We start from the raw sequence: 57,671 nt of genomic DNA on the forward strand, positions 1-57,671 counted from the left end.
CTCGAAATATGTCCGGAAATACGAACCGCCAAGAACACCTTATCAAAGACTCGCTGCGTCAGTTGACATCACGGATGAGGCAAAGACAACACTGGAAGCCCTTTACAATTCACTCAATCCCTTTACAATTCACTCAATCCCTTTACACTGAAAGCGAAGATTGAAGCAAAGCTCAAGGCAATCTTCCACATCGTCAGGTTACCTACAATATGAGGCAACGTATCAAGCCTTCGGTTACCTTTTAATATGAGTCAACGCGGGCATCCCGCCTCCATAGCATTGTCGATGGTGGTACGCCATTGCGAAATATCACCGCTGCCGATCGCGGAAATAGGCGTATAATGGGGCTAGAGGGCAAAATGGACCGCCCGAAAGGATGGCGGGTATGACAGTTTTCTTTAGCTTTATCTATGCGACAGGCATGATGCTCGGATTATTCATCGCTGCGTTTGTGGGAGTGTACATATTGGCGTTGCTTTTATCGCCAATTGAACGGAGAATATCCACCTATATCTGGTCCCATCCCATGCATGCGCCGGAGATGGGCACCCATAAGGGGTCATTTAAAACATTCAGCAAAAGAATCCAGAATGGACATTACAACAGGTAACCACATACGAGGCGTAAAGCTTCAAAAGAAATTCCTGGCGGTGGCAACCATAGCCTGTGTTGCCATCCTGAAAGCTGCCGTTTGCTGCGCCGGGGGAGAGAAGGACGGTTTTTCGTTGGGATACGGCATCTTGCGGCCTGTTGCCACCGATACGACCGGCAAGAGCCCCGGCCTGCTGACCGCAAAATATGGCTTCAGCTTGCTGAAAAATGTCACTCCGTACATCGGAACCGGCGTGGCCTATGCCCTCCCCCAGGATGCAACCGTTACGGACGCTCCCACAAAACTGAAAACAGGCGTGGCAGGCCAGGCCGGCGTCAGCTTCAACCTGAGCGGCAATTCGTCGCTCGTCATTGACTACAAATATTTGCATTTCACCAGTGACCCCCCCACGAGTGACAGGAGCACGCCCCCCCAATCACTGGGCATCGGCGTGCACATCAAATTCTGAAAAACTCATTAAATTATAATAAGTTTGCCATTTCAATCGATTATACATGTATACACTTTTTCACCATTTGACTTACCTGACGGCCATCAGCTATAGTTTTCACCTTCGGCACACATATCGGTTAGAGGGGTGAGGGAATGCTCAGAAAAAAGCTGGCTTTCAAGGTATTGGTAATACTGGGGATTTCACTCGGCTGTGGCCTGGCAGCCATGATGGCGATTTCGATCTGGCAACAAACCAACTCGACCATGAAGTTACAGTTGAAGAATACCCGCAACCTGGCGGCGATATTCATCAGAGACATCGATGATTACATGATGAAGGGCGACTCGAAAGAGGTCAATAAATACATCCGTGAAAACAAAGAGAAGAAGCTGTTTCTCGACCTCAAGATCTACGACGAACACGGCAAGGAGTCTGAAGCCAAAGACGGCGCGGTACAGCCCGCCATTGCAAAAGCGCTTGAACTCGGCAAAACCATCGAGTTCAAAACCGAAGAAAACGGCGTAAAAGCTCTCAACCTCGCCATCCCCTTCGAGAATGAGCAACGCTGCAAGCAGTGCCATGACGCCGCCCCCAAATTTCTGGGGGGGATGCTCCTGAAAACCTCCATCCAGGAGGGATATGACAGCGCCAAAGAGACGTCCATAACCCTTTTTCTGACCAGCGTTCTGTTCTTCTTCGTCCTGCTCGGAACGATCTTCCTCTTCCTGAGAGCGGCAATCATCAAACATATCCTGGCATTTTCCAAAAAGGTCGATGAGTTGTCCAGCGGCGCCGGCGACCTGACCACGGTCATCCAGGTGTCGTCCGACGACGAGATCGGCCATCTTGCAGTTGGAATCAACAAGCTCATTTCCAAGATTCACGACATCATGTCCCAGATCGCCCAGAACGCAGCGGCACTATCGACCTCCGCAGACCAGTTGCTCACCACCTCCCAGACAATGACCACGGGTATCGACGATGCGGTCAGTCAGACGGACACGGTGGCCACCGCCAGCGAGGAAATGGCGGCAACTTCGAGCAATATCGCCACGAACTGTACCGCGGCGGCGGAGGAGTCCGACAAGGCGAACGATTCCGCTACTGCCGGTGCCGAAGTGGTGGCAAGAACCATTGATGTCATGGCCCGCATCGCCGACAAGGTGCGGGAATCGGCGACGACCATCGAATCGTTGGGCAGCAGATCGGACCAGATTGGGGAGATCGTCGGCACCATCGAGGACATCGCCGATCAGACCAACCTCCTGGCTCTGAACGCCGCCATCGAAGCGGCCCGAGCCGGAGAGCAGGGACGCGGTTTCGCCGTTGTCGCCGACGAGGTCCGCGCCCTGGCGGAGCGGACCACCAAGGCCACCCACGAGATCGGCAAAATGATCAAGGCTATTCAAAGCGAGACCAAGAGTGCTGTCGCCACCATGGAAGAGGGTGTTAAGGAAGTGGAGGCCGGAACCGAAGAGGCCGCCAGTTCGGGAGAGGCGATCTTTGAAATCATCGAACAGATCCGCGCCGTCGTGACCCAGGTCAACCAGATCGCTACCGCCGCCGAGCAGCAGACGGCAACCACCAGTGAGATCAGTTGCAATATCCAGCGGGTCACCACCGTCGTCCAGGGGGCGGCGGACGGGGCGCAGCAAACGGCCACCGCAGCCAACCAACTGGCGGATCTTGCCCATGACCTGCAACGGCTCGTAGGACTGTTCAAACTCTCGTAACAGGAAGACAGCGGTCGGTCGGGTCATCACCCCCACCGTCCGGTTTTTATGGAATATGGCTGCAAACACGAAACGGGAGACGCCATCTCCCGTTTCGTGTTTGCAGGGTGGCCCGTGTGTCTGCCCTCCCCCCCGTGGACACGAACATTCCACATCACACGGCTATCCGAATGCACTTTTACGCGCACCTGTGGTAAACTGTCTCTCAGCAAAAGCTACCTCTTGCTCCATCCTTCCTCCCATCAGCATCCATAAAAGGACAGAACGTGGCGCTACCCGACCATAACCGTACCATGACAACGATACTCGACACCTTGAGCCGTGATTATCTCCATGGCAAGGAAGAGGTGCTTCGCCTTTCCATGGTCGCACTCCTGACCGGTGGGCATATCCTGATCGAGGATCTGCCCGGCCTGGGCAAGACGACCATCGCCTTGGCCCTGGCCGGTATTACCGGCCTCTCCTTCGGCAGGGTGCAGTGCACCAGCGATCTGCTCCCGTCGGACATCACCGGCCTGTCGGTATTCAACCGGGAAGAAGGGCATTTCGCCTTTCTGCCGGGGCCGATCTTCAACAACATCGTCCTTCTCGACGAGATCAACCGTGCCATGCCGCGCACCCAGAGCGCCATGCTGGAGGCCATGGAAGAACGGCGGGTGACGGTGGAAGGGACGACGCACCACCTTCCCGACCCCTTCGTGGTGTTCGCCACCCAGAACCCCTCCGACCAGAGCGGCACGTTCCCTTTGCCCGAATCCCAACTCGACCGTTTCCTGATCTGCACCGGCATCGGCTATCCGCCGGAACACCTGGAAAAGGGCATCATTGCCGGAGGCGGCATCCGCGAGCGGATCGGCGGCATGACGCCGGTGGCCTCGACTGCCGACATCCTGGCCGCGCGCCGGTGCGTCGAAACCGACATCTACCTCTCGGACAGGGTGGTCAACTATATCTACGCCCTGGTGGCGGCCACCCGCAGCCACGGCATGATCCAGACCGGCCTCTCCACCCGGGCCGCCATCAGCCTTGCCCAGGCTGCCCGTGCGGCCGCTTTTCTGGAGGGGCGCGATTACGTGGCGCCGGACGACGTCAAGGGGATTGCAGTCCCGGTCTGCGCCCACCGCCTGGTCATGCGGCCCGATCAGGAAACCGTTGACAGGGGAGAATTGTTACGGGCACTCATCGCCGACATAGCGCTTCCTTTGGCCTGAAGATCAGCAAGGCGGGGGCGCTCTACATCGCCATCACCCTCCTGCTGGGCTTCTCGGCCGTCAACACCGGCAACAACCTGCTGTTTCTGGTGGTTTCCGGGCTGCTGGCGTTCATGTCGGTCACCGGGTATGCCGGCATGCGCAACATCAAGGGACTCATCCCCGAAATCGTCCCGCCGGCCGAGATCTTCGCCGAAACCGCCGCACCATTCCGCCTGCGCATCCACAACACCAAGCGGCACAGCGCCTCCTTCCTGGTCCGGCTGGAATGCCCCGGTGGCCAAGGGATTACCTTCCCCCTGATAGGCTGCGGGGCCTCGGTCGAGGGGAGCATCTCACTCATGTTCCCCGACCGGGGGCACGCCGCTCTTGACCGGCTCACCATAAGCTCCACCTTTCCGGTTAACTTCTTCACCCGCTACTGGACATTTGCAACGGCTTGCCGTTTTATCGTCTTTCCCCGGCTGCAGGCCGGCGTGACGATCGGCGACGGTGACGAGGCGCAACGCCATGGAAGCAACTCCCGGCAGGATCGGGGTCTGGACGGCGAACTGGAACGGATCGCAACCTACTCCGGCCGCGAACCGTTACGGATGATTCACTGGAAGCTCTCTGCCCGCAGCGAGGAGTTGCTGGTCAAGGAATTCGGCCGGCAGACGGCGGCGCCCTTGGTCATCGATCTCGACTCTTTGCCGGGACAGGGATTGGAGCAGCGCATCTCCCGCGCGGCCTGGCTGGTCAGGCGCTGGGTAGGGCTGCGGCCGGTCGGGCTCAGGTGCAACGGAAAGGTCATCCCGGCCGAAACCGGCCGGCACCACGGTCTGAAACTACTGGCGGAGCTTGCCCTCTATGGTCGCGATTAGTTCGCTCACAGCCGTTCTCTCCTACGCCATCGCCCTCTGCGGGATCGTGCCGCTCTTCCCCTGGCTGGCCGCACCACCGCGAATGGCCCTGGCGGCAGGCCTGCTGGCCGGTATCTGGCAGGAGCGCCGGGGAGTCTGGCCCCTCAAAAACTGGCAGTTCAACCTGGCCGTTCTGCCGGTGTTCCTCTATTATGCATTCCAGTTCAGCCGCGCCAACCCGGTCCAGCCGGTGGTGAGCGCGCTGGCCATCATGCTGGCGGTCAGGTTGTGCGGCGAGAAAAGCGTGCGCCACCATCTGCAGATTGCGGCCTTGTCCCTGTTCTGCCTGGCCTCATCATCCCTGTTCGACCTCAGCCCCATATTCCTGCTCTACCTGTCCCTCATGCTGTTGCTGGTAGCGGTATCACTGGTTCTCCTCACCTTTCATGCCCAGGACAGCCGCATGGCCCTGTCCCGCCCCCACCTGCGCAAGGTGCTGGCCGTCGGGGTATTGATGCCGCTGGCCTCGTTGCCGCTCCTGCTGCTCTTCTTTCCGATCCTGCCCCGTACCCAGATCCCTTTGTGGAATATCATGGCCGCCCCGGCAGCCCGCCCCTCCGGCTTTAGCGACAAGGTCGAGCCCGGCACCAGCGCCACCGTAGCGGAGTCGCGGACCATAGCCTTCCGGGCCGAGATGCCCCGGCAACCGCAACAACAACTCTACTGGCGCGGCACGGTCTTCAACCGCATGGAGGGGCACCGCTGGGTACGGGATGCGGCCGTGCCGCCGGAACATCTGCTGTACAAAGGGGCGCGCATCGCCCAGGTCGTCTACCCGGAGCCGGGGCCCTCCCGCGCCCTCTTCGGCCTGGATGCACCCGCCATTATCGCCCTGCCCAGGGCGCGGGGTGCCTCGGACGGTACCTTCGAGTATCCGGGGCCGCTCACCCGGCGCCTGGGCTACCGGACGGAATCGGTTACCTCGGGTATCCTGCCGACGGCAGGGGGCATTAACCGGTCCTTCTACCTGAGGTTGCCCACCGACATCCCGGAGCGGGTAAAGCAACTGGCGGGCGACATCAGGCGGCGAGGGACCGACGATGCCCGGAGGCTGGAGCTGCTGGAGCAGCATTTTCGCAACGGCAACTACCGTTACAGCATGCGCGATCTCCCCACCGGCGAACACGCCCTGGAGCAGTTCCTGTTTGTAAAGAAGCAGGGACACTGCGAGTTTTTTGCCTCCGCCTTCGCCCTGCTCCTGCGGGCCGCCGGTGTCCCGGCGCGGCTGGTGGGCGGTTACCTGGGCGGGGATTACAACGACCTGGGGGGCTACTACCTGGTGAGCGACGATATGGCCCATGTCTGGGTCGAGGCGTACCTGGACGGCCGCGGCTGGCTACGGGTGGACCCCAGCAGCCTGGCCCGCAACGCCGGCGAGGTATGGGGAGGCGGAAAGCGGCACAACCTGGCGATGAAGCTGCGCCTGTTTCTGGACTCCCTCGACCACACCTGGAACCGCACCATCGTCACCTATGATTTTGAGCAGCAGGTGGAAATCGCCCGCAGCGCCGGCAAGCGCCTGCAAAAATTCGAGATGGGAAAGGCGGCCCGGGCGGCCCTCCCCTACCTCCTGCTGTCCATGGTCCTGGCCTTCGTCCTGATCGTTATCGTGCGCAGCCCGTGGCTGTTCACATCGCGTAACGAGCGGTTGTTGCGGCGTTTCTACCGTTTGGTCGAGCGTGATTGCGGAGTACGGGTTCAACCGGGCAGCCAGGGGCTCTTCGAAACCGCCGGACAGACCGGGAACAACAGGGTGCGGGAGTTCGCGACCATCTATGCCGGAGCCGTGTACCGGGACCGGAAGCTTACCCCACAGGAGGTGGCGCGGCTGCGCCGGATTCTGGAAGAAGGTTTTGTTACAAGGACATGACGGCGTGCCGTAACACTTGCATTAATCGGCCCAGTGCATACAATAGCCCTGATATCCTCCGGCCGGGAGAGGATTGCCATCCCGCCGAAGCGGGCTAGAATTTTTAAGGAGTTCATATTCCGTATTACGGAGGATAATCCGTGCCGGAGCCTGACGACAGCAGAGAAATCTACCGGGAACGCGCCATCGCCGTTGTTAGGGCGCGCTGGAAAGGCCTGCTCAAAAACCGGGAGGCCTGCCTGCGCAGTGACGATGTGGACGCCGTTCATGACCTGCGGGTTTCAACGCGCCGGCTCAGGGCGGCGCTTGATTTTTTCGGGAGCTTGTGCCCCGGCGACGAGGCGCCCCGCGCCCGTTCGTCGATCCGGCGCCTGACCCGCGGCATTGGCGAGCTGCGCAACCTGGACGAAGGAATCCTCTTCTTTTCCCGAAACATCCCCGACAAACGGGGAATAGGCGACGCGTTCGCCCCCCTGCTGCTCCATCTGCGCGCCAGGCGGGAATCCGAGGCCCTGAATGTTCAGAGGCTCTTGAAAAAGCTGGATACGACCAGGATGGAACAGGTGATCGACCGCTACGCCACATGTGTGCGGGAACCGGCTGACGGCCGACACAGTCATGGGGCGCCGGCCTCCCTCCCGGCATATTTTTCGGAAGAGGGTCTGCGCCTGTATGGTGAAGTCTGTCATCACCTTCCGGGGGCGCTTGTGAGGGAAAACGCGCGAAACCGCCATGCGCTGCGGATAGCCGTCAAACGGTGGCGCTATTTTCTGGAGATCGCTGCCGAGATATTTCAGCAGGATTACCGTGAGACCCTGGAACTGCTCAAAGAGTATCAGCAACTGCTCGGCGACCTCAACGACCTGCGGGTGTTTGAGGCTTTCGCCCACGAAACGCCCCTTCCCCCTGCCGGGGCAGCGGCGCTCGACGCCCTGGCCACACGCCTGACCGCGAACTATCTTCAACGCCTTGCCCTGCTGCTCGATAAACACCCGATCCGCTACCAATTCTCGGTGTAAGAGGCCTGTAATGAAAAAAACACGACTAGCAGCTATCGACATAGGCACCAACTCCATCCGCTGTATCGTGGTCGAAGCGGAGCAGCAGGGGCGCTTCATGGTCCTGGACGACGAGAAGGCCACGGTGCGCCTCGGCGAACAGCTCAGCAAGACCGGAGCCATCTCTCCCGCGGCTTTTGCCCGGGCTGTGGAGGCCATCAGCCGCATCCGCAAACTGATCGACGGTCTGAAGGTGACCGAGGTCGAGGCGGTGGCCACCAGCGCCGTCAGAAGCGCAGCCAACGGCCCCGAATTGGTGGAGGCCCTGAGCCGGGAACTGGGCCGGGAGATCCGGGTCATTTCCGGCGAAGAGGAGGCCGAATTGGCCGCCATATCCGCCCTGCACAACTTCGAGATGAACGGCAAACGGTATGCCATGATCGATATCGGCGGCGGCAGCGTGGAGATCGTCACGGCCCTGGGAAATCATATCGAAGAGTACTATTCCCTCGACCTGGGGGCCGTGGTCCTGACCGAGCGTTTTTTCCCCACCGATCCGATCAGAACGGCCGATTTCCAGAAGTTTCAACGCCACGTGCGGGCAGAACTCAAGAAGGCCTTTTCCGGGCAGAAACTCGCCGTCCAGACCTTCATCGGCTCCGGCGGCACCATCACCTCCCTGGGCTACATGGTCATGAACATGCGGCGGCAGGAGTATTCATCGGTCCACGGCTACGAGACCCTGCGCTCCGAGCTGGTACACCTGTTGGCCATGCTGATGCGGCGGGACATCAAGGGGAGGCGGGCGATACCGGGTCTGAACCCCGATCGGGCCGACATCATCGTGGCCGGTCTCGGTGTCGTTGACGAACTGATGCGTTTTTTCGGCGCCAACACGTTGTTGGTCAACGAGCGCGGCATCCGCGAGGGGTTGATCATCCGGTGCATGAGGCGGCTCGGGCTCATGGCGGAGGAACAGGGCCAACGCAACTGGCGCCAGTCGGTGCTGGAGTTTGCCCGTTCCTGCCACTTCGACGAACCCCACTCCCGTCATGTGGCCGGTATGGCGCTGGCCATGTTTGACTCCCTGAGCAAGGAATTTCGCCTGAAGAAGCCGGAACGAAGGATGCTCGAAGCAGCGGCCTACCTGCACGATATCGGCTACTTCATCAGCTACAACAGCCATCACAAACATTCCTACCACCTGATCCGCCATGCGGACCTGTTCGGGTTTGCCCCCCAGGAGCGGGAGATGATCGCCCAGATCGCCCGTTATCACCGCAAATCGCTCCCCAAGAAAAAGCATGTGGAATTCCTGCGCATGTCGGAAAAGGATCAGCAGACCGTCTGCAGGCTGGGGGGCATCCTGCGCCTTGCCGACGGTCTTGACCGGCGCCGGAGCGGCCTGGTGGAGGTGGTGGAGCTTCTCCACACCGAGGGTGATTACCGGATGAAACTCTTGGGGACCGAGGACATATCGGTGGAGATATTCGGCGGCAATGCCAAAAAGGACCTGTTTGAAAAGGCCTTTGAGGGGAAAATCGTCTTCGTGACCAGTTAACCGGGAGAGAAAATGTCACAGGGTCACAGAGGCACTGATGCAGTAAAATAAGAAAGTTACATCATGTCGGAACGGGAAACAGCCGCACCAGCTTTTCAAAATCGTCCGGCGGCAGCGGCCTGCTGAAGTAGTGTCCCTGCATCTCTTCGCACCGCTGATGCGCAAGGAACAGGTATTGATCCTCCGACTCAACCCCTTCGGCCACGAGCTTCTTACCCAGGCTGTGCCCCATGGTTATGATGGCGGAGACCACCGCCGCCTCGCCCGGATCGAAGGTAATGCTGTTGACCAGGGATTTATCAATCTGCAACTCGTCGATGGGGAGCCGGTTCAGATAGCTGAGCGATGAGTAGCCCGTACCGAAATTGTCGAGGGAAATCTTGACGCCGATCTCCCGCAACTCCCCCAGCTTCCGCACGCTTTCGGTGATATTGTCCATGATGATCTTTTCCGGAAGCTCGATTTCGAGGTAATGCGGATCGAGCCGGGTAGCGGAAAGGGCCTGGGCGACCTTTTCCGTGAAGTCATCCTGGTGAAACTGCCGGGCAGACGTGTTTACCGCCACGCGGAGCGGCTCCATCCCCCGGTCCTGCCACGCTTTGTTCTGGCGGCACACCTTATCGAGCAGCCATTCGCCGGCCGGGACGATCAGGCCGCTTTCTTCCAGCATGGGGAAAAATTCCACGGGGAAGGCCAGGGGCGCCCCCTTGGGCTGCCAGCGCATCAGCGCCTCCATCCCGGTGATCTTTCCCGTGGTGGCGTCGATGCGCGGCTGATAGTGGGGCAGAAATTCTTCCCGTTCCAACGCGGAGCGCAACCGTTTCTTCATGGTGGCCCGCTCGTCGCTCTTGAGGCTCATGGATTCGGTGAAGAACTGAAACGAGTTTTTCCCCTCACTCTTGGCCTGATACATGGCCATGTCGGCCGTTTTCAGCAACCCCTCGACGGTGGTGCTCTGGAGCGGGTAAATGGAGATGCCGATGCTGGTCGTCACATAGGTGGGCTGCTCCAGGATATAGAACGGCCGCTGGAATAACTCCCGCACCTTTTCGGCAAACTTTACGATGTCGTGGATGTCCGGCATCTCGTTGACGACGATGACGAATTCGTCGCCGCCGAACCGGGCGACCGTATCGTACTGCCGCATGCACTGTTGGAGACGTTTGGCCACGTCCTTCAGGAGAATGTCTCCGACAACGTGGCCGAGCGTATCGTTAACCGTCTTGAAATTGTCCAGATCGAGGATCATCAGAGCCAGTAGGTTATTATGCCGGTCCTCGTAGGCCAGGGCCTGCTTCAGACGGTCGAAGAGCAGTTCCCGGTTGGGGAGGCCGGTCAGGGAATCGTGACTCGCCTGATGCTGGAGCTGTTTTTCCGAATTTCTGCGTTCGGCGACCTCTTCCTTCAGGAGTGTGTTCACCTTGATCAATTCGGCATTGAGGGTGCGGATTTCCTCTTCGGCGCGCTTGATCTCGGTAATGTCGATCAGCGACACAACGCACCGCTCCGTGCCGGGCACCTTCTTGATCTTGGTGCAGACATGGCTGGTACGCTGGTTATTGCCGATGAACAGGGAGGCGGCATCCAACGAAGCAGCCCCGTTGGCCGTCCCTTTCAGGCATTGCTGAATCTCTTTGGCGGCAAACTGTTCCATCACAAAGAAGTCCGACCACTCTTTCCGATATTCGACCGCTTCCCTGGGGTAACCGGACAGGTGCTCGAACTCTTCGTTGACCATGGCAATGGTGCCGTTTTCGTCCACGATCATCATGGCGCTGCCGCTCACCTCAAAAATGGTGCGGTACTGCTCGCCGCTCTCCTTCAATTGCTTTTCTATCGTATGTTTGGCGAGCGCAATCTGGATTGTCTGGCGGAGGCGCAGGGAATCAAACGGCTTTAAAAGGAAGGCAAAGGGGCCGGTCAGGAGCGAGCGTTGGAACGTTTCGTCATCGGTGTGGGATGAGAGGTAAATCACCGGGATGTCGAAACGGGCGCGGACCTTTTCGGCGACCATGATACCGTCGTCGCCTTTTCCGAGGGAGATGTCCATCAGTATGAGATCGGGCCGTTCCTCCGCCGTCGTACCGAGGACGAATTCCCCGGAATAGACCACGGCGGGGACGTCGTATCCCATCCCTTGCAATGTCTGTTTGAGGTCTTCCGCAACAACGGCCTGATCCTCAACGACCAGTATTTTCACCTTACCGGACATGTTCGCTTCCCCTCCCGGGGCTATCCTCTGAATGAAATTTTACACACCGTTCCGGAGGTGCCGATAAATTCAACGACCCCCTGGAGCTGTTTGGCCAACGTAGTGACCAGGCTCAGGCCAAGGGTGGCCGGCGCCTCCATGTCGAGCCCCCTGGGAAGGCCGATGCCGTTGTCGCCTACCACAAGTGTGTATAACCCCGCCTCGTCGCAATCGAAATCGATGCTGATCATTCCGCTTTTGACGTCCGGGAAGCCATGTTTCAGGCTGTTGGAAACCAGTTCGTGGATAATAAGGCCGCAGGGCACGGCTATTTCAAGGCTGACGACTATCCGGCTGATGCGCATTTCCACCTGGAGATTACTCTGGTTGGGGCTGTAGGCGCTTATGATACCCCCCACCAGGCTCCGCGCATATTCGTTGAAATCGATCCGGGCCGGATTACCGGAGTTGCACAACATCTCATGGATAAGCACCATGGCCCGGACCCGTTCCTGGCTCTCCCTGAAAAACTCCTGGGCATCGGGATTGTTTATGTACCTCGACTGCAGGTTGAGGAGGCTCATGATGACCTGCATATTGTTCTTCGCCCGAAGGTGGACCTCCCTGAGCATGCTGTCCTTTTCGTGAAGTGCGGCCTTGAGATCGTTTTCGGTGCGCTTGCCCGCGGTAACGTCCATGGCTATGGTGATGAACAGACGGCGCTCATCGGGAAGGGTGCCTGCGGGAGCGGAACAGAAGTTCCATACGAGTTTCTCGCCGTTGCTGGTGGTCACCGACAGATCCTCATATGTGCAAGCGGTCTTGGTTTTATACAGGAAACCGAGCTTCTCGAACATCGAAGCAGAGTCGGTGCCAAAGGCTTTCCTCACCCAGGCATCAATCGTGGGAATATCCTTGAAAGCATAGCCGGTTCGTTTGGTCCATTCACTGTTGACCACCACCACGAGGCCGTCCTCGGCATGAATCATGATCGGGAGGGGCGCGGCAAAGACCGCCTGCCGGAACCTGCCCCCCGTTTCCAGGAGGTCCTTTTCCACCCGCCGGTACATGGTGATATCGCGTATAACGGCGCAGAAAAGTTCTTTTTCCCCAAAATGGATCAGGCTCAACCTTAGCTCCACGTCGATCAGGGTGCCGCCCTGCCGCCGGCATTTCACCTCGCCGACATACTGGTCTTTCCCGGCGAGAGCCTGATTATAGAGCCTCTCGACCCCCACCGGAGAAAGGTCGATAAAATCATTGAGGGTCATGGAAAACAACAGTTCCTCGGGGTAGCCGACCAGTTCCCCAAAGGCCTTATTCGCCTCCAGCAGGTACCTGCTGGCACCATCGATCAGGACAATCCCTTCCGATGCCTGCTCGAAAACCGTCTGAAAAAAATTCTCGTTCATACTGTTTCCTAACCCCTCAAAATCGGCAACCAATCCGCCGGTGCCACCACAAAGCATGTGTGTCCCATGGGGTCAGATTCCGCCTAATTGCGGTTTCCAGCGGCCAAACACCGGAAGCGGCACCAGGCGTTGTCGGGGCACTCACATCGCTCCCACGACCACCAGCAACAGACCGGCGCCCCCTCTTGCGACCCATCCCCTTCGAGGGGGACGAGTCCGGCACCGGCAATCAATGCAAGAATTGATCCTCAATCGAAGGAGGGATAATGGAGACCTAAAATGGAGTATTTACAAAAAAACCTCGAATACATAGCATGTTACTGCCATGAATTCGAGGCCTCCGTTTCTCTTGGATAAAGTCAGGGACAAAATTTATTATGGATGAACCTTTAGCAGATTTCCCATCCAACATCAAGCTGGAAATGGGCCAAACACACCATGGCCCGCCCCGGGGGCGTTCACCCCGACGGTCATCTCTGTAAAGTAATCAGAGCACCCTTGTCGAAATATTTTACAAAGGCCTCCCCCCCTTGCTACGGCGGGATGGCGCCCGTTCCGGGCAGGGACCCGGCAAACCTGTTCCTACTGGATCCCGCTGAGGTTGTCCCGTTCGTCCTCAGTGAACCTACGATCAGCATCCCCAAATTCAATCGTCGGGGGCAGACGGTGTGGATTTCCACTCCACATCCCGGAAAGAGCCCCTATTCGCGGGCCGGATCACCGGGTTAAACCCCCGATGGTCAAGGTGCCCCAGCCACATCACCAACATCCGGCGGCCACTTTCGTCCAGGGCCGTGATGCCTCTCAGGTCGATCTCGGTGGTTATCCTGGCACCGGGACAGAATTCGCTGAAGCGCAAGGCCTGCTCCGAAATCAGATGGGATTGCCGGGCGATCCAGGGGATCCGGTCGGCAACCGAATTAACGGTCCATTCGCCTTCCAGCGAGACATGACAAACCTTACCTTCGTTCCGATGGGCTCGCATTATGGATGGACCGGTGCTACAGCTTGAACTGGTTTACGAGCCGCTGCAACTCCTCGGCCTGCTGCGAAACATTGTTGGCAGTTACAGCGGTTTCCTGGATCGCGGCGCTGTTATGGTGCGCCAGTTCGTTCAGACTCAGTACGTTGCTGCTGATCTCCCGGGTCGTGGCCGTCTGTTCTTCGGCAGCCGTGGCGATCTGGCTGATTTGTTCGGTCACATCAGTGATGATTACAAGGATCTCCTGCAACGATCTGCCGGAGTCGGCGGCATGGGTGCTCCCCTGCTCAACCTGGGCAACACTCTGCTCCATAGTATGGACCGCCTCCCGGGTCTCCTTCTGGATCGCCTTGATCATCTCGCCGATTTCCTTGGTGGCGCGGGTCGTACGCTCCGCAAGGGCGCGCACCTCGTCGGCCACAACGGCAAAACCGCGCCCCTGCTCCCCGGCACGGGCCGCCTCAATGGCGGCATTCAGGGCCAGCAGGTTGGTCTGGTCGGCAATATCTTCGATGGTGCCCACGATCGTGCCGATCTGGTCGGAGCGGTTACCCAGCGTCTCGACCGTATCGGCGGCATTCTTGACACGCTCGGCGATGGCCTGCATGATTTCAATGGACTGGTTCACAACCTCGGCGCCCTCGGCAGCCTTGTTCGAAGCGCCGCCGGCATTGGTGGCTGCATGATGGCAGTTGCCGGCAATATCCGAGGAGGTGGCCGACATCTCTTCCCCGGCCGTGGCCAGTGAGGTGGATTGGGACGAAAGATTCCCTACGCTTTGCGACATCGCCTTTGAAGTCGATTGCAGTTCGTTGGCGGACGAGGAGAGCTGAAGGGCGCTGCCCGATACCTGGGAGATGATCCCGTGCAGTTTGTTCACAAAGGTGTTGAACCATTCACTCAGTTCGCCGATCTCGTTGTTACCGCTGATCGGCAGGCGCTTGGTCAGGTCCCCCTCGCCCTGGGCGATGTCCTTGATGGTTTCCACCACCTCCTTGACCGGCCGGGTGATGGAGCGGGAAACCAAACCGGCCACAAGGACACTGAGCCCCAGGATCACCAGAAGACCCGTCCAGATGCCGAACTGCACATGCCGCATATCCTCGTCCACACCATCGATGTAGATACCGGTTCCCACCACCCAGCCCCACGGGTTAAAAAGCTTGGTGTAGCTGAGCTTCGGCAGCGGCTCGCTCGCCGTTGGCTTGATCTGGCGATAACTGACAAACCCGCCCCCTTTGTCACTCAACGCCGCCTTGGTGAAGTCCTGGTACATAAACTTCCCGTCGGCGTCCTTGAAGGAACTCATGTCCTTGCCTTCGTTTTCCGGGCGCAGCGGATGAGCTATCAGCCGGTTGTTGAGGTCACTGATGAAAAAGTATTCCTTGCCGTTGTAGCGCAGTTGCCTGATATCCGCGGCTGCCCGTTTCCGGGCGTCTTCCTGGGTCAGTATTCCCGCCTCGGCCTGTTTTTGATAGGTGGCAAGGATGGTTGACGCCTCCTCAACCAGAAAGCGAACCATATCCTTTTTCTCATCCATGATCAGTCCCCGGATATACGGCACCAGCGCAAACGTCGCCGCCAGCGCCAGCATCACCCAGGTCAGCAACGACAGACTCATGATCTTGGAAAAGATCCCCCAGTGTTTGTAGCTTTTCATTGTGGTAGTTCCTCCCGCACATTCGTTGATAGACAGCCAAACATCGAAAATGAAAATGTTCTGTGGCTTCCATCCATTGTAGTTCCACCGGAAAAAAGCATGACACATGCCAAGCGGATGAACCCGATTTAGCGAAATATTGCCGCATGTTATAGAGTCACCGCCGTGTCGCCCCCTGCGTCGCAAGTTGACAGGGCGGCCCGCAGAGCGGAGCTGATCGCAGTAGATAGGGGAGTTTGCGGGGAACGACAAAAATTGCAGATGCAATAATTGTCGCTGGGGTAACAACGGGTGCTCGGGCAGCGTTGGAGAAAGCTACGCAGGTGATCGGGAGAGACGTTTGTTGAGGGCTTGGCGGGTAATTCCGAGATATGAGGCGGCCAGGCGCTGATTACCGCCGGCCAGCCGCAACGCTTCGGCGATCAGGTATTCTTCGGCGCCCTTCAACGTGGGAAAATGGTCCTTTAAAAGACAGGTATGGCAGCGCTCCTCGTTTGACGCTTCATCCTGCGGAAGGGCAAGATCGCCGCTTATGGCGACCAGAAAGGGTTCCAGGGAGAGGATCCGACCCGGGTGCCGGGCCACGGCATCCCGTACCAGGGCCTCAAGTTCGCGGATATTGCCCGGAAAACGATATGCGGCCAAATAGCGGCTCAACTCCTGGGGGGCGGACGGACGAGCCTTATTGAGCGCCCGGGCGGCATTATCGAGGAAATGTTCCAGCAGGAGCGGGATATCCTCCGGCCGCTCCCGCAGGGGGGGGAGCGCCACATGATGGGCGCAGAGGCGGTAATAGAGGTCGGAGCGAAAACGGCCCGACTCCATGCCGGCCTTCAGGTCCACATGGGTGGCAACGACAATCCGGGCCGCACAGATGCGGGGCGCATCGGCCCCCAAAGGCAGGTACTCCCCTTCTTGCAACAGGCGCAGCAGTTTGACCTGGGACGAGGGGGACAGGTCGCCGATCTCGTCCAGAAAGAGCGTCCCCGCCTCAGCCCGGCAGACCAGCCCCTCCCGCGCCCGGTCTGCGCCGGTAAAGGCCCCCCGCTGGTGGCCGAAAAGCGTATCGCTGAACATGGTGTCGTCCAGGCCGGCCAGGTTTACCGCAACAAACGGTCCTCCTCCCCCGCTCAGGGTATGGATGGCGCGGGCGACCAACTCTTTGCCGGTGCCGGTTTCGCCGGTAATCAGCACCGGCTGCCGCGAGGGGGCCACCGACTCGAGATAGAAAAAAATGCTGCGCATGCGGGGCGAAACCGTGATGATGTCGCGGAAAACCGCCTCATTCTCCAGTTGGCCTTCGGACAGGTGGCGGCGCAGGCGATCCAGCTCCGTGCGGGTACGGCCAAGGTCGTAGCAGGTCCCGACCGTGGCGATCAGCCTGGTGCGATCCACCGGCTTGACCAGGTAGTTGTCCGCCCCGGCCTGCATGCAGGTCACCGCGGTATCCACGTCATTGACGGCCGTCATCATCACGACCGGTAATCCGGGATGGGTTTCCTTCACCCGCCGGAGCAGATCCAGACCGGAAAGATGGGGCATGGTCATATCCAATACCAACACGGCGACCGGTTGCTCGTCAAGCATGGCCGCCACCAGACGGCTGTCCGACTGGGTCAGGACATTGGCAAAACCTTCCCGGCGCAGGATCAGGCGGGTGCTGAACAGAAGCTCCTCTTCGTCATCGACTAGGAGTATGGCAGGTTCCTCGGCGGGCGTTTTCATGGGATTGCCCCCTGCCCCTGCGCGACGCAGGGCGGTAAATGGATGATGGCGCGGGTGCCCTTTCCCTCTTCACTCTCGAAGCACAGGGTGCCGCCGTGCTCCCTCAGGATCGAGTCGCTTATGGAGAGTCCCAGCCCGGTTCCGCCGGACTCGTGCCTGGTGGAAAAAAACGGTTCCATGAGGTGTGCGAGGGTTTCGCGGGTCATCCCCGCCCCCTCGTCGGCAACGGTTATCATCCCCCCGCCGCGATCCCCATCCCTGGCAGTACTGACCACGATCCCCCGTTCGCGTCCCGGCAGGGCCTGCAGGGCATTGCTGATCAGATTGATCAGGACCTGTTCGATCTGTTGCGAAAACCCGCGCACCGGCGGAAGATTGGGAGCCAGCTTGAGCTCGAACCGGTCGGTCAGGCGCTTTATCTGATGATCCAACAGCGTAACGGCACTGGTGACCGCCCGGTTGATGTCGCACCCCCCTGCGCCCCCCGCCGCACTGGGACGGGAGTATTGTTTGAGCTGCCCCACAATGGCGTCGATGCGGCGGGAACCGTCGGCAAGACCTTTGAAGAGACGGTCGGCGGTGGCGGGGACCTCCCCGAAAGGGAGTCCCCCCAGGGTAAAACCGGGATGGACTCGGAAGTAGTCGGCAAGGACCGGTAGGGAGTCTCGCCAGACCTCGGCCAACAGGTCGGTATTGAAAGCGATCAGGTTGTTGGGGTTATTTATCTCGTGGGCAATCCCCGAGGCCAGCATGCCGATGGATGCCAGTTTGTGCGCCTGGATCAGGCGCGTCTGGGAGTCCTGCAACTGCTTTTCGAGCATGATTTTTTCGGTTGCATTACGCAACGAGCAGTAGAGCACGGTCTCATTGCCGAGGGTTATGGACCACGCTTTCATGGATACGATCAGTTCCGCACCTGCGCAGTCTTTTGCCTGGAGGTGCTCCCTCAGAAAAAACGACTCTCCGGTCAGATGCGTCAGGCCCGCTATTACATCCCCCTGTTCCGCCGTTGCGAAGAAGAGCGGGAACTTTCGGGCAAGTATCTCCTGGTAGGGGTATCCGAACAGCTTGGACGAGGCAGGGTTCGCATCGAGGATGACCAGCTCCGGGACCCGACACAGGATAATGGCGTCATCATGTTGAAAAAAGAATTGATAAAAACGCTGCTCGCTTTCCTTGAGTTGCCGGGTCCGTTCCTCCACGAGTTGTTCGAGGCGGTGGCGGTATTCCAGGTTTTCCCGTACCAGGCGGGCACGCTCAAGCACGCGCGCGATGGTGATGGTGATCTCATCCAGGTTCGTGATCGGCTTGGTGATATATGCCCAGGCGCCAAGGCGTATGGCTCGGATGGCTTCACCGACGTTTCCCACGCCGGACATTGCGACGGTCGGAATCTCGGGGAGTTCCTGCGTCAGCCGCTCCACCACCTCGAAACCATCCATGACCGGCATGCGGAGATCGGTGAAGACCAAGGATGGCCGCTGCCGGCAACAGATTTCGAACCCCTGGCAGCCGTCGGGAGCCAGGAGCACGGCATAGCCCAGGTCTTCGAGACAGCTTGCAAGCGACTCGCGGACCATCGGTTCGTCATCAATGACGAGTATTGTCATTATGGGTTCAGGCATATTTCTCTACGAACAAGTTGGTTTAATTGGACGATAGTAATTTTTCACGCGGGACTATATCATAAACAAATGATATCTCAAGCATCATCGCTTGATTTACCGGTGGGATTCGATTATATCATGGAAGCGGATGCCGTATACACCTTTAAGGGCGTGATGATGGAATTCCTCAGCAAATTCAAGCTGCGCTGGAAGTTATTGGCGCTGGTGCTGCCGCTGGTGATCGGCCCGATCTTTATCGTTGCCGGGGTCATCGGCTATATTGCCAACCATCAGGCGTACCTGGGGGTCACCCAGACCAGCAAGGACGACCTGCAGCACATCACCGCCTTTACCATCGACCTGCTCAATTCCCATTACCATCAGTTCCAGGTCTACAAACAGGACAAGATCAAGAACTTCAACAGCGAACTGGCAACCCTCACCAACCTCTCCTATAACCTGGTCGAATCCGAACATAAGCAGCACAAACAGGGCCGGTTCGACCTGACCACCGCCAAGCGGGAGGCGCGCGACGCGCTGAAAAAGGTCAATGTGGGGGAGACCGGTTACATCTATGCCATGACCAGCCGTGGCGACCTGAAGGTGCACATCGCCCGCGAAGGGGAGAACGTCTACAACGAAAAGGATGAAAACGGACGCTACTTCATCCGCGAGATGTGCGAAACCGCCCGGCAGTCCAAGCCGGGTGAGGTGCTGTTCATCATCTACCCCTGGCGCAACGCCGTCCTGGGCGACAAATACCCCCGCAAGAAGATCGTCGCCTACCGTTATTTCCGGGAATGGGACTGGATCATCGCCACCGGCGGTTATCTGGAGGAAACCTACGACGAAGCGGCCTTCGAGCGCAAGTCCTTTGCCGAACTGAAGGAAAAGATCAAAGCCAAGAAGGTCGGCTCCACCGGCTACATCTTCTGCATGGACAGCAAAGGCAACTTCACCATCCATCCCGACTCGGAGGGCAGGAATTTTCTCGATGCCCGCGACTCCAGCGGCTTCCCCTTTATCCGCGAGATGTGCGGGAAGAAGAGCGGCTGGATCCGTTATCCCTGGCAGAATGTCAGCAACAGCGAACCGCGCATGAAGATCGTGCGTTACGAGTATTTCAAGCCTTGGGACTGGATCGTGGCGGTCGGTTCCTATGAGGATGAGTTTTACCACGAAGCCAACAAGATCAAGGACCGTATCCTGATCAGCATGGTCCTCCTCAGTCTGTTGGTGGGGCTATTCGCCGTGGTCCTGGTCTTTCGGGCCTCGACCATCATCACCAGCCCCATCACCCACATGATCGATGTCATACGGCGCGTCAAACGGGGCAACCTTGAGGAAAAGATGGTGGTTGAAGGGGAGGACGAACTGGCGGAACTGGCCGGGGTGTTCAACCGCATGACCGACATAATTCGTCGTAACAAGGAGATGGAGGCAAGCCTTGCCCAACACGGCAAGATGGCCTCCCTGGGCATCCTGTCATCGGGAGTGGCCCACGAGATCAACAACCCCCTGGGCGTGATCCTTGGCTACGCCGGCTACCTGGAAGGCAAGATGGCCGAGGACGACCCGAACTACAAATATATCCACGAGATCAAACGCGAAAGCAAGCGCTGCAAGAAGATCGTCCAGGACCTGCTCTCCTATGCCCGGACCCCCCGGCCGAGCCTGGAGCCGGTTGACCTGAACGATCTCCTGGCACAGATCACGGATTTCGCCGCCAACCATACCGACATGCGCGGCGTGGTGATTCGGACCGAGTTTGCCCCCGATCTGCCCAAGGTCCAGCTGGACGGCGACCAGATGCGTCAGGTGGCCATCAACCTGATCCTGAACGCAGGCGGCGCCATGCCGGACGGCGGCACCCTCACCATCCGCTCCGAAGCGGTTGACCCCGAGCATGTCCGCATGGTATTCAGCGACAGCGGCTGCGGCATCCCGGCCGAAAACCTGGAGAAGATCTTCGAGCCGTTCTACACCACCAAGGAGCGCGGCACCGGCCTGGGGCTGGCCATCACCCGCCAGATCATCGAGCAGCACCACGGCGAGATCCGCATCGCAAGCGATCCGGATACGGGCACCACGGTCACCGTGACGCTGCCCATCGAACGGGATGAACTGTAAGCGGACATCTCAAAGAAGATCGTGAATCGTGAAAAGTTAAATGCGAAAAGCGAATAGTGAGGGGCTGACGGTTTCAGGGTTTGTATCTTTCACCATTCACCATTCACCATTCACCATTCACGATTCACCATTCACGTTTCACGTTTTCTCTGTGCCCCCGTGTCTCAGTGGCAGATGGTGTTATCCGGCGTAAAAAAGGAACGACGCAAACATGGCCGACAAAAGACGCATCCTCCTGATCGACAACGAAGAAGGCCTGTGCCGCATGATGGAGCAGGTGCTCCTGGATAACGGCTACCTGGCCCGCGCCTACACGTCGCCGCTCAAGGCGATTGAAGAGTTCCGTCCCGGGGCCTGGGACCTGCTCATCACCGACATCAAGATGCCCGGCATGAGCGGGCTTGAAGTGCTCCAGAAGGCCAAGGAGCAGGAAAAGGACATCCCGGTGATCATGATCACCGCCTACGCCACGGTGGACATGTCGATCCAGGCCCTGCGCAAGGGGGCCTACGACATGCTGACCAAGCCGTTCGAGCCGGAAGAGCTGATCTACCGGGTCAAGAACGCCCTGCAACAATCGCGGCTCCTGGAAGAAAACCGGGAACTGCGCGCCGAACTGGAGGGCAAGTTCTGTTTCGACAACATCATCGGCGCCTCGGGCGGCTTGAAAAGCGTGCTGGAACGGGTCGAGAAGGTGGCGGTGCGCGACACCTCGGTATTGATTACCGGAGAATCCGGCACCGGCAAGGAGTTGATCGCCCAGGCCATCCATTACAACTCGCCTCGGCGCGAGCGCAGGTTCATCGCCATCAACTGCGGCGCCCTGCCCGAAACCCTTTTGGAGAGCGAGCTGTTCGGCTACAAGAAGGGGGCCTTCACCGGCGCCAAGGAGAACCGCCACGGCCTCCTGGAGGCGGCCGACGGCGGCACCCTTTTCCTGGACGAGGTGGGCAACCTGCCCATGAACGTGCAGAAGACACTGCTGCGTTTTTTGCAGGAAAAGGAATTCAACCGCCTGGGGGAGACCACCCCCACCCGGGTGGACGTGCGGGTGCTGTCGGCCACCAATTCCGACCTGAAAGAAGCGGTCAAAAGCGGGGCCTTCCGGGAAGACCTCTACTACCGGTTGAACGTGGTCAATATCCATCTGCCGCCGCTGCGGGAGCGGACCGACGACATCCCCCTGCTTGCGGCCCACTTCATCACCCTGCAAAATCAGAAGTTCGACACGATGGTCAAAGGATTCGACAAGGAGGCCATGCAGGCCCTGTGTGACTGTGCCTGGCCCGGCAACATCCGCCAGTTGAAAAACGTGATCGAGGCCTGTATGGCCATGGTCGGCGAGGAGTATATCTCCCGCGAAACCCTGGACCAGTTTGTGGAGATCGGCCACGAACCGGTCGGCATCCCCCCGGCGGCGGCAACCACGGTGGGAGAGCTTCCCTTCAACGCCGCTCTGGAACGTTTCGAGGCCGACCTGCTCAAGGGCCTTTTGAAAAAGCATGGGGGCAACATCGATGCCGCAGCCCGCGAGGCGGGCATGAACATGGTCACCATCTACCGCAAGATCAAGAAGTACGGACTCAAGAAGGACGACTATCTGTAACCTGAATCCGTGACGCCTGAACGGCAGAGCGAGCGTCATGCCGGAGTCCAACGCCGCCCATGCAGTATCATGCCTGCTTTGCCGTGCGTCCTCCGCTATGGTGGTGGAGACGCGGGCAATGCCGGGACTGGGGCATGGTAAGCGAGAGGAGCCGTTCAGGCGTCACGGATTCAGGTGTAAGGTGATTCCATGTTCGATTGGTTTCGCAGAAAGCAAGAGCCAGTGGTGAGCTTCCCGGATAACGAGGCCGCCTTTGCCCATGCCTGCACCATGGGGTACCGCCTGCTGCTGAATGCGTTGATCCCGGCCCTGGTAGTGGACGTGGGGCGGCGCGGCGGCGAGGGGGAACGGTATTTCCGCCTTCGTCTGGCCGAGCCCGATGGGACTCTGGAAATATGGGGCTGCACCATGGCCGATGCCCCGGGCTACCCGGAGGTCGGGGACCTGGTGGCTTTCCGGATCGTCAGGATCGCCACGGAACTGCCGAAGGAAGCCCAACTGATCGGCTACATCGCCTGCAAACTCGCGCCGGTCCTGAACAGAAGCAAGGGATGGCAGATTGCCGCCAGTTTTACCCCCGCCCATCTCAAGCCGGAACTCCACCTGTGAACACCCGCCTACCCTAAAAGCGCCCCCCGTTTCATGGTCAGCCCCCTCACGGGCCCCTGCCGCTTCCGCCCATTTGCGCGGTTATTCCCCCACCGACCTTACACCATCGCCATAATGGGGTATACTTACGGTAAGAGAGGGGGAACCCATGCGCTTCAGCCTCTGTATCCTTCTATGCTTGCTTGTGTGCGTAACCGCGTCGGCCGCCGAACGGGCCAGGGTCAGGGTCGTAACCATCCATGATCCGATCACCCCGGTGACGGCCCAGTTTCTCCATCGCACCCTGAATGAGGCGGCCCGGAGCGGAGACAGCCTGGTGCTGGTGGAACTTGACACCCCCGGCGGCCTGGATACCGCCATGCGGGAGATCGTCAAGGACATCTTCGCCAGTCCGGTGCCGCTGGCGGTCTATGTGGCACCCTCGGGCGCCCGCGCCGCATCGGCCGGAGCCATCATCTGCCTGGCGGCGGATGTGTGCGCCATGTCTCCCGGCACCAACATCGGCGCTGCCCACCCGGTTTCCCTGGGCGAGAAGCCCGACAAGACCATGGAGGAGAAGGTGATCAACGATGCCGAGGCCTACGCGGAAGGGATCGCCCGCAAACGGGGCCGCGACGAGACCATGGCGCGCAAGATGGTGCGGGAGAGCATCTCCCTGAGCGCCGACAAGGCGCTGGCCGGCAAGGTTATCGACCTGATTGCCCGGGACCGGGCCGAGTTGCTGCACCGCATGGAGGGGCGTAGCATTATGCGGGATGGCCGGGAGGTGCCCCTGCGTCTGACCGGGGCCGAGACGGTTTCAGCCGAGATGCGGCCGGGAGAGCGGATCCTGAACGCCATCAGTAACCCCAACGTGGCCTATGTCCTGATGATGCTCGGCATGCTGGGGCTGTTCTTCGAATTGTCCAATCCGGGCGTGATCCTGCCCGGGGTGATCGGGGGGATCTCCCTGATTCTGGCCTTCTTCGCCTTCCAGACATTGCCGGTCAACTACGCAGGAGCACTGCTCATCCTGCTGGCGTTGGTGCTCTTTATCGCCGAGATCAAGGTCGTCTCCCACGGCATGCTGACGGTGGGCGGGATGATCGCCATGGTGTTCGGGTCGCTGCTCTTGTTCGAATCCCCGGAGCCCTACCTGCGGGTTTCCTGGAGCGTGATCCTGGTGACGGTGCTGGCCACGGCCGGTTTCTTCTCGGTAGCCATCGCCAAGGCGTTGCGCGTCCATCGCCTGAAACCTGCCACCGGCGCGGAAGGGCTGCTGGAACAGGAGGGGCGCGCCGAAAGCGCCATCGCCCCCGAGGGGAAGGTCTTTGTCAACGGCGAGTATTGGGACGCCTGGAGCGACCAGCCGATTGCCGCCGGGTCAAAGGTTGCGGTGGAGAAGGTGGAAGACATGCGGCTCAAAGTGAGGAAGACACTGTAGGGGCGAGGTGCCATCGCCCTCTTTCCGGTGCCCCAATGGGCGCTTCACATGAAAACGGAGGCTTGTCATGTTCAATCTGTTCAACTACGTCCCGGTTCTTTTTGTTGCGGTCCTGTTCATCATGTTCGTTGCCAGCGCGGTGCGCATCCTCCCCGAGTACGAACGGGGCGTGCTGTTCCGCCTGGGCCGGCTGGCCGGGGTGCGGGGACCGGGCCTCTTTTTCATCATCCCGGGCATCGACCGTCTGGTGCGGGTGACACTGCGCACCGTGGTCATGGATGTCCCCCCCCAGGACGTGATCACCCACGACAACGTCACGGTCAAGGTATCGGCGGTCATCTACTTCCGGGTCATGGAACCCCAACGGGCGGTCGTGGATGTGGAAAACTACCTGTACGCCACCAGCCAGTTGTCCCAGACCACCCTGCGGAGCGTCCTGGGACAGGTGGATCTGGATGAACTCCTGGCCAACCGGGAGAAGATCAACAAGGAGTTGCAGGAGATTCTCGACCGCCATACCGGGCCGTGGGGGGTCAAGGTGGCCAACGTGGAGGTAAAGAACATCGACCTGCCCCAGGAGATGCAGCGGGCCATCGCCAAACAGGCCGAGGCGGAGCGGGAGCGCCGCGCCAAGATTATCCACGCCGAGGGCGAATTGCAGGCATCGGAGAAACTGGCCCAGGCAGCCGTAATCCTGGCCGCCGAGCCGACCGCGCTGCAACTGCGCTACCTCCAGACCCTGACGGAGATCGCCGCGGAAAAGAACTCCACCACCATCTTTCCGGTTCCCATCGACCTGATCAAGATGTTTCTGGAGCGTCGGGACAAGGTGTGATACGCACCGATGGCGGCCCTTGCGGGAGCATTCCGTTCCAGCCGGAAAAGGCGACGAACACCTTGCGCTCCCGGGGGCCGCCGAACTCGCAGAAATAGATTCCCTGCCACGTTCCTGAATCGTGTTATACTGTAAGTGGAAAAGAATGCAAAGGAGGTGGCGGCCATGAGAGACGCAAAAGGTCCGTTCGCGAAGCCTCGGAAAACGATGAAGACGGCCATGCCCGGCAAACACGAGATGATGCTCCGCCGTGCAGCCAACCACAATGTCCATGTCATCACCCCACACGGCAAGATTCAGGCCGGCCGCAAGGGACGCAAGGTATGATGGCGCAACGCAAATAATCGAGACGCGAAAAAGCCCGGCATCTGCCGGGCTTTTTCGTGGCGGTGAAGTGCCGCCGCACCATTACCCCGCAAACACCCTTTTCCAGATCAGACTGCCGCCGATCCCCCACATGGTGCACCCCACCAAGATATCGAGAACCCGCCAGGCAACCGGCTTGCGAAAGAGCGGTGCAAAGATCCTGGCGCCGTAGCCGATGCCGTAGAACCAGACAAGCGATGCCGCCACGGCCCCCACGGCAAAGAGAACCCGGGCATGCCCGCGGAATTGCGCCGCCAGGCTTCCCAGCAGCAGGACCGTGTCCAGGTAGACGTGCGGATTCAGAAGACTGAGGGCCAACGTGGTCGTCACCACCGCCGCAAGGCCTTCCCCCTCCGCGCTTTCTCCATCGGTCCCTAACGCCTCCGGCCTGACTGCCGACCAAAAGGAACGGATACCGTAGCAAAAGAGGAAGGCGACCCCTCCCCACAGGGCACACACGAGCAGTCGCGGCGACGAGGCCACGACCGTGCCGAAACCGCCGGCCCCCAGTGTAATCAGAACCATATCGCACAGAAAGCAGATGGTGCTTACGGTAAAGACGTACTCGCGGCGCAGCCCTTGGCGCAGGACGAAGGCGTTCTGGCTTCCGATGGCGATGATTAGGCTTGCTCCGAGGCTGAAACCGTGGACAAGGGGTTCATAGGACAAGGAATTGCTCATAAGGTCTCCACTCCGTCGGCAAGAATACCGACTTCGGCACCATTTATCAATCCTGTTGTCCCGTGCCGCTATCACGACAACCGGGGCACATGGCAGAAAACGCCTGTTTGTTGTCATTGTGCCTTCGGGCTATTTGTGAAAAGATGCACACCATGAATCGACACAAGCAAAAAGTGAATGGCAAGACCGGGACAACCGAACCGCGCACCGTCGTCGTGGTCGTTCATGAGGGGTGCGAACTCCTGGATGCGACCGGCCCGGCCGCGGTATTCGGGGTGGTGAACAGGACATTGCGGGAGCAGGCGGCTGCGGATGCTTCCGGTTACCGGGTCACCATCGCGGCACAGGAGCGGGGGGGCGTTACAACCTCCGCGGAGGTGCAGTTGGTGGCCGATGCGGCATGGCGCGACCTGGCCGGCCCTATCGACACCCTGCTCGTGGTGGGGAGCCCGGATGAGCCCCTCGGCCGCGCCATGGCCAACCGGGACTTGATCCACTGGCTGGCAGAAACGGGGGGACGGGCCAGGCGCCTGGTTTCGGTCTGCACCGGCGCCTTCCTCCTCGCGGAAGCGGGTCTTCTGAACGGGCGGCGGGTCACGACCCACTGGATGGATGTGGACCGCATGGCCAGGGAGTACCCGGAGGTAACCGTGGAGCCGGATGCGATCTATGTCAGGGACGGCTCCATCGCCACCTCGGCGGGCATTACGGCCGGAATCGACCTGGCGCTTGCCCTAGTGGAGGAGGATTACGGCAGGAAGCTGGCCCTGGCAATCGCCCGCCGCCTCGTCCTCTACCTCAAACGACCGGGCGGACAGAGCCAGTTCAGCAGCCGCCTCCGTTCCCAGATGGTCACGGGCGGGCCGCTGGCGCAGCTTCTGGCCTGGCTTGAGGAAAATGCCCATCAGAATATCGCGGTAGAGGATCTGGCGGACAGGGCAGCCATGAGCCCCCGCAATTTTGCCCGGGTGTTCCTCCGGGAAACCGGCATGACACCGTCGAAATACCTGGACCAGCTACGGATCGAACGGGCCAAGCATCTCCTGGAGGAGACGAATCACCCCATGGAGACGGTTGCACGGGAGAGCGGCTTCAGCGGCGCCGAACAGTTGCGGCGCACCTTCCAGCGGTGCCTTGGGATCACACCCCGCGCCTACCGCGAACGCTTCTGATTATTGCCCCCAAGGAGCCATGCATGAACTACCTGCTGAAAAAAGGCGAAACGGTCGCGCTCACCTCTGGTCCCGAGGGTTGTTCCCTGCGCATGAACCGCGGAAGCGTATGGCTGACCCGTTACGAGGACCCGCGCGATTATTTTCTGAGGCCGGGAGAGACCGTTGCCATCAGCGCTCCCGGCGCGGTGGTGATCGAAGCGCTGGAGGATACGACGTTCACTCTGGAATACGCCTGCACCGGCGGACCGGCCCGGGCGACCATCCAGGTCGGTCTCGGCCTCCCCTCCCCCGTCGCCATGGAACTGCACTGACCCATCCCCGCCACACTCCCGGTAGTGTCTCAGTTTGAATTATTAAAAAATTTTGGCGAGGAGGGCCGGTAAAATGAGCCTGCCACCAACATGGTTTTATTTATGGGCATCTTTACTAATGTCATTGATGGCATTTTTTGCATTTGGCGGTCAACATAATAATATATCAAGAATTGTACTTTGTGTTGCATCCGCTATGGTTTTTATGTTGCTGTGGTCATTAATTGGCGTCCCCACTCATGGTTTGAAATGTATTTGTAAAATGGTTGTACTGCTGTCTTTCCTTAGTATAGTGTTTTTTACTATCTATTCCTTCGTAATTAATAGTCATTTCAAAGGTTAGCGGCTCTTTACCCGAAGTTATATCTAAGTAATTTTGTTTATCCTGTATTACAAAATTATAGTGTTTATATACATTAGGAAACAATAAAAATGGTTCATGCTCTGGACGCAAGTTTTTTGTATTAGTATCTCCAATAAAATTCATAGAAATAGTAACCTTTTTAGCAGGAACATTACCAAAATTCTTATAAGCAATATCAACTGCCAACACGTTCTGAGCAATGCTCACTTTTATTTGTTCAATGCCTAAATAGGGGCGATACGAAACATCGAAAACTTTTGTATTTAATTTCAATGCGTTAGTAGATGTATAAGAGGTATACCAACTGATAATAAGACTCAATACAGCAACTATAGCTAAGATAACATTTGTGATCATTTGTGATTTCCTGTCGTTGCTTTTTGGGGGAAGTTTTTTGCCGGATGGCTCGTTACGCATGAATTATCTCTATTCCAACAAAAAAGCCTGTAGTCAGTCTACAGGCTTTATACATCATTGTATTATCCGTTTCCAGCTAATCCGAGAGGCTTGCAATCTCTTCCAGCGTCCACACATGATTTGAAACCCCTGCCTCCATCGCTGGTGTAACTTTCAGCGTCTTGTGAATCCTTGCAAAATTGTAGTGCATGAAGTGAAGAGCTACTGCATGCTCAAGGTTTTCAATCTTCTTGCTGAATCCATTGGTAAGCCGAGTGAACCGGCGCATGCTCATACGCATGGTGAGGTTTTGGCGCTCTACGTAGCTCGTTGACGTTTTGGCAATGTCAGGATTGCCATTGATCGGGCGAATTTCCGTACCTGTGCATATTGCGGGGCTGTAACGTCTTTCATCGTCTGTTGCTTGCGGCGCTCCGTATATTTTTATCAGCATTGCATAGTCGATATTGGAGCCAAACGCATTTTCAACCGCATTTAGGTATGCCTTGTGTCCATCGGTGGTCAACTGGACCCGATTTGAAAGCCTACTCGCCAGATCGAGCATAAAAGCGTTGCCATACTCTGCATCGCGCTTGCCTACCAAAAATGACGGCACCAGCTTAGTGTCGGCACAAATAGCCGTCCAGGTATAAACATCACCTATCCCATATTCTCCCTTACGTTCTTCCGGCACATTCTTTTCTTTTGAGTAGCAGAACGAGCATATTTCATCACATTGAAGAGTCTTGCAAGGCAGGTTACGCAGGGTTTCGAATTGGTATTGAGAGCAAGCCGTCCCAACGTCAACGAGCAGCTTGGTAACGGTATTAATGGAGCAATCGGCCATGCGAGAAACGGCGCGCATACTGTTACCTTCTACCAGCATTCCGATTATTTGCGCTCTTTTTGCCACGCTCAGCTTGTTCATGACTCCCTCCGATACGATCTCGATAATGAACATTATACTTGAGCGGTTAAGAATTGCAAGCATAAAATTCATATTAGTTAAAAAATATGCTTGCATAATATGATCACAAAATTTAGAATGCAAGCATCAAATCACAGGGGGTTGCAAGCATGTCAACCGATAAACCATTATCAGGTAAGGCGATTGGTGGCAAAGCTCGTGCAGAAAAACTCACACCTGAACGAAGAAAAGAGATAGCCCAGCAAGCAGCTATGGCGAAGTGGCAACAAGAGAAAGAGGGGCCGCGCATCATTAAGGCCACCCACGGATCACCTGATCATCCCCTCCGAATTGGAGACATCGAAATTCCCTGCTACGTTCTAGAGGACGGCAAAAGGGTTTTGGTTCAGGGTTCAATGCTCACTGCTCTTGATATGAAGCAGGGGACAGCAGGGCGTGGGGTTGGTGATCGAATCGAGAAATTTCTATCAACAAAAGCCATAAAGCCCTTTGCAGACAAGTACTTGGGCGATGTGATCATAAACCCAATAAAATTTAAAACCCCTATGGGAATCATTGCTAATGGATATGAAGCCACCCTTCTTGCTGATATATGCGACGCTGTTCTTGAAGCTCGTAAAGAAGGCAAGCTTCACTATCAGCAGGAGCATATTGCTAAGAAGTGTGAAATTCTTGTAAGAAGTTTTGCCAGAATCGGTATCATTGCCCTTGTTGATGAAGCAACAGGATACCAAGAGATAAGGGCAAGGGATGCTCTTCAAGCATATCTTGATCGGGTTTTAAGGAAAGAATTGGCTGCATGGGTAAAAAGGTTTCCAGATGACTTTTTCCGCCAGATTTACCGACTCAAAAAATGGAACTGGAGCGGAAGTAACAGAAGGCCCTCTGTTGTTGGGAAATACATAACGGACATTGTATATACTAGGCTTGGGCCTGGAATAGTGGAAGAATTGGAAAGGCTTAACCCAAAGGTAGAAAAAAGGAGAAAAGCCGCTCACCATCAGTGGCTCACAGAGGATGTTGGTCATCCGGCGTTATCTCAACATCTATATGCAGTAACCGGGTTAATGCGAATAAGCGACACGTGGCAAGATTTTATGAAGCTTCTCAATAAGGGCTACCCAAAGAAGGATACTAAACAGCTTGAATTATTCTTCAACTGATTTCTTCCACCGTGCCTTTGCCGCCTTCTGGGCAATCTCCCGACGCTGCTCAGGAGTGAGTTTATCAGCCCTAGCCTTACCACCCTTCAATCCACCGAGCCGCCCTAATTCCTGGGCGGCTTTATTTTTCTCTGGCTGTTCAGGCTCGGCGGGCTTGTCCTCGTTGGTCGCTTGATCTACGATAAAGGCCGCCAGCTTGTTTATGTCTCCCGGTGATTTTTTCATGATTTAAGCCTAGCATAACCGCTCAAGCATTTCAAGATGGACAAAATTCAAACTGAGACACTACCACACTCCCCCTTTGATTGACTTTTTCCCCTGGGCGGTATATTCAGGAATGTTGCAATCTTGCCCAAGGAGCCCCGTGTGCCCGATACACCAAAACCAAGCCGTCTGTTCGCCTTCGTCGCCAAACGCCCGCGCCTGATCCTGGCGTTGGCCCTGTTGCTTTCCGTCTGTTCGGTCATCTACACCAAAAAGAACATGGAGTTCCTGACCGGCCGCGACGACCTGATGGCCAAAAACGCTCCCTTTCAGATGGATTACCAGGCCTATCGCCGGGAATTCGGCGATCAGGAAGAGATCGTGGCGGTCATCGAATCGGACGACGCCGAGAAATCGACCCGCGCCGCCGATGCGCTCTATCAGCGTCTGAACCGGGAGACCGGCCTGTTCCGCGATGTTTTCTACCCCGGCGGCCTCCCCTTCTTCCGCAAGAACGGCCTCCTGTTCATGCCGCTGGAGGATATCCGGCGGCTGCGCCACACCCTGACCATGGCCGCACCGGTCCTGAAGAGCCTCTCCGCCTCTCCCTCCGTGCAGACGCTCTTCACCAGCCTGACCGGCCAGATCGACGGATACCTCGCCTCCGGCGACCCGGCTGCGCTGGAGAGCCTGACCTTCATGCTGGCCACCCTGGACAAGGGGTTCAAGGCCTTTGACGGCAAGGGGAGCGGCATGTCCATGGACTCGTTCCTCAAGGGGGGCGGCGACGGCAAGCCATCGGCCCTTGAAAGCGCCGGCAAGCAGCAGGTCATCACCATGCGGCCGGTCAAGGACGAGGGGAGCTTTGTCGCCTCGGAAAAACCGATCAAGGCGGCCCGCGCCGCTCTGGCCGAACTGGTGAAGCGCCCCGAGTTCAAGGGGGTCACGGCCGGCCTGACCGGCGTGCCGGTGCTTGAGTACGAGGAGATGGCCACCAGCCAGCGGGACATCGAGATCGCCACCATCCTTTCCCTCTCCTTGACCGTGATCCTGCTGTTGTTCGCTTTCCGCGGTCTCTTGAACGTGATCAGCGCCATGGTCTCGCTGATCGTGGGCATCTGCCTCTCCTTCGGCTTCGCCACCGCCGCCGTGGGGCACCTCAACATCCTCTCCATGGTCTTCGCCATCATGCTCATCGGCCTGGGGATCGAATACGGCATCCAGGTGGTCCTGCGCTACCAGGAGGAGTTGCGGGGCGGCTCGTCCGGCATGGCGGCCATAGAAACCGGCCTCAGGGCCAACATCCGTTCCATCATCATGGCCGCCGCCACCGTGGCCCTGGCATTCGCCACCTTTGCCTTCACCGATTTCAAGGGCATTGCCGAACTGGGCATCATCGCCGCCGGCGGGGTCGTGATCTGCGTCATCACCACCTTCACCGTACTCCCCTCCATGCTGATCCTGCTGGAACGATTCAGGAAGCCCAACACCGAGGTCCCCAAAGAGCAGGCTCCGGCAGGCCTTGCCGAAAAGCCTTTCTTCCGCGCCCTCTTCACCAACCCGCGGACGGTCGTCGGCGCGACTCTGCTTCTGGCCCTCGTCTGTCTCTACCCCACCCTGACCATGCACTTCGACTACAACCTGATGAACCTCCAGGCCAAGGGGCTGCAATCGGTGGAATACGCCTACAAGCTGATGCGCAGCAAGGAGAACTCCGGCTATTTTGCCGTGGTGACCGCCAAAGACCGTGCCGAGGCCAAGCAGTTGACCGAGCGGCTGGAGAAACTCCCCAGCGTGGACCACGTAGTCAGTCTGCCCGCCCTGGTGCCGGACGACCAGCAGGCCAAGCTGGCCGAACTGGCGGCGCTCCGGCAGGTCTTGGCGGAGGTAAAACCGGTGCCCTACGAGGAGAACCTGCGGGTCATGGAACTGCCCAGGGTCTTCGAGACGTTCCGCGACCGGGTGGGCAAGCTGAAGACCGCGCTGGAGGTCAAAAAGGCGCCCGAGGCCAAGCCGGTCGGCGCCTTTCTGACGACCCTGGACGGTTTCTTCGCAAAACTGGAGAAGGAAAAGGACAAGAACGCCCTGGGGATGCTGCGGGAGTTTCAGGGGGGCATGTTCGCCGAGCTGCCGGTCAAGCTGACCATGATGAAGGAGAGCCTGGAGGCGTCGCCGGTCGTCGAGGCGAACGTGCCGACGGAACTGAAGCAGCGTTTCGTGGGTAAGAGCGGCCAACTGCTGCTCCAGGTCGCCCCGAAAAAGGAGATCTTCGAGCACGAGCCGCTCCAGGAATTCGTCACCCAGGTCAAGGGTATCGTCCCCAATGCCACCGGCGAACCGATCATGGTCTACGAATCCTTGACCATCATGCGGGACGCCTACCTCAAGGCCTTTGCCTATGCTTTCCTCGGTATCGCCGTGATCCTGCTGATCAACTTCAAGAGCGTGAGGTTTGCCGCCATGGGTGCCCTGCCGCTGGCGGTGGGATTACTCTTCATGGTGGGGGGGATGCGGCTGGCGGGGGTCAGCTTCAACTCGGCCAACATCATCGTGCTGCCGCTGATTCTGGGGGTGGGGATCGACTCGGCCATCTACATCATCAACCGCTACCGCCAGGGGAACGAGACCCCGGCCCAGGTGGCCACGCGCAGCGCCGGCATCGGCGTGTTCCTCAACGCCCTGACCATCCTGTTCAGCTTCGGCGCCCTGATGGTGGCCCACCACCAGGGGGTCTTCAGCATCGGCGCGGTCATGTCCCTGGGCATGGCGGCCAGCGTGGCGGTCTTCCTGGCCTTCCTGCCGGCGCTGTTGACCCTGTGGGGGAAGCGGTAAGGATAGCTGCACGTATTCTGAAGACCGTGGAGATTGAAAGACCTCCGAGGCAGGGAACGCCTCGGAGGTCTTCTTGTTTGATGGTGCGTAAAAGCGTGGACGATGCCGGTTCCGTTTACTCGTTTCTTCGAGCCGCAGTTTTATCCTTGAGGAACCAACCGCACGCAATGGGCGCTGGCCTCGGCCCGGCTTCGGGCCTCGTCGGTGGATGCCCCCTGAACCAGGGCCACCCCCATGCGCCGGCCGGGACGGGTATCCGGCTTGCCGAAGAGGCGCAGCTTGGCGCCGGGAACGCTGAGAGCCTCCGCAAGCCCCTCGAAACTCACGTTGTCCCGGTTCTCCTCCGCCAGGATCACGTGACTGGCCGAGGGGGCCAGGTTGAGGATCTCGGGCACCGGCAGCCCGAGTATGGCGCGCACGTGCAGCTCGAACTGGCTCAGGTTCTGGGAGACCATGGTCACCATGCCGGTGTCGTGGGGACGGGGGGACACCTCGCTGAACCAGACTTTGTCGCCGCTGACGAACAACTCCACCCCGAAGATGCCGTAACCGCCCAGGGCACCGGTGACCGCCGCCGCCTGGCGCCGGGCTTCGGCGAGGGCCGCCGCCGACATGGCCATGGGCTGCCACGATTCGTGGTAGTCCCCCTTGATCTGGACGTGACCGATGGGGGGGCAGAACGAGGTGCCACCGGCGTGACGGACGGTCAGCAGGGTGATCTCGTAGTCGAACGGGATGAACTCCTCGATGATGGCGGTATCGGATGCGCCGCGGGCCCCCTCCATGGCGTAGCGCCAGGCGGCATCCACGTCCGAGGCTGACCGCACCACGCTCTGTCCCTTGCCGGACGAACTCATGATCGGCTTCACCACGCAGGGAAACCCGATGGCCGCGGCATTGGCGCGCAACTCTTCCGCACTCTTCGCAAATGCGTAGCGTGCCGTGGGCAAGCCCAGCTCTTCGGCCGCCAGGCGCCGAATCCCCTCCCGGTTCATGGTCAGGTTCGTCGCCCGCGCCGTGGGGATCACCCGCTGCCCCCCCTGTTCCAATTCCAGCAGAAAGGCGGTGTCGATGGCCTCGATCTCCGGCACGATCAGGTCGGGCCGTTCCTCCGCCACCACCCGCCGCAGCGCCTCCCGGTCCAGCATGCTGATGACGTGACTTCTGTGGGCCACCTGCATGGCCGGGGCATGGGGGTAACGGTCCACGGCGATCACCTCCACGCCGAGACGTTGCGCCTCGATGGCGACCTCCTTACCCAGTTCTCCCGATCCCAGCAGGAGCAGTCTGATTGCGCCCGATTTCAGTGGGGTTCCAAGCTTCATAACAGTTTCATCCTCCGAGTTCAAAGTTTCATTCCCCTATCACGGCGCACTGACGTTGATCACCTGGCTCCCCTCGTTCCCGGGATTCACCACCTGCAGGCGGAAATCCTTGGCGACCGGCGAATAGGGAAACCGTTGGTAAATGAGCCTGGTACAGTCGATAAAAATCACTTTCTCCCGTGCCGCCGAATCCTGGCCGCCATTGCCGCCAATGCGCTGGCCGTCCACATACAGGGCCGAGTTCTGTTGGAAATTTTTCCCCTCTATGATCAATTCGTAATAATTCACGTACTCGTTTCCCCGCGTCACCTGGCTGATTTCAGGCTTGGTTTCGATCTCCAGCGCCAGTTGCACGGAGGCGTTCTCGGGTGAATTTTTCACCATGATCTGGTGCAGCCCCCCCGCCACCTGGGGCACCCGGAAGGCGATGGCCTCGGCCGAAACCACCCGGCTCTTGATGGAGGCGTTATCGAAGAAGAGGAACGTCGTCTCGCCGAAATTCCGCCCCACGGCGGTCACGTCCCGCTCCCCCCCCTGGGCGCAGGAACTGATCTTGTCGGGCGAAAGGGCGATCAGCACCGGCCGCAGGGGGAGTACGGAAAAGTTGTAGGCCCGCCCCACGACGCCGTCGCCCCGCTTGAGGTACAGGGCGTACAACCCCGCATCCAAGGGGGGAACGATGAATTCGAGCTGCCGGCCGTCGGTTACCTTGGCCGGTATCTCCACGCTGCCGAGAAAGGCGGAAATCTGCTCGCCGAAATTGGCGCCGAAGATGGTCACCTTGCCGCCTGGCTCCGCCTGGGCCGGAATGATGCTGAGAATGGCGGGAGACGTATCCGGAGTCGAGGCCGCCGGCTTCATGACGCGCTGCGGCCGTTCGGCGGCAAACGGGGCGGTATTTCCTGCCAGACAGCACGTCACGACGATCAGGATAGCGGCGATGTTTTTCATGTACGGCCTCCTTGCGGCTTTCGGCGACAGAATGCGTAACCTGTCAAAGGGGGACTGACGGGGCGCATGCCGCGCCCTGACGGAATGGGTGGTCGATCGGGTTCAATTTCTCACGGTCATGGCCAACCATACCCCGCCCAGGCAGAAGATGATATTGGCTCCCCAGGCCGCAACCAAGGGAGGCAGGACCCCGCTGCGCCCGTAGGAAAGCAGCATGGCGTTGACCACGAAATAGGCGAAACCGATGCCGATACTGGCCCCGATTCCCAGAGCGGCGCCGCCGGAACGGCTGTTCCTGAATGCGAAGGGGATACCCAGGATAACCATCACAAAGGCCGCAAACGGACCGGAAAGCTTGGTGTGCATCATGGTCAGATAGCGGAAGGCCTGATAACCGCCGTTTTGCAGGTTATCGGCATACTCCTTGAGCTTCCGGTAGCTCAGGTTATCGGCATTGTTGTCCAGGACGCGCAGATCGTCCAGTTTCAGATTCAGCGCAACATCCATGCTGCGGGCCCGCTGGGCCACATACCCGTGCCCCTGGCTGAAATCCTTCGTCACCACGTCCTTCAGGGTCCAGCGCCCGTCGTGAAATTCGGCCGATCCGGCATCGATACGGTTGGTCGGGTTCATGGAAGCGTCCAGCTTCCAGAGGGTGACCCCCCGCAGCACCTTGGTCTGGGGATCGAACAGGTGGGCCTGAAGGATCTGGTTGTCGGAACGGAACCAGATATTGTTGCGCCTGAATACCGCATTGACGCCCTGCTTGCGGATATCGACCCGCTCGATCCGCTCCATGCGTTCGTAGCTGCCGGGCACCACCAGTTCGGCGTTCAGAAGCAGCACGAAGCTGGCCGCCAGCCCCAAAAACAGCATGGGGAAGGAAATGCGCAGCAGACTGATCCCGCAACTGCGCATGGCGATGATCTCGCTGTTGCGTGAGAACATCCCCAGGGTCAACAGGGTCGCCATCAGGATCGAAAACGAGGCGGTCTGGCCGACCATTTCCGGCAGTTTCCAGACAAAGAACCGCAGGATATCCACCCCCGAACCGCCGGCGCGGATGAAGCGCGGTATCTTGTCCATCATGTCCAGCACCAGGTACACGGCCACGAAACTACCCAGGCAGAGGGCCAGGAGACGCAGCCAGGCCATTGCTATGTAACGGGAGAGGATCGTCATCGAACGGCGTTCCTCCTCCCGATCAGGGTCAAGAGCGCATCCTGAACGGCCGTCCAGATACTGCGTTCCAGGGATGCCATCCGCAGGAAATACCATCCCACTGCCAGAAAGATCACATTGGGGAGCCAGAGCGCCAGTTCCGCCGGCAGCGTTCCCCGTTCCGCCAGGGTCCGAAGAAGCGACAGGAGCACATAGTAGGCCAGCAGGATGGCGATGCTGACTGAAAAACCGGCGGATTTGCCCGAACGGCGGTTCTGGATGCCTAGCGGCACGGCCACGACGGCGAATACCAGGGAGGCGAACGGAAAAGCGAAACGGCTCTGGAGTTCGGCCGCCATCTTGAGGCGGGTCGCCTTGGGAGTTGCAGGGTTGTCGATCTGCTGCCGCAACTCACCGATCCCCATATCCAGCTCGTTGCGGCCGATGCCCCCCCCCTTGCCGGGACCGGCCACGGTCATGGCGTACTCCCCGAAATTGACCAGCCGATACCCGTCCCCCTTGCCCGCCGCGTGGATGCTGCCGTTGTTGAGCACCAGGCAGATATCCTGCTGATTGGGCGTACAGCCGACATTTCCGCTGGCGGCAAAGATGGTCATGGGACGCGCCTGGTCACGGCCGTCGTGGATGACGACCCCCTTGAGGGTGTGGTTCTCTTCGTCGTAGTGGTCGGTGTAGAGGATGATGCCCGGGATTTCGTCCCAGAACACCTTCTCGCGGATCGTCACTGCCACGTTCTGCTTCAACATCTCGAAACTGATACGCTTGAAGGCGCTGTTCCCCCAGGGAACGCCGACGATGCTGGCGGCAAGGGTCAACAACACGGCAACCACGCCGCACAGCAGCACCGGCGGCATGATCTGCACCAGGCTGAGTCCGCCGGATTTCATCACCGTGATCTCGTTATCGGCCGAAAGGCGGCCAAAGGCCAGCAACACCGCCAGCAGAAAGGCCATGGGGATCGTGAACACCAGAAACGAGGGCATCAGGTACAGGATCATCCGGCTGATATCCGCCAGGGGCACGCCGCGGGAGATGACCAGGTCGGTCAGCTTGATCAGCCTCCCCATCAACAGGATCAGGGTGAAGACCGCGATGCCGAGCAGGAAGAGCGAAGCGATCTCGCGGATTATGTAAAACGTTAGGATGCGTTTCATGATGGCATGATGATACATGAGCCGCAGGCAGGTGTAAAGGGAGGCGGGAATAAAAGGGAGTGCAAAAAAGGTGGCGAGCCCCCGCCCCGCTCAGATGACGCCGGCCAGTCCCAACATCGCGCCGGCCCCGATCAGCCAAAGCGGGTTCCATCGGCTGTTCAGGACGATCAGCACGGTTGCCGCCGTGAGGCCGTAGGCCCCCCAGCTTGCATCGGCTCCACGGGTGATGATGCAGCCGCTTGCCAGGACCAGGCCGATCGCCAGGGGCGAGATGCCGGTCTGGATGATGAGCCGCCAGCGCGTGCCGTGGATCTTCTCCCAGAAGCGCATGAAAAAGTAGATCAGCAGGCTCGAAGGGCCGCACATGGCTGTCGTGGCGGCCAGGGCGCCGGCCAGTCCCGCCACATGCCAGCCGAGCAGGGTGGCGATAATCGCGTTGGGCCCCGGCGTGGCCTGGGAGATGGCCACCAGGTGGGTAAAGGTGGCGTCGTTCATCCAGTGGTGGGTCACCACCGCCAGGCGGTGCAACTCGGGCAGCACCGCGCCGGCACCGCCAAAGGCGACCAGGGAGAGCATCCCGAATTGGAGCACGATCTCGACGATTATGCCCATGGCGCCCTGCAGTACCGGCGCGCCGCAACCCACATGCTGATCGGGGCCAGGCCAAACATGACCATGACCAGCGGCCAGTGGAGAAAAACCACCGCCACCAGGATCGCGACGCTGAAAATCATCAGGAACGGCCGTTTCAAGAGGTCGGCCGCCATCCGCACCCCCATGGCCAGGATCAGGCCTGCCGCGACGGCGGCGATGCCGCGCAGCATGGCCTGGATCGCTGGCAACTCCCCGAACCTGCCGTAGAGCGCCCCGAGCGCGATGATGATGACAAACGGCCCGCACAACAGGCCGAGCAGCGAGACAACGGCGCCGCTGGCGCCCTGGAAGCGAGCCCCGATGCAGACCGAGAGGTTGACGATGTTCGGCCCGGGCATGAACTGGCACAGGCCGAACAGGGTGGTGAATTCCTCGGAGGAGAGCCACCCCCGTTTTTCGACGATAGCGCGGCGGGCCCATGCCATGACGCCGCCGAACCCCGACAGGGCGATTTGGTTGAATCCCCAGAAAAGTTCGCTATGAGTAATCTCATGACGCTGTGTCACCATCGACTCCCGGAGGTATAATTGCCGACGCATCCCGCGAACGCCCCCGCCAAAAAGATACGGCCTGCGAACCATGCTTGAACACCATTCAGGCCAACAATGTCAATAAAATGTTTGTCAACAACGGCCAGGCAGCGTAAACAGCTCCATCCGCGACAGAAGCTCCAGCGCTTCCCGTTCGTCATGGCCGCACATATCGAGGCTCGGCTGCAGGCTGGCGCAGACGGGTGGACGTTCGGGGCGGCCAAAGAGGCCACAGCGGTTGTCGGGCGTCAGTTGCACGCAACGCACCCCAGCCGGCTTGCCGTCGTCCATGCCCGGGATCGGTGAGGAAATCGAAGGTGCTATGCAGCAGGCAGCGCATCCGGCGCGGCATGCCATGGCGGTTTGACTGTTCACGGTGGCGCACCCGAGAGAAAAAAAGCCCGTCGGAATCCCCGGCGGGCTTTGATTTTTTTTATGTTTTACCGCTGCCGCATCAGGCCTGGGCAGACCAGAGGCCGTGCAGGTTGCACAGCTCACGGGCCGTCAGGCTGGTGGCGGTGATGTTGAACGTGGCGGTCGGCACATCGCCCGGCTTGAGGGCCTGGCGGTAGGCCTTGCCGTCGGCGACAAGCTCAATCCACTCGATGTAGTGTTTCTCCTCCATGGGATGGAGCACGCTGCCCACCGTGACCTTGACGATGCCGTCGCCGATTTCGATAACCGGCACATGTTTTTCCTTGGCGGCATCGACGGTGTTTTCCGTCAACTGTTTCATCGGCTCGCCGCAGCAGTGCAGCGGAGCGCCGCCGCCGTGGACGATCTCGACGATATTGCCGCAATGTTCGCATTTGTAGATTTCAAGAAGCTTCGGCATGATGGTATTCCTCCTGTGTGTTGTTGTTGATGCCTGTTTCCAGGCAGTGGGTTACCGGTTTTCGCCCAACGGTTCAAAATGGGCCTTGGGATGGATACGGGCCGGACAGAGCCCGGGGGCATGTGGTCCCGCCATATCCGCTATTCCTGTCTTTGAATCACTGTACCAGCAAATACGACAATTCTTATCCTTTTATACCTTGTTTTTGCAGTTTTGCAAGTCCGAAAATAAAAAAAGGGGGATGCGCTGCCGCATCCCCCTGCTTCATCTCATGAAAAAATCGGATCAGGACAGCTGGCGCCCACCGTCGGCGGCCCACTTCTCCAACATGGCGGTGGTAACGGACTTGGGACGCTCGATGGCGTAGCCCAGACCGCGGTCCCAGGTGATGTTGGCCATGCAGCCCAAGGCGCGGCCAACGCCGAACAGAACGGTATAGAAGTCCCATTCCTTGACGCCGTAGTACCACTGAATGACGCCGGATTGGGCATCGACGTTCGGCCAGGGGTTTTTGGTCTTGCCGTGCTCGGTGAGGACGCCCGGCGCCGTTTCGAAGATCATGGCAACCAGCTTGAACAGCGGGTCGTCCTTGAGGCCCGGCGTCTTGAGGCAGAACTCGCGCTGGGCGGTGTAACGCGGGTCGGTCTTGCGCAGAACGGCGTGGCCGTAGCCCGGAACGACCTGGCCGGCATTGAGGGTATCCCAGAGTGCCTTGGTGACGTTTTCCTTGGTCGGCTCGGCACCGTTGAGTTTCTTCTGAAATTCCATGATCCAGCCCAGGACCTCCTGGTTGGCCAGGCCGTGCAGCGGGCCGGCCAAGCCGTTCAGGCCGGCGGCATAGGCATAGTAGGGGTCGGACAGGGCCGAATGCACCAAGTGGGTGGTGTGGGCCGAGACGTTGCCGGACTCATGGTCGGAGTGCAGGATGAAGTACATGCGTGCCACATCCTTGTACTGATCGCTCTGCCCGATCATGTGGGCGAAGTTGGCACCCATGTCGAGAGTCGGGTCGATGGCGATCTGCTTGTCGCCCTTGTACTTCAGGTTGTAGATGAAGGCGGCGATAATGGGGATACGCGCCACGATGTCGCTGGCATCTTCATAGACCGATTCCCAGGCGACCATTTTGTTGAATTTGCCGGAGTTGTAGAAAGCGGCAAACTTGGACTCTTTCTGCAGGGCCATGATGCCGACCGAGAGCATGACCATGGGATGGCTGTCCCTGGGCAGGGCGCGAATGGCGGTGAAGACGTACTCGGGAACCGCTTGGCGCGTCTTCCACTCGGCTGCGACTTCGGCGACCTGGGCGTCGGTCGGCACGTCGCCGGTCAGCAGAAAGTACCAGAAGGACTCAACGGTCGGGTAGGCCGAACCGGCGGCCTTGGGCAGCGCCGCAAAGGTCTCGGGGATGGTCTTGCCGCGGAAACGGATGCCTTCCTGGGGATCGAGATAGGAGATGTCGGTGACGAGGCTGCGGATATCGCGGGCGCCGCCGATGCATTGTTCGATGGTCACCTGATCGATGATCACCTTGCCGAACTCCTTGGTAAGCTTGGTGGTACGGGGGCGGTGTTCCTCAATCTTCTGCTTGAGTGTCTCTTTCAATGCCATGTTGGTACTCTCCTTTCGTTGTGAGGATTAAACTGAGATCAGCAGTGTGAGCCGGACTCTTCGATACCAGTAAAAACCAACCGAAACGGTCGTCTACCCAATCCAAAAATATTTTTTTAGGATACTGTATACAATTAAGAAGTGTCGTAGTTATACCAAAGCCTTGACAAAATGCAACAAAAATTTTATCGGCGCGCTAGCGAGACAGGATCACCAGTTCTTCACTCGAATAGGTCAATTGTTTGAGCCCCTCATCGCTGATATAGAAGGTATTTTCGATACCGACCGCACCCTCTCCCGGAAAAACCACCTTGGGTTCAAAGGCAAAGGCCATCCCCACCTGGAACGCCATGTCCTTGAATCCGCGTGCAATAAAGGGATATTCATCGATCTCGACCCCCAGGCCATGGCCGATGAAGGAAACCTGTGAGCCTTTGGCTCCCATGAAACTGTCGGCATACCCCATCTCCGCCGCCAGGGCCAGGCACCGGTCGTACACCTCACCCCAAGGAGCGCCCACAACGACGATTTGCTTCATCAACTCCTGCACCCGGAGCATGTCGTCGTATCCCTTGCGCAGGCGGTCGGAGAGGCCGCCAAGGGCAAAGATACGGGTCTGGTCCACCAGATAGCCGTCAAAGCTCCCGGCAAAATCGACAATGATCGGCTCGTTGCGGCCGATCGGCTTGTAGCTCGCGCCCTGTCCGAAACAGGGGCTGGGCCCCACACCACCGAAGGGGGTATCGGTATAGGCCGGTACGGCGCTATCCGTGCCGGAAAAGGTGTGCCCGAAGAGCATTTCCCCGTTAAAGACCCGCATCCGTATCAGCCCCAGGTGACCGTTCAAGCGAGCCGTATGTTCGAGCTCGGCCGCCAATTCCAGGTCGCTCATCCCCTCGCGGAGCACATCCCGCACCCGACGCGTCACCTTGTCCACCTGGTCTGCCGCGTCCTTCATCAGATGGATCTCGTAGTGGCTTTTGATCATGCGCACCAAGCGGATCAGCGGCGTGGCGTCGCTGAATTGGGCATTGGGGAAGACCTTGCGATAGCGCTCGAAAAGAGCGACCGGCAGCACATCGAACTCCATGCCGATCTTCTTCGGCTCGGGGTAGCCGTAGCCGGCCGCCAACTGGGGGATGTCCTTGGGAGAACCGAAGGGCAACACCTCTTTCAGCCCCGACTCCATGCGCGCCCTGGCTGCGTCCCGGCGCACGAGGTACAGCGGCTGCCCATGGGCGGGGACGTAAAGGCAGCCGCTCTGGACGGTGCCGGTGAAATAAAAGAGGTCGGCATTCTGGGCGATGATAATGGCATCCAATCCCTCGGCGGCCATATGATTTTGCAGCATTTTGCAGCGGTATTCCAACTCGGTGGCAGGGGTTAAGCGCATGAATCCTCCATAAACGCGCATGTTGCCGACATATCTCAACAACTATTCCAACATGCGGGGGCATGCTCCCCCCGGGAACGGCATAGTCGGTGCGCCGGATGGAGGAATTTTACACATGAACGGGAAATATGCAAGCGGGAGAGCCCCTGTTTCCTTTTCGGCAGCCGTTCGGGATGCAGGCTGAAATGGCGTCTTTTTGCCTTCATCCAGCATTTCAGTATCGCCAAATTAATTTTATATAACACAAAACCAATTTTCTTGACTTACGTCATTTTTTGCCCAAGAATTCGCAAAAAAAAGACAAAGCGAATCGTATATATCTTTTTATTGGTTCTCGATATCTGGATTGGGGTACAAACCCCAAATAACCACATTATGGGGAGGATCAGGCTGATGAGAAGAAGGCTACTAGGAGTGGCAGGGGTTGCGGCAACGGTAATGATGCTGGGGATGGCAACCATGGCCGGGCGGATTTCAAACTCAAGGACAACTTCTACTTCAACATCGACTACAAATATCTCAATGCCGACACCAAGATGACGATCGCCGGCAACAAGTACGACCTCGACCTCAACCCGCACCTCTTCGGCATCGGCGTCGGCTACCGTTTCTAAGCGAAACCAAAATCACGTACCATGAGAAAAGGCGGGGGAATTGTGTCCCCCGCCTTGTTCCATTCACCTTTTATCTCTTCTCATCTCGGTTGCGCATGCAATGGGCAAGCCTCGCCTCATAATCCGTCGGCCTCCCGCTTGCTCTCCGATCCCGCCATCTCGTAGTCGGCCCTCCGCTGGCGCTCCAGCTTTCGCCGGCGCTTGCCTCCCAGAAACAGCTCCTCGATCACAATGGCGATGAAGCAGATCACGAACAGCAGAAAAACGATACCGATAAGTTTTTGTAATATCATATCACACTACCTTGCCATGCCGAAATTTCACTGGTAAACGGACCGTACGGCCAATCCGCCCATTCCTCCGAAGCTACGCCGTCTCGCCGGCATCCTCCAATTGCAGCTCCTTGATGGCCATCTCCCGCAGCTTGAACTTTTGGATCTTGCCCGAGGCGGTCATGGGATAACCATCCACAAACTTGACATACTTGGGAACCTTGTAGTTGGCGATCCGCCCCTTGCAAAATTCCCGAACCTCCGCCTCGGTCATCTCCAGCCCCTTCTTGAGGATAATGGCCGCCATCACCTGTTCGCCGTACTTGCGGTCGGGCACGCCATAGACCTGGACATCGGAAACCTTGGGATGGGTGTAGAGGAACTCCTCGATCTCCCGGGGGTAGATATTCTCCCCTCCCCTGATGATCATCTGCTTGATCCGTCCGGTGATCTTGCAGTAGCCGTTCTCGTCCATTATGGCCAGGTCGCCGGTATGCAGCCAGCCGTCGGCGTCGATCACCTTGGCGGTTTCTTCCGGCATCTTGTAATAGCCTTTCATGACCATATACCCACGGCCGCACAGCTCGCCCTGCTTACCGGGCGGCAGGGCGGCTCCGGTTTCGATATCGACGATCTTGACCTCGGCGCCCGGCAGAGCCCGGCCGACCGTGGCCACCCTCAGTTCAATCGGGTCGTCGGTGCGGGTCTGGGTAATGCCGGGTGAGGATTCGGTCTGCCCGTAGACGCTGGTGATCTCGGTCAGGTTCATATCCTTCACCGCCCGCTTCATCACCTCGATGGGGCAGACCGAACCGGCCATGATGCCGGTGCGCAGGGTGCTGAGGTCGAACTTGGAAAATTCCGGATGTTCCATTTCGGCAATGAACATGGTCGGCACGCCATGGAGCGCCGTGCACCTCTCCTGTTGGACCGTCTGCAGCACCTTGAGCGGATCGAAGATCTCCACCGGCACCATGGTCGAACCATGGGTAACGCAGGCCATGACCCCCAGCACGCAGCCGAAGCAGTGGAAAAACGGCACAGTGATGCAGAGGCGGTCCTTTTCGGTGAACTTCATGCATTCGCCGATATTGAAACCGTTGTTGACGAGGTTGAAGTGGGTCAGCATAACCCCCTTGGGAAAGCCGGTCGTACCGGAGGTGTACTGCATATTGATCACGTCATGGCAGTCGAGGGTCGCCTCGACGGCGTTCAGTTCAGCATCGGATATCCGCTTTCCGGCCTCGGCCATCGCCTCGAAAGTGAACATACCCCCCGGGGGCTGATCGCCGATAAAGACCACATTCTTGAGATAGGGCAGTTTCGGGCATGACAGCTGGCCCGGCTCTGCGGCCTGAAGTTCCGGCACCACGTCGTACACGGTTTGTACGTAATCGGTATCCTTGAAGGACTTGACCATGAAGAGCGTGGTGGAATCGGACTGGTTAAGGATATAGTCAAGCTCGGCCGATTTGTAGGCGGTATTGACCGTTACCAGCACGGCGCCGATCTTGGCCGTGGCGAACTGGAGTATGACCCACTCGGGAACGTTGTAAGCCCAGATGGCAACCTTGTCGCCTTTTTTAACCCCTAATGCGAGCAGCCCTTTGGCGACCCGCCGGCAGACCTCGTTAAATTCCCTGTAGTTGTAACGCAGACCCCGCTCGGGATGGACCAGGGCGTCGTTTTCCGGAAAACGCCGCGCCATGTCGTCCAGGAGCCCACCTACCGTTAGAGTGATTTGCTGTGACATCACCGCCTCCACATCAAAAGAAAATTTGCTCGCGCAAAATCATATGCAATTTAACATATTGATTTTAAAGAACTGTTTTAATAACACAGCCAAACATGCGCGTCAAGATGCAAAAGAGCGGGAAACAGAGGGATTATCGGGCTGGAGGGTAAAATAGAACGTGGCGCCTTTTTGGGGTTCGCCTTCGGCCCAGATCCTGCCGCCGTGACGATTGACGATGCGTTGCACCGTCGCCAGGCCGATGCCGTTTCCCGCAAACTGCCCGGGATCGTGCAAACGGGTGAACACGCGGAAGAGCCGGTCCACGTCCTTCATGTCGAAACCGGCACCCGTGTCGCTGATGAAGAAAACCGGAACAGGACCATTATGCAACGCGCCGAACTCGATCCGGGGAGAGGTGCTGTGAGCGGTATATTTCCAGGCATTGCTGAACAAATTGGTCAGCAGTATCTTCAAGAGTCGCAGGTCGCCAACGACGGTCAGGCCGGGGGCGATGACCACCTCGGGCCTCCGCTCCGGTTCCGCAGCCCTGAAATCTATCGACAGGCTCTCGACAATAGCGCTGAGATCGACCTGCTGGGGCTGAAATTCGCTACGGGCCAATTGGGCCAGCCTGAGCATGGCATCGATCATCTCGTTCAGCCAGCAACTGGATTCGTAGATCCGTGTTACGTACGACCGGGTCTGGGGATCGAGCGTTGCCTCATCCTCCAGTATCAGTTGGCTGTACCCGGAAATGCGCGTAAGCGGGCCGCGCAAGTCATGGGATACCGAATAATTGAAGGCTTCCAGCTCGCTATTGGCAGCTTCCAGGCCGTTGGCCTGACGGGCAAGCTCGGTATTCAACTGGCGAATCTGCTCCATGTACATATGGTCGGTCTCCTCCGCCAGCTTGCGGGAGGTGATGTCCCGATCGAACCCGAGGATATAATTTTTGCCGTTCAGCCTGACCGGGCCGGCATGCACTTCAAGGGGGAAACGCGCCCCATCCTTTCTGAAGTGCCAAACCTCGAAGGTTATCCACTGTCCGCCGAAGATGCGCTCCATCCAATCGGGCGCAGTCTCATTGGATTCCGGGACATTGAGATCATGAATGCTCATGCCGCACAACTCTTCAACCGTATAACCGTGCTGGATGGCCGAGGCCTTGTTGGCGGCAATGATCCTGCCGCTCTCATCCCCCTCCGTACCGAGCAGCAATATGCTGTCCGGCGCCCGTTCGAACAGGATGCGATACTGTTCTTCCCGCTCCCGCAGAGTAATTTCGGCCCGCTCCAGCGAATCCAGCATACCGTTGATGGTCAAGGCCAGACCATCCAGTTCGTCGTTGTGCTCCGTGACCTTCAGGCGTGAGGAGATATCGCTGTCGTTGCTGATCTGCCGGACAGTGGCGCTGAGAATCCCAAGGCGTTTAAGGACCGTCTCCCGGACAAAAAACAGCATCACGCAGCAAAAAACAAAGCCGGCAATGCACAGGGCGGCTAGGATATAGGTAATGCTTGCCTTCCCCTGCTGGTACAACAGGCGCCGTTCGGTCAGCTTGGCGATGAAAAGCGGCTGCCCGCTGATATCGTTGAACAGGGCATAGCCCGCTATATGCGACTCGTCAAGCGGAACCGCATGAAAGGATGCCCCGTCGCCCAGACCGGCAAGCGCTTCCTTGAAGTCGGCCGGCAGCCCTTCGTCCCGGATCTGCCGGATTTCGAGGGCAAACTCGTGTATGTCCGACAATTGGGCAATCTCTTCCCGGTCGATGTGCCTGCCCACAAGTAGGATGCCTCCGCCGGCACAAGGCCTGACAACGACCTGGTGCAAACGCGCGCCGTTACGGATGGCCCCCTTCAGATGCCGGTCCTTGCCCTTTATGGCAAAAAGTGCGGTTTTGCCGAGACATTGCATAAGTCCATCATCAAGGTCGGCCGGCCTGCGGTAATGATAATCCGCCGACTTGGCCGAGAGCAGTTCTCCAGCAGCGTTGTACACGGCGACAAAATCCACATGATGGTTGACAAGCGAGTCGGTATCCAACGTGCCGATTTCACTCGCGCCCCACTTCTGCACCAGTGCGACGTAATCCCGGGCGCACGACTCCATGTCGTCGAGGCTCTCCCGTATTTCATACTTCAATTTGGCGATGCTTTCGCCGAGCAGTTTGTTTTCGAGTTTGGCAAAGCTGTTGAGCAGAATGAAGTCGGAGGTTATGGCCAGGATAAAGACCAGCCCTATAAAGGTGCTGACGATGACGAGGATTGTCTTGCGGGAAATATTCATTGCAACCCGAGGCGTCCAGGCGCCACTCGTACACATCTGTGTAGCAAAACAACTCAAAAAACAGCAAAAACGAAACACATCATACCGAACGCCCGGAAACCGCGACAGTGTCGGGCGGGAAGACAACCGGCAAATACCCCACTATTTCAAGGGGTAATAATACTCATGGTCCCACCTTAGCCGCAACTGTTTTTTCGGGCACAATGGTTGCTTAAGCAAATAGTTCGCTATCGGCCCATGAACTTTCGGCATGCCGATGACAGCGGCCGCGCGCCCCGTTCTGCGCAGGAACCCGGTTTGTACCGGAGGAGGTAGAAAGTGCTTTATAAATCCGTCAACGAATCATTCAACGAGTTCATGATCGAACGTAGCGACCCCAAGTGTATCCGCTGCAAGGTATGCGTCCGCCAGTGTGCTTATGAGGTCCACAGCTACGTGGAAACCGATGACCGCGTGGCTGAAGACAATACGCTCTGTATCGGCTGCCGCCGCTGTTCGGCGCTCTGCCCCACCGGCGCCATCACCATCCGCTCCAACCAGGAAACCTTCAAAAAGAACGAGTCCTGGTCCGCAGCCCATATCCGCAACGTGTATGCCCAGGCCGATACCGGCGGCATCCTGCTGACAGCCATGGGCAACCCGGCCAAGTACCCTATCTATTGGGACCACCTGCTTCTGGACGCATCGCAGGTAACCAACCCTTCCATCGATCCGCTTCGCGAGCCGATGGAACTGCGTACCTATCTGGGCAAAAAACCTGACCGTATCGAAGTCGTCCACAACGAGAAAACCGGGAAGCCGGAGCTGAAGACCAAACTATCCCCCCAACTCACCCTGGAATATCCTTTCATCTTCTCGGCCATGAGCTACGGCGCCCTGAACCTGAATGCCCATCGCGCCATGGCCGCGGCAGCCCAGGAACTGGGCACGATCTACAATACCGGCGAGGGCGGTCTGCACAAGGAGCTCTTCAAATACGGCAAAAACGTCATCGTCCAGGTGGCCTCGGGCCGTTTCGGCGTCAGCGAACAGTACCTGAATGCCGGGGTCGGCATCGAGATCAAGATCGGCCAGGGCGCAAAACCGGGTATCGGCGGTCACCTGCCGGGAGAAAAGGTCGATGACCAGATATCCGAGACCCGCATGATCCCCATGGGCTCCGACGCTATCTCGCCGGCGCCGCACCACGACATCTACTCCATCGAAGACCTGCGCCAGTTGATCTACGCCCTGAAAGAGGCCACCAACTACACCAAGCCGGTGTCGGTCAAGATCGCCGCCGTGCACCACATAGCCGCCATCGCCTCGGGCGTGGCCCGGGCCGGCGCCGACATCATCACCATCGACGGGTTCCGCGGCGGCACGGGCGCCGCACCGCAGGTCATCCGCGACAACGTGGGCATCCCCATGGAACTGGCCCTGGCGGCGGTAGACTCCCGGTTGCGGGATGAAGGTATCCGTAATCAGGTGTCCATCGTGGTCGGCGGCGGCGTACGCAATTCCGGCGACGCCATCAAGGCCATCGCCCTGGGCGCCGACGCCATCAACCTGGGGACCTCCGCCCTGCTGGCCATGGGCTGCACCCTGTGCCAGCGCTGCTACACCGGCAAGTGCCCCTGGGGGATCACCACCAACAACCCCTACCTGGCCAAACGCCTCAACCCGGAGATCGGCGCCGAAAAGCTGGTGAACCTGGTCCACGCCTGGGGCCACGAGATGAAGGAGATCCTGGGCGGCATGGGATTGAACGCCCTGGAGTCGCTACGCGGCAACCGTTACAAACTGCGTGCCGTCGGGTTGACGGAGAAGGATATGAACTTGCTCGGCGTCATGCCGGCTGGAGAATAGACCATGAAACGAATCTACACCATTGAAGATGCCTGCATTGGCTGCCACCTGTGCGAGGTGGGCTGCGTCACCGAGCATTCCCTCTCGAAAGACCCGGTCAAGGCCTTTCTCCATGAGCCGGAACGTCCCATTTCCCGCTGTACGGTGGAGGAGTTGCACGGCGGGATCATCTCCCTTTCGACCACCTGTCGGCACTGCGACGAGCCGGATTGTCTGCGGGCGTGCATTTCCGGCGCCATCCAGAAAAATGCCGAAGGGGTCGTGCGCATCGACACCGAACAGTGCGTGGGATGCTGGTCATGCGTGATGGCCTGCCCCTATGGCGCCATCCAGCGCAACCTCAAGAAGAAAAAGGCCAACAAATGCGACCTCTGCCCGGACAGGAAGTCGCCGGCCTGCGTTGACGCCTGCCCCAACCGGGCACTCGTGTACAGGGAGGGGAGCCAGAAATGAACTACGTAATCGTCGGCAATTCCGTAGCTGCCGTGGGCGCTATCCGCGCCATCCGCGAGCGGGACCAGCAGGGCAATATCACGGTCATATCGCGGGAAAAGCATAATGTCTATGGCCGGCCGCTGATCTCCTACCTGCTGGGCGGCCTGATCAACGAGAAACGCATGGCCTATCTGCCGGATGACTTTTACGCCAGAAACCGCATCAACCTGCTGCTGGCATCGGAAGTCGTAGGGGTTGATACCGAGGCCAAGAAGGTCAAACTGGCCGGCGGCGACGCCATTGCCTACGACAAGCTCCTGCTGGCCACCGGCGGCGACCCGTTCATTCCGCCCATCGAGGGGATGTCCGGCAAGGACCGCATCTTCACCTTCACCACCTGGGAAGATGCTGCCAAGCTGAAAGGCATCGCCCCGGACATCAACCGCGCCGTGGTCATCGGCGGCGGCCTGATCGGCCTCAAGGCTGCCGAGGGCCTGAACCTGCTGGACAAGTCGGTGACCGTCGTCGAACTGGCCGACCGGGTCCTTTCCTCGGCCTTCGACCGACCGGCCGGCAAGATCGTGGCGCGCAAGATGAAGGCCAACGGCATCGACGTCATCACCGAGGACACGGTCGTCCGTATCGAAGGGGACGGGGCGGAGATCAGCGGCGTCACCCTCAAATCGGGCGACTTCATCCCCTGTGATACCGTTGTCGTGGCCATCGGCGTACGCCCGGCTGCAACCTTCCTCAAGGGGAGCGGCATCGAGGTCAACCGCGGCATCGTGGTGGATGCGACGATGCAGACCTCCGGCAAGGACATCTATGCCGCCGGCGATGTGGCCGAAGCGGCCGACTTCTTCAGCGGGCAGAAAAACCCCATGCCGATCTGGCCCGATGCCTACATTCAGGGAGACATCGCCGGTGCCGCCATGGCCGGCGGGACGAAAGAATATGTGGGGGGCCTGGCCATGAACTCCATCGAGTTCTTCAAGGTTTCCACCATCTCCATGGGGGTCACCAACCCCAAGGACCCGGCCCAGTATGAGATCCATACCTATCAGGACATCCAGAATTACCAGTACCGCAAGGTCGTGTTGCAGGACAACCGCCTGGTGGGCGCGGTGTTGGTGGGGAACGTCGACCGGGCCGGCATCTTCTCCGGCTTGATCCGGGAAAAGGTCGATATGACCCCCTTCCGGGAGAGCCTGCTCACACCTGATTTCGGATTCCTCCATCTCTCCAAGGAGATCAGGAATAGACTTTTTGCGCCACAGGGGAAAGTGGCCGATAACGGCCGTGCAGAGCGGGCGGCGGGACATTAAGCAGGCTATTGAAAAACCTCTAAGAGGACCATCTATGAAACCACAACCTACCCACATCTTTCAGAAAGACATCTCCAACTGCGGCCTGACCGGTTTCATCTCCAAAAAGGGGACACGGGTCGAAGGCTCGGTGATCATCAAATCCATCTCGCTCATGCATGACCGGGGCAACGGGTTGGGAGGCGGTTTCGGCGCCTATGGCATCTACCCGGAGTTCAAGGACTTCTACGCCTTCCACCTCATGTACGAGAACGCCATGGCCCTGCAACTGGCTGAGGAATATCTGGATGCGAACTTCCACATCGAACTGCAGGAAGATATTCCGACCCGCCGCACCAAGGCGATCGCCAATCCTCCGGTGTTCAAGCGCTACTTCGCCACCCCTCTGGAAACCGACGAGTACCGGGAAGCGGTGGAATACCAGGGCATGACCGACTCGGACATCATCGTCCGCCACGTCATGGCCATCAACCACGAGATCGAAGGGGCCTTTGTGGTTTCCTCCGGCAAAAACATGGGCGCCTTCAAGGGGGTCGGTTTTCCCGAAGAGATCGCCGAGTTTTTCCGCCTCGAGGAGTACAGCGGCCATATCTGGACCGCCCACAACCGTTTTCCCACCAATACCCCCGGCTGGTGGGGCGGCGCACACCCCTTCACCCTTTTGGACTGGTCCATCGTCCACAATGGCGAAATTTCGTCCTACGGCATCAACAAACGCTACCTGGAGATGTACGGCTACCTGTGCACCATGCTGACCGACACCGAGGTGGTGGCCTACACGCTCGACCTGCTGATCCGCAAGCACGGGCTGTCGCCCGCACTGGCCTGCACCGCCCTGGCGCCCCCCTTCTGGTCGCTGATCGATCAACTCCCCCAGAACGAGCGGGATCTCTATACCGCCATCCGCCAGATCTACGGCAGCGCCCTCTTAAACGGACCGTTCGCTATTCTGTTCGCCAGCAACAAGGGGCTGATCGGGCTCAATGACCGGGTCAAGCTGCGGCCGCTCGTCTGCGCCGAAAAGGACGACTTCGTCTACATGGCCTCCGAAGAGTCGGCCATCCGCGAGATATGCCCCGCACCTGCCCGCATCTGGACACCGCGCGGGGGGGAGCCGGTCATCGCCATGGTGGAAGGAAACGTTTAACGGTTGTTGAAAAACAGCCATCTCGCCGCCATCCTCGAATGCCCTTTTGTGCGGCGTAGCGCCCGGCCTTCGCAGCCAAAGCTGCTTCGGCGGAGTAGGCCTGCTACGCCTCCTCAGGGCCTTCTCCGGGTGCGACGATCTGACTATTTTTGAACAACCTGGGTTTTTCAACGGCCTGTTAAGGAGCTTATATGAAGATAAACGCGCAGGGAATCTACTACCGGGATCTCAACGCCACCATACGCGAGGCGGTGCTGGCCGGTACGGACCAGATCGAGTTGAATAACGTCAACGGCCAGTACTTCATCGGCGATGGTGTCAACAAGCCGGTGACCATCACCATCAACGGCGTCCCGGGCAACGATCTGGCCGCATTCATGAACGGCGCAACCATCATCGTGAACGAGAACGGCCAGGACAATATCGGCAACACCATGAACGCCGGCAAGGTCATCGTCCACGGTCACGCCGGCGACGTCCTGGGCTACGGCATGCGCGGCGGCAAGATCCACATCAGGAAGGATGTGGGATACCGGGTCGGCATCCACATGAAGTCCTACCAGGAGAACAAGCCGGTGCTGATCGCCGGCGGCAAGGCGGGCGACTTCTTCGGCGAATACATGGCCGGCGGCGTGCTGATCCTCCTGGGCATGTTCACCGACGACCCGGCAAAGGACAAGCATGGCTACCTGTTCGGCACCGGCATGCACGGCGGCGTGATCTACGTGCGCGGCGGCGTGGATGAGTCCCGCCTGGCCAAGGAGGTCGGCGTTTTCGAACTGGACGACAATGATCGAGCGGAGTTGGAAGGATACGTCGCTGAGTTTTGCCAGGATTTCAAACTCGATGTACAAGAGGTGCTCAAGGAGCGGTTCGTCAAGGTGTTGCCCCGCAGCAAGCGCCCCTACGGCAACATGTACTGTCCGATGCCCAAGTAATTCGCATCACGACTCGATTCTCGCCACAAAAAAACCCGCCAAGCATCATTGGCGGGTTTTTTCTGTTCCACGGTCATATTCCCAGGGGACAAGGCCATCAGGCCATCCCATTGGCGGCAACCAACCGGCGGTAACCGACAACCGACCGGCTGACTACTCCCCCCTGTCCTTCCTCGCCTCAGACCCCCAACTCCCTCAGTACAATGGCCGTTTCCGGCTGTCGGTCCAACCACGCGGCCAGACGTTCCACTGCCGCCGCCTGGTCGGAGGCGGTCTCATGGGGCCAGACACCAAGCACCGGCGCTCCGCACAGGGAACCGATATAATGGGGGGCGCTCCGTTCGGCCAGGTCCGGCTCTTTGGGAAAATTGTTGATGATGACCCCGGAGACCGGAATACCCATCTGCTGGGCGGCAAAGCAGGTCAACACGGTATGGTTGACGGTCCCCAGATTGGGGCGCGCCACCACCAGCAGCGGCAGTTCCAACTCCCGAGCCAGGTCCGCCATGAGGAATCCGCCGACCAGCGGCACCATCAGTCCTCCGGCCCCCTCCACGATCACGAAGTCGTACGCCGCTGTCAGACGATCAAAGGATTCCCGAATCCGGGCAAACTCGATCACGGTGCCGTCGATCTTTGCCGCCTCGGCAGGGGCCAGCGGCTCCCGGAGCAGATAGGGGGTAACGTCCCTGCTGCAGGAGATGCCTGCGGCTTGGCACGTGAGAAGTGCGTCATCGGAGACCAGCTCTCCGTCTACCTCCCTGCAGCCGCTGGTCACCGGTTTCATGACGCCGACGCGGACGCCGCGCATGCGCAGGAGCCGCGCCAAGACGGCGGTCACAATGGTCTTGCCCACGCCGGTATCGGTGCCGGTTACAAATATGCCTTTACCCATGACGACTCCCTGATCCAATGGAATATAAATCCATGCCGAGATCACCTGAATCCTGAGAAACGGCCGCGCGGAGGACAGCCGAGACTATTCAGGCGAGACCCTGGCTCAAGAACACCCGCAGGGCGCAACGGTCAGCCCGAGATCTGCCACCATCTGGCGGTCAAGGGCAGGATTCCGGCCGACCTTGGTCAGATAATTGCCGGTCATCATCCCGCTGGCGCCGGCCATGAAGATCCATGACTGCAACTCACGCAGGTTTTTCTCGCGGCCGCCGCAGACCGTTATCTGCCGGTCGGGCAAGAGAAAGCGGTACACGGCGATGGTCCTGAGGCACTCCAGCGGCGTCAGGAAGTCTGCGCGCTCAAGGCGGGTACCTTCAACCGGGTCGAGGAAATTGACCGGAATGGAATCCACCCCCAGTTCGCGTAGCGTCAGAGCCATCTCGACACGCTGGGCAAAGGTCTCCCCCAGCCCGAAGATGCCGCCGCAGCAGACCTTGAGGCCGGCGCGCTTGGCGGCCCGGACCGTGTCCACATCCTGCTCGTAATCATGGGTGCTACAGATGTTCGGGAAAAAACTGCGCGCGGTTTCCAGGTTGTGATGATAGGTCACCATGCCCGAATCCCTGAGAAGACAGGCGGTCTCATAATCGATGATCCCCAGAGAGCATGACGGCGCAATGCCCGCTTCCTGGCGAATGCGCCCCAGGGTACGGCAGATCCGGTCCAACTCATCCCGACTCCCGATCCCCGTGCCGCTGGTGATGATGCCGTAGCAGGAAGCGCCGTGCTGCTCGGCGCTTTTGGCGCAACTGATCATCTGTTCCTCGTCCACAAGCGGGTACGCCGCAGCCTGGGTCGAGTGATGGGCGGACTGGGCGCAAAATGCGCAGTCCTCGGGACAGGTGCCTGATTTGGCGTTGATGATCGAACAGAGCGCCACCGCCTTGCCGACATAATGCTCCCGGATGCGGCCCGCTTCGGCCAGCAGCCGATAGAACTCAGCCCCCTCAACATCTCCAAGGCGCAAGGCGTCGTCGCGGTCGAGGGTGTAGCCCGAGATCACAGAGTCGGCCAGCTTTTGCATAGTATCGTTCATAATCCCCTCCTCTGCGTGCAATATCATGACTCACCGGCATTGTCAACCATATCGGGACGGCAAGTTTACTACCAGTTATGTAAATAGCAATATTTATTGCACCTGCCACATTGTTTTCACAGGGGAGTATCTACCTTATGGACACAAACTTCCGCCATATTTTTCCAATCCGACTGCAACTATCGTTGCACAAAGACCGCCGACCAGTACGATCCACAGGGATAAAATACAATAAATTCAGCGATACCGACATCATCACCCATTCGGTATACATAGTGCATAATTTGCCGCAATATTTTGTATGGACAGCCAAATAACTGCTGAGCAATCCCCGGAATTCATCGCGACACGTTGCGATAAATCCCGATCGACATGATGTATAGATATTTATATTTGACTTGCCAGATAAAGATAACCGTCTAAAATCAGTTAACTTTGTTTATAATAAAAATAGTTTAATGTTGTTTTTTATCATATTTGTCGTACCGTTATAAATACAGAGCCTCCTGTTTTCAGCATCATCTGTATTGTAGAGCATGTAGCTTGCATCTCATGAAATGACGGGGGATCATCGATGAAAAAACTTGCCGTTACGCTCACAACACTCCTTATCGCCTGCTCGGTATTTGCCGGGGAAACCCCAAAAACAGAAGAACAAAAAACTCTGTATGCGCTTGGCCTGCTCGTGTCCCGCTCTCTGGCAACCTTCAACCTCACCCCGTCAGAGTTGGAGATCGTCAAACAGGGACTTACCGACGCCGCAAGCGGCATGAGCCCGCAGGTCGATCTGGGCGTCTACAGCGGCAAGGTCCAGGAACTGGCCAGGGCGCGCCGCAAGCTTCAAGGTGAACAACTGGCGGCCGTCAACAAGGATTTTCTCGATAAGGCGGCCAGGGAAAACGGCGCCGTCAGAAGCGATTCGGGGCTGGTGTACCTTTCGCTGAGAGAGGGGACCGGAGCCGTCCCGGGCCCCACCGATACGGTTAAGGTACATTATCGCGGCACCTTGCCCGACGGCAGAGAATTCGACAGTTCGTACAAGCGCGGCAAGCCCACCGAACTCCGTCTGGACGGTGTCATCAGATGTTGGACCGAGGGGCTGCAAAAGATGAAGGCCGGCGGCAGGGCAAAGCTTGTATGCCCGTCCAGTATCGCTTACGGCGATGCCGGTGCGGGTGACCTGATCCTGCCGGGTGCGGCCCTGGTATTCGAGGTCGAACTGCTTGAGGTGAGAAAGTAAGGGATCGGCGCAACCATGACACGAGCACAGGTGACATTGACCATAGCCCTGGTCCTGTTGGGATTTACGACAGCCCACGCCTCAGATACTTGCAGGGTCACAGAGTACCCGGATCGGATCGAGGTGAGCTGCATGGGGAATTCTGCTCCCGCTCCGGCATCACCGGAGGCGTCTACGGCTCCCGTTGCCGCTCCGACAGCCGAAGCGGTTTCGAAAGAGCCGACCGCCACCGTGTCTTCGGTGCCCCCTGCCCAGAGTGGATTCGCGGAACCGGCCCCG

General features: G+C 58.7%; 50 protein-coding genes and 1 pseudogene (1 of these 51 running past the window's edge). 25 read left to right on the top strand and 26 right to left on the bottom strand.

The features are described from left to right. Positions 1 to 590: 590 nt before the first annotated feature. The 7 genes from ET418_RS05060 to ET418_RS05090 all read left to right on the top strand — a co-directional run bounded on the left by ET418_RS05060 (position 591) and on the right by ET418_RS05090 (position 9,321). Entirely contained in the window at positions 591 to 1,061 is a 471-nt protein-coding gene (locus ET418_RS05060) for an OmpW family outer membrane protein (protein WP_188055324.1), read from the top strand. Between the two features lie 137 nt (positions 1,062 to 1,198). After that, on the top strand, positions 1,199 to 2,779 hold the full coding sequence (locus ET418_RS05065) for a methyl-accepting chemotaxis protein (RefSeq protein WP_149306511.1): 1,581 nt from the start codon (positions 1,199 to 1,201) through the stop codon (positions 2,777 to 2,779). 293 nt (positions 2,780 to 3,072) lie between these two features. Further along, positions 3,073 to 3,990, top strand: a complete 918-nt coding sequence (locus ET418_RS05070) for an AAA family ATPase (protein ID WP_149306908.1) — start codon at positions 3,073 to 3,075, stop codon at positions 3,988 to 3,990. A 113-nt stretch (positions 3,991 to 4,103) separates the two neighbouring features. Next, entirely contained in the window at positions 4,104 to 4,853 is a 750-nt protein-coding gene (locus ET418_RS05075) for a DUF58 domain-containing protein (RefSeq protein WP_246152947.1), read from the top strand. Further along, entirely contained in the window at positions 4,840 to 6,762 is a 1,923-nt protein-coding gene (locus ET418_RS05080; RefSeq protein WP_149306513.1) for a transglutaminase TgpA family protein, read from the top strand. The genes ET418_RS05075 and ET418_RS05080 overlap by 14 nt, the downstream gene beginning before the upstream one ends. A 140-nt stretch (positions 6,763 to 6,902) precedes the next feature. After that, complete coding sequence (locus ET418_RS05085) at positions 6,903 to 7,781, top strand: CHAD domain-containing protein (protein ID WP_149306514.1); 879 nt, start codon at positions 6,903 to 6,905, stop codon at positions 7,779 to 7,781. A gap of 10 nt (positions 7,782 to 7,791) precedes the next feature. Next, positions 7,792 to 9,321 (top strand): Ppx/GppA phosphatase family protein, encoded by a 1,530-nt coding sequence (locus ET418_RS05090; protein WP_149306515.1) that lies wholly within the window; start codon positions 7,792 to 7,794, stop codon positions 9,319 to 9,321. 61 nt (positions 9,322 to 9,382) lie between these two features. Here ET418_RS05090 and ET418_RS05095 read toward each other — a convergent pair whose 3' ends face one another. The 6 genes from ET418_RS05095 to ET418_RS05120 form a co-directional block, all read right to left on the bottom strand. After that, positions 9,383 to 11,533, bottom strand: a complete 2,151-nt coding sequence (locus ET418_RS05095; protein ID WP_149306516.1) for a GGDEF domain-containing response regulator — start codon at positions 11,531 to 11,533, stop codon at positions 9,383 to 9,385. A 20-nt stretch (positions 11,534 to 11,553) separates the two neighbouring features. Next, complete coding sequence (locus tag ET418_RS05100; protein ID WP_188055326.1) at positions 11,554 to 12,924, bottom strand: sensor histidine kinase; 1,371 nt, start codon at positions 12,922 to 12,924, stop codon at positions 11,554 to 11,556. Positions 12,925 to 13,570: 646 nt separating this feature from the next. Further along, positions 13,571 to 13,909, bottom strand: a complete 339-nt coding sequence (locus ET418_RS05105; RefSeq protein ID WP_149306518.1) for a hypothetical protein — start codon at positions 13,907 to 13,909, stop codon at positions 13,571 to 13,573. A 16-nt stretch (positions 13,910 to 13,925) separates the two neighbouring features. Beyond that, positions 13,926 to 15,566: a methyl-accepting chemotaxis protein gene (locus tag ET418_RS05110; protein ID WP_149306519.1), complete on the bottom strand. Its 1,641-nt coding sequence runs from the start codon at positions 15,564 to 15,566 to the stop codon at positions 13,926 to 13,928. A gap of 315 nt (positions 15,567 to 15,881) precedes the next feature. Then, on the bottom strand, positions 15,882 to 17,291 hold the full coding sequence (locus tag ET418_RS05115; RefSeq protein WP_149306520.1) for a sigma-54-dependent transcriptional regulator: 1,410 nt from the start codon (positions 17,289 to 17,291) through the stop codon (positions 15,882 to 15,884). Continuing rightward, positions 17,288 to 18,901, bottom strand: a complete 1,614-nt coding sequence (locus ET418_RS05120) for a hybrid sensor histidine kinase/response regulator (protein WP_188055328.1) — start codon at positions 18,899 to 18,901, stop codon at positions 17,288 to 17,290. The genes ET418_RS05115 and ET418_RS05120 overlap by 4 nt, the downstream gene beginning before the upstream one ends. A 135-nt stretch (positions 18,902 to 19,036) precedes the next feature. Here ET418_RS05120 and ET418_RS05125 point away from each other — a divergent pair, with 135 nt between their 5' ends. From ET418_RS05125 to ET418_RS05145, 5 genes are all read left to right on the top strand, one after another. Beyond that, positions 19,037 to 21,028 carry a cache domain-containing protein gene (locus ET418_RS05125; protein ID WP_246152949.1) on the top strand — a complete coding sequence of 664 codons (1,992 nt, stop codon included), beginning with the start codon at positions 19,037 to 19,039 and terminating at the stop codon, positions 21,026 to 21,028. A gap of 211 nt (positions 21,029 to 21,239) precedes the next feature. Then, complete coding sequence (locus ET418_RS05130; protein WP_149306522.1) at positions 21,240 to 22,634, top strand: sigma-54-dependent transcriptional regulator; 1,395 nt, start codon at positions 21,240 to 21,242, stop codon at positions 22,632 to 22,634. A gap of 189 nt (positions 22,635 to 22,823) precedes the next feature. Continuing rightward, the gene (locus ET418_RS05135) at positions 22,824 to 23,243 is read left to right on the top strand and encodes a hypothetical protein (protein ID WP_149306523.1); all 420 of its coding nucleotides are present in this window, start codon (positions 22,824 to 22,826) and stop codon (positions 23,241 to 23,243) included. A gap of 148 nt (positions 23,244 to 23,391) precedes the next feature. Then, positions 23,392 to 24,666, top strand: coding sequence for an NfeD family protein (locus tag ET418_RS05140; protein WP_149306524.1), 1,275 nt, complete (start codon positions 23,392 to 23,394; stop codon positions 24,664 to 24,666). 67 nt (positions 24,667 to 24,733) lie between these two features. Then, on the top strand, positions 24,734 to 25,501 hold the full coding sequence (locus ET418_RS05145; protein WP_149306525.1) for a slipin family protein: 768 nt from the start codon (positions 24,734 to 24,736) through the stop codon (positions 25,499 to 25,501). On the opposite strand, the pseudogene ET418_RS18640 reads toward ET418_RS05145, so the two are convergent. Next, positions 25,467 to 25,613: pseudogene (locus ET418_RS18640) on the bottom strand (hypothetical protein); the annotation flags it as partial. The gene ET418_RS05145 and the pseudogene ET418_RS18640 sit on opposite strands and share 35 nt — an antisense overlap. Before the next feature lie 53 nt (positions 25,614 to 25,666). On the opposite strand from ET418_RS18640, the gene ET418_RS18095 reads away from it, so the two are divergent. Next, the gene (locus ET418_RS18095; RefSeq protein WP_188055331.1) at positions 25,667 to 25,828 is read left to right on the top strand and encodes a hypothetical protein; all 162 of its coding nucleotides are present in this window, start codon (positions 25,667 to 25,669) and stop codon (positions 25,826 to 25,828) included. Between the two features lie 81 nt (positions 25,829 to 25,909). On the opposite strand, the gene ET418_RS05155 is transcribed toward ET418_RS18095, so the two are convergent. After that, positions 25,910 to 26,548, bottom strand: coding sequence for a LysE/ArgO family amino acid transporter (locus ET418_RS05155; RefSeq protein WP_149306526.1), 639 nt, complete (start codon positions 26,546 to 26,548; stop codon positions 25,910 to 25,912). 152 nt (positions 26,549 to 26,700) lie between these two features. Here ET418_RS05155 and ET418_RS05160 point away from each other — a divergent pair, with 152 nt between their 5' ends. Together ET418_RS05160 and ET418_RS05165 are read left to right on the top strand one after the other, a co-directional pair. Further along, a complete protein-coding gene (locus tag ET418_RS05160) occupies positions 26,701 to 27,720 on the top strand; it encodes a GlxA family transcriptional regulator (RefSeq protein ID WP_149306527.1) in 1,020 nt (339 codons plus the stop codon). Positions 27,721 to 27,743: 23 nt separating this feature from the next. Continuing rightward, positions 27,744 to 28,034: a DUF2917 domain-containing protein gene (locus tag ET418_RS05165; protein ID WP_149306528.1), complete on the top strand. Its 291-nt coding sequence runs from the start codon at positions 27,744 to 27,746 to the stop codon at positions 28,032 to 28,034. A gap of 220 nt (positions 28,035 to 28,254) precedes the next feature. Here the strand turns inward: ET418_RS05165 and ET418_RS05170 are convergent, their stop codons facing one another. Together ET418_RS05170 and ET418_RS05175 are read right to left on the bottom strand one after the other, a co-directional pair. Next, positions 28,255 to 28,815: a hypothetical protein gene (locus ET418_RS05170; RefSeq protein WP_149306529.1), complete on the bottom strand. Its 561-nt coding sequence runs from the start codon at positions 28,813 to 28,815 to the stop codon at positions 28,255 to 28,257. Positions 28,816 to 28,891: 76 nt separating this feature from the next. Next, positions 28,892 to 29,722 (bottom strand): DDE-type integrase/transposase/recombinase, encoded by an 831-nt coding sequence (locus ET418_RS05175; protein WP_218043371.1) that lies wholly within the window; start codon positions 29,720 to 29,722, stop codon positions 28,892 to 28,894. A gap of 149 nt (positions 29,723 to 29,871) precedes the next feature. Here ET418_RS05175 and ET418_RS05180 point away from each other — a divergent pair, with 149 nt between their 5' ends. Beyond that, entirely contained in the window at positions 29,872 to 30,885 is a 1,014-nt protein-coding gene (locus ET418_RS05180; RefSeq protein WP_149306530.1) for a P63C domain-containing protein, read from the top strand. Here the strand turns inward: ET418_RS05180 and ET418_RS05185 are convergent. Then, positions 30,871 to 31,110, bottom strand: coding sequence for a hypothetical protein (locus ET418_RS05185; RefSeq protein WP_149306531.1), 240 nt, complete (start codon positions 31,108 to 31,110; stop codon positions 30,871 to 30,873). The genes ET418_RS05180 and ET418_RS05185 overlap by 15 nt on opposite strands. Positions 31,111 to 31,251: 141 nt before the next feature. Here ET418_RS05185 and ET418_RS05190 point away from each other — a divergent pair, with 141 nt between their 5' ends. Then, positions 31,252 to 33,921, top strand: coding sequence for an MMPL family transporter (locus ET418_RS05190; protein WP_149306532.1), 2,670 nt, complete (start codon positions 31,252 to 31,254; stop codon positions 33,919 to 33,921). A gap of 140 nt (positions 33,922 to 34,061) precedes the next feature. On the opposite strand, the gene purT is transcribed toward ET418_RS05190, so the two are convergent. The 10 genes from purT to ET418_RS05240 all read right to left on the bottom strand — a co-directional run bounded on the left by purT (position 34,062) and on the right by ET418_RS05240 (position 43,556). Further along, positions 34,062 to 35,246 carry a formate-dependent phosphoribosylglycinamide formyltransferase gene (gene purT, locus ET418_RS05195; RefSeq protein WP_149306533.1) on the bottom strand — a complete coding sequence of 395 codons (1,185 nt, stop codon included), beginning with the start codon at positions 35,244 to 35,246 and terminating at the stop codon, positions 34,062 to 34,064. A gap of 39 nt (positions 35,247 to 35,285) precedes the next feature. Then, positions 35,286 to 36,197 carry an IPT/TIG domain-containing protein gene (locus tag ET418_RS05200; RefSeq protein ID WP_149306534.1) on the bottom strand — a complete coding sequence of 304 codons (912 nt, stop codon included), beginning with the start codon at positions 36,195 to 36,197 and terminating at the stop codon, positions 35,286 to 35,288. A gap of 102 nt (positions 36,198 to 36,299) precedes the next feature. Then, positions 36,300 to 37,379, bottom strand: coding sequence for an LPS export ABC transporter permease LptG (gene lptG, locus ET418_RS05205; protein WP_149306535.1), 1,080 nt, complete (start codon positions 37,377 to 37,379; stop codon positions 36,300 to 36,302). Then, positions 37,376 to 38,533, bottom strand: a complete 1,158-nt coding sequence (gene lptF / locus ET418_RS05210; protein ID WP_149306536.1) for an LPS export ABC transporter permease LptF — start codon at positions 38,531 to 38,533, stop codon at positions 37,376 to 37,378. The genes lptG and lptF overlap by 4 nt, the downstream gene beginning before the upstream one ends. A 90-nt stretch (positions 38,534 to 38,623) precedes the next feature. Continuing rightward, a complete protein-coding gene (locus ET418_RS05215) occupies positions 38,624 to 39,145 on the bottom strand; it encodes a chromate transporter (protein ID WP_149306537.1) in 522 nt (173 codons plus the stop codon). Beyond that, the gene (locus ET418_RS05220) at positions 39,136 to 39,693 is read right to left on the bottom strand and encodes a chromate transporter (protein WP_218043372.1); all 558 of its coding nucleotides are present in this window, start codon (positions 39,691 to 39,693) and stop codon (positions 39,136 to 39,138) included. Before ET418_RS05220 ends, ET418_RS05215 begins: the two co-directional genes overlap by 10 nt. Positions 39,694 to 39,810: 117 nt before the next feature. Beyond that, positions 39,811 to 40,074 (bottom strand): YkgJ family cysteine cluster protein, encoded by a 264-nt coding sequence (locus ET418_RS05225; protein WP_149306912.1) that lies wholly within the window; start codon positions 40,072 to 40,074, stop codon positions 39,811 to 39,813. 97 nt (positions 40,075 to 40,171) lie between these two features. Beyond that, complete coding sequence (locus tag ET418_RS05230; protein ID WP_149306539.1) at positions 40,172 to 40,552, bottom strand: desulfoferrodoxin; 381 nt, start codon at positions 40,550 to 40,552, stop codon at positions 40,172 to 40,174. 285 nt (positions 40,553 to 40,837) lie between these two features. Next, on the bottom strand, positions 40,838 to 42,163 hold the full coding sequence (locus ET418_RS05235) for a citrate (Si)-synthase (protein ID WP_149306540.1): 1,326 nt from the start codon (positions 42,161 to 42,163) through the stop codon (positions 40,838 to 40,840). 196 nt (positions 42,164 to 42,359) lie between these two features. Further along, complete coding sequence (locus tag ET418_RS05240) at positions 42,360 to 43,556, bottom strand: M24 family metallopeptidase (protein WP_149306541.1); 1,197 nt, start codon at positions 43,554 to 43,556, stop codon at positions 42,360 to 42,362. Between the two features lie 503 nt (positions 43,557 to 44,059). Between ET418_RS05240 and ET418_RS18645 the strand changes: the two genes are divergently transcribed. Continuing rightward, positions 44,060 to 44,170, top strand: a complete 111-nt coding sequence (locus ET418_RS18645; RefSeq protein WP_149306913.1) for a hypothetical protein — start codon at positions 44,060 to 44,062, stop codon at positions 44,168 to 44,170. Between the two features lie 116 nt (positions 44,171 to 44,286). On the opposite strand, the gene ET418_RS18100 is transcribed toward ET418_RS18645, so the two are convergent. The 3 genes from ET418_RS18100 to ET418_RS05255 all read right to left on the bottom strand — a co-directional run bounded on the left by ET418_RS18100 (position 44,287) and on the right by ET418_RS05255 (position 48,466). Further along, entirely contained in the window at positions 44,287 to 44,463 is a 177-nt protein-coding gene (locus tag ET418_RS18100) for a hypothetical protein (protein ID WP_188055391.1), read from the bottom strand. Positions 44,464 to 44,536: 73 nt separating this feature from the next. Further along, positions 44,537 to 46,195 carry an AMP-binding protein gene (locus tag ET418_RS05250; protein WP_149306542.1) on the bottom strand — a complete coding sequence of 553 codons (1,659 nt, stop codon included), beginning with the start codon at positions 46,193 to 46,195 and terminating at the stop codon, positions 44,537 to 44,539. A 102-nt stretch (positions 46,196 to 46,297) separates the two neighbouring features. Further along, the gene (locus ET418_RS05255; protein ID WP_188055334.1) at positions 46,298 to 48,466 is read right to left on the bottom strand and encodes a PAS domain S-box protein; all 2,169 of its coding nucleotides are present in this window, start codon (positions 48,464 to 48,466) and stop codon (positions 46,298 to 46,300) included. Between the two features lie 318 nt (positions 48,467 to 48,784). Between ET418_RS05255 and ET418_RS05260 the strand changes: the two genes are divergently transcribed. The 5 genes from ET418_RS05260 (at position 48,785) to ET418_RS05280 (ending at position 54,159) form a co-directional block, all read left to right on the top strand. Further along, positions 48,785 to 50,314, top strand: coding sequence for a glutamate synthase-related protein (locus ET418_RS05260; protein ID WP_149306544.1), 1,530 nt, complete (start codon positions 48,785 to 48,787; stop codon positions 50,312 to 50,314). 3 nt (positions 50,315 to 50,317) lie between these two features. Next, complete coding sequence (locus ET418_RS05265) at positions 50,318 to 50,767, top strand: 4Fe-4S dicluster domain-containing protein (RefSeq protein WP_149306545.1); 450 nt, start codon at positions 50,318 to 50,320, stop codon at positions 50,765 to 50,767. After that, the gene (locus tag ET418_RS05270; RefSeq protein WP_149306546.1) at positions 50,764 to 52,074 is read left to right on the top strand and encodes an NAD(P)/FAD-dependent oxidoreductase; all 1,311 of its coding nucleotides are present in this window, start codon (positions 50,764 to 50,766) and stop codon (positions 52,072 to 52,074) included. The genes ET418_RS05265 and ET418_RS05270 overlap by 4 nt, the downstream gene beginning before the upstream one ends. Positions 52,075 to 52,108: 34 nt before the next feature. After that, a complete protein-coding gene (locus ET418_RS05275; protein WP_149306547.1) occupies positions 52,109 to 53,221 on the top strand; it encodes a class II glutamine amidotransferase in 1,113 nt (370 codons plus the stop codon). 191 nt (positions 53,222 to 53,412) lie between these two features. Continuing rightward, on the top strand, positions 53,413 to 54,159 hold the full coding sequence (locus tag ET418_RS05280; RefSeq protein WP_149306548.1) for a GltB/FmdC/FwdC-like GXGXG domain-containing protein: 747 nt from the start codon (positions 53,413 to 53,415) through the stop codon (positions 54,157 to 54,159). A gap of 178 nt (positions 54,160 to 54,337) precedes the next feature. On the opposite strand, the gene bioD is transcribed toward ET418_RS05280, so the two are convergent. Together bioD and bioB are read right to left on the bottom strand one after the other, a co-directional pair. Further along, positions 54,338 to 55,054 (bottom strand): dethiobiotin synthase, encoded by a 717-nt coding sequence (gene bioD / locus ET418_RS05285; protein WP_149306549.1) that lies wholly within the window; start codon positions 55,052 to 55,054, stop codon positions 54,338 to 54,340. Positions 55,055 to 55,159: 105 nt separating this feature from the next. Beyond that, complete coding sequence (gene bioB / locus ET418_RS05290; RefSeq protein ID WP_149306550.1) at positions 55,160 to 56,152, bottom strand: biotin synthase BioB; 993 nt, start codon at positions 56,150 to 56,152, stop codon at positions 55,160 to 55,162. A gap of 574 nt (positions 56,153 to 56,726) precedes the next feature. Between bioB and ET418_RS05295 the strand changes: the two genes are divergently transcribed. Further along, positions 56,727 to 57,392: an FKBP-type peptidyl-prolyl cis-trans isomerase gene (locus ET418_RS05295; protein WP_149306551.1), complete on the top strand. Its 666-nt coding sequence runs from the start codon at positions 56,727 to 56,729 to the stop codon at positions 57,390 to 57,392. Positions 57,393 to 57,524: 132 nt separating this feature from the next. Next, positions 57,525 to 57,671, top strand: partial view of a hypothetical protein gene (locus ET418_RS05300; RefSeq protein ID WP_149306552.1) — the 5' portion only. It continues 114 nt past the right edge of the window; 147 of the gene's 261 nt are visible here — the first part of the coding sequence; the start codon lies at positions 57,525 to 57,527; the stop codon falls past the right edge of the window.

Origin of the sequence: Oryzomonas rubra, assembly GCF_008369015.1 — a bacterium.
Lineage (GTDB): Bacteria > Desulfobacterota > Desulfuromonadia > Geobacterales > Pseudopelobacteraceae > Oryzomonas > Oryzomonas japonica.

Bases quoted from the DNA above. Each gene is read 5' to 3' on its own strand.
- ET418_RS05060 (WP_188055324.1), top strand. From the start codon at position 591: ATGGACATTACAACAGGTAACCACATACGAGGCGTAAAGCTTCAAAAG.
- ET418_RS05065 (WP_149306511.1), top strand. From the start codon at position 1,199: ATGCTCAGAAAAAAGCTGGCTTTCAAGGTATTGGTAATACTGGGGATT.
- ET418_RS05070 (WP_149306908.1), top strand. From the start codon at position 3,073: ATGACAACGATACTCGACACCTTGAGCCGTGATTATCTCCATGGCAAG.
- ET418_RS05075 (WP_246152947.1), top strand. From the start codon at position 4,104: ATGTCGGTCACCGGGTATGCCGGCATGCGCAACATCAAGGGACTCATC.
- ET418_RS05080 (WP_149306513.1), top strand. From the start codon at position 4,840: ATGGTCGCGATTAGTTCGCTCACAGCCGTTCTCTCCTACGCCATCGCC.
- ET418_RS05090 (WP_149306515.1), top strand. From the start codon at position 7,792: ATGAAAAAAACACGACTAGCAGCTATCGACATAGGCACCAACTCCATC.
- ET418_RS05095 (WP_149306516.1), bottom strand. From the start codon at position 11,533: ATGTCCGGTAAGGTGAAAATACTGGTCGTTGAGGATCAGGCCGTTGTT.
- ET418_RS05100 (WP_188055326.1), bottom strand. From the start codon at position 12,924: ATGAACGAGAATTTTTTTCAGACGGTTTTCGAGCAGGCATCGGAAGGG.
- ET418_RS05105 (WP_149306518.1), bottom strand. From the start codon at position 13,909: ATGCGAGCCCATCGGAACGAAGGTAAGGTTTGTCATGTCTCGCTGGAA.
- ET418_RS05110 (WP_149306519.1), bottom strand. From the start codon at position 15,566: ATGAAAAGCTACAAACACTGGGGGATCTTTTCCAAGATCATGAGTCTG.
- ET418_RS05115 (WP_149306520.1), bottom strand. From the start codon at position 17,291: ATGAAAACGCCCGCCGAGGAACCTGCCATACTCCTAGTCGATGACGAA.
- ET418_RS05120 (WP_188055328.1), bottom strand. From the start codon at position 18,901: ATGACAATACTCGTCATTGATGACGAACCGATGGTCCGCGAGTCGCTT.
- ET418_RS05125 (WP_246152949.1), top strand. From the start codon at position 19,037: ATGGAAGCGGATGCCGTATACACCTTTAAGGGCGTGATGATGGAATTC.
- ET418_RS05130 (WP_149306522.1), top strand. From the start codon at position 21,240: ATGGCCGACAAAAGACGCATCCTCCTGATCGACAACGAAGAAGGCCTG.
- ET418_RS05135 (WP_149306523.1), top strand. From the start codon at position 22,824: ATGTTCGATTGGTTTCGCAGAAAGCAAGAGCCAGTGGTGAGCTTCCCG.
- ET418_RS05140 (WP_149306524.1), top strand. From the start codon at position 23,392: ATGCGCTTCAGCCTCTGTATCCTTCTATGCTTGCTTGTGTGCGTAACC.
- ET418_RS05145 (WP_149306525.1), top strand. From the start codon at position 24,734: ATGTTCAATCTGTTCAACTACGTCCCGGTTCTTTTTGTTGCGGTCCTG.
- ET418_RS18095 (WP_188055331.1), top strand. From the start codon at position 25,667: ATGAGAGACGCAAAAGGTCCGTTCGCGAAGCCTCGGAAAACGATGAAG.
- ET418_RS05155 (WP_149306526.1), bottom strand. From the start codon at position 26,548: ATGAGCAATTCCTTGTCCTATGAACCCCTTGTCCACGGTTTCAGCCTC.
- ET418_RS05160 (WP_149306527.1), top strand. From the start codon at position 26,701: ATGAATCGACACAAGCAAAAAGTGAATGGCAAGACCGGGACAACCGAA.
- ET418_RS05165 (WP_149306528.1), top strand. From the start codon at position 27,744: ATGAACTACCTGCTGAAAAAAGGCGAAACGGTCGCGCTCACCTCTGGT.
- ET418_RS05170 (WP_149306529.1), bottom strand. From the start codon at position 28,815: ATGCGTAACGAGCCATCCGGCAAAAAACTTCCCCCAAAAAGCAACGAC.
- ET418_RS05175 (WP_218043371.1), bottom strand. From the start codon at position 29,722: ATGAACAAGCTGAGCGTGGCAAAAAGAGCGCAAATAATCGGAATGCTG.
- ET418_RS05180 (WP_149306530.1), top strand. From the start codon at position 29,872: ATGTCAACCGATAAACCATTATCAGGTAAGGCGATTGGTGGCAAAGCT.
- ET418_RS05185 (WP_149306531.1), bottom strand. From the start codon at position 31,110: ATGAAAAAATCACCGGGAGACATAAACAAGCTGGCGGCCTTTATCGTA.
- purT (WP_149306533.1), bottom strand. From the start codon at position 35,246: ATGAAGCTTGGAACCCCACTGAAATCGGGCGCAATCAGACTGCTCCTG.
- ET418_RS05200 (WP_149306534.1), bottom strand. From the start codon at position 36,197: ATGAAAAACATCGCCGCTATCCTGATCGTCGTGACGTGCTGTCTGGCA.
- lptG (WP_149306535.1), bottom strand. From the start codon at position 37,379: ATGACGATCCTCTCCCGTTACATAGCAATGGCCTGGCTGCGTCTCCTG.
- lptF (WP_149306536.1), bottom strand. From the start codon at position 38,533: ATGAAACGCATCCTAACGTTTTACATAATCCGCGAGATCGCTTCGCTC.
- ET418_RS05215 (WP_149306537.1), bottom strand. From the start codon at position 39,145: ATGGGCATAATCGTCGAGATCGTGCTCCAATTCGGGATGCTCTCCCTG.
- ET418_RS05225 (WP_149306912.1), bottom strand. From the start codon at position 40,074: ATGGCATGCCGCGCCGGATGCGCTGCCTGCTGCATAGCACCTTCGATT.
- ET418_RS05230 (WP_149306539.1), bottom strand. From the start codon at position 40,552: ATGCCGAAGCTTCTTGAAATCTACAAATGCGAACATTGCGGCAATATC.
- ET418_RS05235 (WP_149306540.1), bottom strand. From the start codon at position 42,163: ATGGCATTGAAAGAGACACTCAAGCAGAAGATTGAGGAACACCGCCCC.
- ET418_RS05240 (WP_149306541.1), bottom strand. From the start codon at position 43,556: ATGCGCTTAACCCCTGCCACCGAGTTGGAATACCGCTGCAAAATGCTG.
- ET418_RS18100 (WP_188055391.1), bottom strand. From the start codon at position 44,463: ATGATATTACAAAAACTTATCGGTATCGTTTTTCTGCTGTTCGTGATC.
- ET418_RS05250 (WP_149306542.1), bottom strand. From the start codon at position 46,195: ATGTCACAGCAAATCACTCTAACGGTAGGTGGGCTCCTGGACGACATG.
- ET418_RS05255 (WP_188055334.1), bottom strand. From the start codon at position 48,466: ATGAATATTTCCCGCAAGACAATCCTCGTCATCGTCAGCACCTTTATA.
- ET418_RS05265 (WP_149306545.1), top strand. From the start codon at position 50,318: ATGAAACGAATCTACACCATTGAAGATGCCTGCATTGGCTGCCACCTG.
- ET418_RS05270 (WP_149306546.1), top strand. From the start codon at position 50,764: ATGAACTACGTAATCGTCGGCAATTCCGTAGCTGCCGTGGGCGCTATC.
- ET418_RS05275 (WP_149306547.1), top strand. From the start codon at position 52,109: ATGAAACCACAACCTACCCACATCTTTCAGAAAGACATCTCCAACTGC.
- ET418_RS05280 (WP_149306548.1), top strand. From the start codon at position 53,413: ATGAAGATAAACGCGCAGGGAATCTACTACCGGGATCTCAACGCCACC.
- bioD (WP_149306549.1), bottom strand. From the start codon at position 55,054: ATGGGTAAAGGCATATTTGTAACCGGCACCGATACCGGCGTGGGCAAG.
- bioB (WP_149306550.1), bottom strand. From the start codon at position 56,152: ATGAACGATACTATGCAAAAGCTGGCCGACTCTGTGATCTCGGGCTAC.
- ET418_RS05295 (WP_149306551.1), top strand. From the start codon at position 56,727: ATGAAAAAACTTGCCGTTACGCTCACAACACTCCTTATCGCCTGCTCG.